This is a genomic window from Streptomyces sp. NPDC045968, from assembly GCF_056430475.1.
In genome coordinates, this window is the sequence record NZ_JBWKLF010000007.1 from 60,483 (window position 1) to 118,153 (window position 57,671).

51 protein-coding genes (1 of these 51 only partly in view) are annotated in these 57,671 nt (G+C 70.7%); 10 read left to right on the top strand and 41 right to left on the bottom strand.

The features are described from left to right. Positions 1-207: 207 nt before the first annotated feature. Entirely contained in the window at positions 208-1,404 is a 1,197-nt protein-coding gene (locus AC07FA_RS20795) for an ROK family protein (protein WP_479077310.1), read from the bottom strand. 137 nt (positions 1,405-1,541) lie between these two features. Here AC07FA_RS20795 and AC07FA_RS20800 point away from each other — a divergent pair, with 137 nt between their 5' ends. From AC07FA_RS20800 to AC07FA_RS20810, 3 genes are all read left to right on the top strand, one after another. Beyond that, positions 1,542-2,771: an MFS transporter gene (locus AC07FA_RS20800; RefSeq protein ID WP_479077311.1), complete on the top strand. Its 1,230-nt coding sequence runs from the start codon at positions 1,542-1,544 to the stop codon at positions 2,769-2,771. 173 nt (positions 2,772-2,944) lie between these two features. Further along, the gene (locus tag AC07FA_RS20805; protein WP_479077312.1) at positions 2,945-4,339 is read left to right on the top strand and encodes a uracil-xanthine permease family protein; all 1,395 of its coding nucleotides are present in this window, start codon (positions 2,945-2,947) and stop codon (positions 4,337-4,339) included. An 84-nt stretch (positions 4,340-4,423) separates the two neighbouring features. Further along, positions 4,424-5,122, top strand: a complete 699-nt coding sequence (locus AC07FA_RS20810; protein ID WP_479077313.1) for a DUF5995 family protein — start codon at positions 4,424-4,426, stop codon at positions 5,120-5,122. 76 nt (positions 5,123-5,198) lie between these two features. Here the strand turns inward: AC07FA_RS20810 and AC07FA_RS20815 are convergent, their stop codons facing one another. The 5 genes from AC07FA_RS20815 to AC07FA_RS20835 all read right to left on the bottom strand — a co-directional run bounded on the left by AC07FA_RS20815 (position 5,199) and on the right by AC07FA_RS20835 (position 11,675). Continuing rightward, positions 5,199-6,890, bottom strand: a complete 1,692-nt coding sequence (locus tag AC07FA_RS20815; RefSeq protein ID WP_479077315.1) for a flavin monoamine oxidase family protein — start codon at positions 6,888-6,890, stop codon at positions 5,199-5,201. A gap of 56 nt (positions 6,891-6,946) precedes the next feature. Further along, on the bottom strand, positions 6,947-7,744 hold the full coding sequence (locus AC07FA_RS20820; protein WP_479077317.1) for a carbon-nitrogen hydrolase family protein: 798 nt from the start codon (positions 7,742-7,744) through the stop codon (positions 6,947-6,949). A gap of 250 nt (positions 7,745-7,994) precedes the next feature. Further along, positions 7,995-8,453, bottom strand: coding sequence for an Lrp/AsnC family transcriptional regulator (locus AC07FA_RS20825; protein ID WP_328909025.1), 459 nt, complete (start codon positions 8,451-8,453; stop codon positions 7,995-7,997). 117 nt (positions 8,454-8,570) lie between these two features. Continuing rightward, on the bottom strand, positions 8,571-10,028 hold the full coding sequence (locus tag AC07FA_RS20830; RefSeq protein WP_479077319.1) for an aldehyde dehydrogenase family protein: 1,458 nt from the start codon (positions 10,026-10,028) through the stop codon (positions 8,571-8,573). A gap of 180 nt (positions 10,029-10,208) precedes the next feature. After that, positions 10,209-11,675 carry a GuaB1 family IMP dehydrogenase-related protein gene (locus AC07FA_RS20835; protein WP_479077321.1) on the bottom strand — a complete coding sequence of 489 codons (1,467 nt, stop codon included), beginning with the start codon at positions 11,673-11,675 and terminating at the stop codon, positions 10,209-10,211. Positions 11,676-11,972: 297 nt separating this feature from the next. On the opposite strand from AC07FA_RS20835, the gene AC07FA_RS20840 reads away from it, so the two are divergent. Continuing rightward, positions 11,973-13,031 carry a terpene synthase family protein gene (locus tag AC07FA_RS20840; RefSeq protein WP_479077322.1) on the top strand — a complete coding sequence of 353 codons (1,059 nt, stop codon included), beginning with the start codon at positions 11,973-11,975 and terminating at the stop codon, positions 13,029-13,031. A gap of 66 nt (positions 13,032-13,097) precedes the next feature. Here AC07FA_RS20840 and AC07FA_RS20845 read toward each other — a convergent pair whose 3' ends face one another. The 4 genes from AC07FA_RS20845 to fmt all read right to left on the bottom strand — a co-directional run bounded on the left by AC07FA_RS20845 (position 13,098) and on the right by fmt (position 17,496). Further along, complete coding sequence (locus AC07FA_RS20845) at positions 13,098-14,087, bottom strand: sugar-binding transcriptional regulator (protein ID WP_479077780.1); 990 nt, start codon at positions 14,085-14,087, stop codon at positions 13,098-13,100. Between the two features lie 139 nt (positions 14,088-14,226). Further along, positions 14,227-14,910: a ribulose-phosphate 3-epimerase gene (gene rpe, locus AC07FA_RS20850; protein WP_479077323.1), complete on the bottom strand. Its 684-nt coding sequence runs from the start codon at positions 14,908-14,910 to the stop codon at positions 14,227-14,229. Between the two features lie 113 nt (positions 14,911-15,023). Then, complete coding sequence (locus AC07FA_RS20855) at positions 15,024-16,457, bottom strand: RsmB/NOP family class I SAM-dependent RNA methyltransferase (protein ID WP_479077324.1); 1,434 nt, start codon at positions 16,455-16,457, stop codon at positions 15,024-15,026. Positions 16,458-16,563: 106 nt separating this feature from the next. Further along, positions 16,564-17,496: a methionyl-tRNA formyltransferase gene (gene fmt / locus AC07FA_RS20860; RefSeq protein ID WP_479077325.1), complete on the bottom strand. Its 933-nt coding sequence runs from the start codon at positions 17,494-17,496 to the stop codon at positions 16,564-16,566. Positions 17,497-17,778: 282 nt separating this feature from the next. Here fmt and AC07FA_RS20865 point away from each other — a divergent pair, with 282 nt between their 5' ends. Continuing rightward, positions 17,779-18,348, top strand: coding sequence for a hypothetical protein (locus tag AC07FA_RS20865; RefSeq protein ID WP_479077327.1), 570 nt, complete (start codon positions 17,779-17,781; stop codon positions 18,346-18,348). 188 nt (positions 18,349-18,536) lie between these two features. On the opposite strand, the gene AC07FA_RS20870 is transcribed toward AC07FA_RS20865, so the two are convergent. From AC07FA_RS20870 to pyrR, 14 genes are all read right to left on the bottom strand, one after another. Then, complete coding sequence (locus tag AC07FA_RS20870; protein ID WP_479077328.1) at positions 18,537-20,681, bottom strand: primosomal protein N'; 2,145 nt, start codon at positions 20,679-20,681, stop codon at positions 18,537-18,539. A gap of 153 nt (positions 20,682-20,834) precedes the next feature. Then, complete coding sequence (gene metK / locus AC07FA_RS20875; RefSeq protein ID WP_479077330.1) at positions 20,835-22,043, bottom strand: methionine adenosyltransferase; 1,209 nt, start codon at positions 22,041-22,043, stop codon at positions 20,835-20,837. A gap of 240 nt (positions 22,044-22,283) precedes the next feature. Further along, positions 22,284-23,486 carry a bifunctional phosphopantothenoylcysteine decarboxylase/phosphopantothenate--cysteine ligase CoaBC gene (gene coaBC / locus AC07FA_RS20880; RefSeq protein ID WP_479077331.1) on the bottom strand — a complete coding sequence of 401 codons (1,203 nt, stop codon included), beginning with the start codon at positions 23,484-23,486 and terminating at the stop codon, positions 22,284-22,286. Positions 23,487-23,601: 115 nt separating this feature from the next. After that, on the bottom strand, positions 23,602-23,874 hold the full coding sequence (gene rpoZ, locus AC07FA_RS20885; protein WP_028814064.1) for a DNA-directed RNA polymerase subunit omega: 273 nt from the start codon (positions 23,872-23,874) through the stop codon (positions 23,602-23,604). Positions 23,875-23,947: 73 nt separating this feature from the next. Further along, on the bottom strand, positions 23,948-24,565 hold the full coding sequence (gene gmk / locus AC07FA_RS20890) for a guanylate kinase (protein ID WP_479077332.1): 618 nt from the start codon (positions 24,563-24,565) through the stop codon (positions 23,948-23,950). Positions 24,566-24,603: 38 nt separating this feature from the next. Further along, on the bottom strand, positions 24,604-24,927 hold the full coding sequence (locus AC07FA_RS20895; protein ID WP_014157387.1) for an integration host factor: 324 nt from the start codon (positions 24,925-24,927) through the stop codon (positions 24,604-24,606). Positions 24,928-25,170: 243 nt separating this feature from the next. Next, complete coding sequence (gene pyrF, locus AC07FA_RS20900) at positions 25,171-26,010, bottom strand: orotidine-5'-phosphate decarboxylase (protein ID WP_479077333.1); 840 nt, start codon at positions 26,008-26,010, stop codon at positions 25,171-25,173. Next, positions 26,007-27,116: a quinone-dependent dihydroorotate dehydrogenase gene (locus AC07FA_RS20905; RefSeq protein ID WP_479077335.1), complete on the bottom strand. Its 1,110-nt coding sequence runs from the start codon at positions 27,114-27,116 to the stop codon at positions 26,007-26,009. Before AC07FA_RS20905 ends, pyrF begins: the two co-directional genes overlap by 4 nt. A gap of 56 nt (positions 27,117-27,172) precedes the next feature. Then, positions 27,173-30,481 carry a carbamoyl-phosphate synthase large subunit gene (gene carB / locus AC07FA_RS20910; protein ID WP_479077337.1) on the bottom strand — a complete coding sequence of 1,103 codons (3,309 nt, stop codon included), beginning with the start codon at positions 30,479-30,481 and terminating at the stop codon, positions 27,173-27,175. Then, positions 30,474-31,610 (bottom strand): glutamine-hydrolyzing carbamoyl-phosphate synthase small subunit, encoded by a 1,137-nt coding sequence (gene carA / locus AC07FA_RS20915; RefSeq protein WP_479077338.1) that lies wholly within the window; start codon positions 31,608-31,610, stop codon positions 30,474-30,476. Before carA ends, carB begins: the two co-directional genes overlap by 8 nt. Next, positions 31,607-32,185 (bottom strand): PH-like domain-containing protein, encoded by a 579-nt coding sequence (locus AC07FA_RS20920; RefSeq protein ID WP_479077340.1) that lies wholly within the window; start codon positions 32,183-32,185, stop codon positions 31,607-31,609. Before AC07FA_RS20920 ends, carA begins: the two co-directional genes overlap by 4 nt. Then, on the bottom strand, positions 32,182-33,468 hold the full coding sequence (locus AC07FA_RS20925; protein ID WP_479077341.1) for a dihydroorotase: 1,287 nt from the start codon (positions 33,466-33,468) through the stop codon (positions 32,182-32,184). Before AC07FA_RS20925 ends, AC07FA_RS20920 begins: the two co-directional genes overlap by 4 nt. A gap of 2 nt (positions 33,469-33,470) precedes the next feature. Then, positions 33,471-34,463, bottom strand: coding sequence for an aspartate carbamoyltransferase catalytic subunit (locus AC07FA_RS20930; protein WP_479077343.1), 993 nt, complete (start codon positions 34,461-34,463; stop codon positions 33,471-33,473). Positions 34,464-34,554: 91 nt separating this feature from the next. Further along, positions 34,555-35,139, bottom strand: a complete 585-nt coding sequence (gene pyrR / locus AC07FA_RS20935) for a bifunctional pyr operon transcriptional regulator/uracil phosphoribosyltransferase PyrR (RefSeq protein ID WP_479077344.1) — start codon at positions 35,137-35,139, stop codon at positions 34,555-34,557. A gap of 221 nt (positions 35,140-35,360) precedes the next feature. Here pyrR and bldD point away from each other — a divergent pair, with 221 nt between their 5' ends. After that, complete coding sequence (gene bldD / locus AC07FA_RS20940) at positions 35,361-35,861, top strand: transcriptional regulator BldD (protein ID WP_014157378.1); 501 nt, start codon at positions 35,361-35,363, stop codon at positions 35,859-35,861. A gap of 164 nt (positions 35,862-36,025) precedes the next feature. Here bldD and nusB read toward each other — a convergent pair whose 3' ends face one another. From nusB to AC07FA_RS21005, 13 genes are all read right to left on the bottom strand, one after another. Further along, complete coding sequence (gene nusB / locus AC07FA_RS20945) at positions 36,026-36,457, bottom strand: transcription antitermination factor NusB (RefSeq protein ID WP_479077345.1); 432 nt, start codon at positions 36,455-36,457, stop codon at positions 36,026-36,028. 2 nt (positions 36,458-36,459) lie between these two features. After that, positions 36,460-37,026: an elongation factor P gene (gene efp / locus AC07FA_RS20950; protein WP_031097761.1), complete on the bottom strand. Its 567-nt coding sequence runs from the start codon at positions 37,024-37,026 to the stop codon at positions 36,460-36,462. Positions 37,027-37,075: 49 nt separating this feature from the next. Continuing rightward, positions 37,076-38,182, bottom strand: a complete 1,107-nt coding sequence (locus AC07FA_RS20955; RefSeq protein WP_479077346.1) for a M24 family metallopeptidase — start codon at positions 38,180-38,182, stop codon at positions 37,076-37,078. Between the two features lie 60 nt (positions 38,183-38,242). Then, entirely contained in the window at positions 38,243-39,067 is an 825-nt protein-coding gene (locus AC07FA_RS20960) for a Pro-rich N-terminal domain-containing protein (RefSeq protein WP_479077347.1), read from the bottom strand. A gap of 127 nt (positions 39,068-39,194) precedes the next feature. Next, a complete protein-coding gene (gene aroQ, locus AC07FA_RS20965) occupies positions 39,195-39,635 on the bottom strand; it encodes a type II 3-dehydroquinate dehydratase (RefSeq protein WP_479077349.1) in 441 nt (146 codons plus the stop codon). Next, the gene (gene aroB / locus AC07FA_RS20970; RefSeq protein WP_479077350.1) at positions 39,632-41,281 is read right to left on the bottom strand and encodes a 3-dehydroquinate synthase; all 1,650 of its coding nucleotides are present in this window, start codon (positions 41,279-41,281) and stop codon (positions 39,632-39,634) included. Before aroB ends, aroQ begins: the two co-directional genes overlap by 4 nt. Further along, entirely contained in the window at positions 41,278-42,462 is a 1,185-nt protein-coding gene (gene aroC, locus AC07FA_RS20975) for a chorismate synthase (protein ID WP_479077352.1), read from the bottom strand. Before aroC ends, aroB begins: the two co-directional genes overlap by 4 nt. A gap of 147 nt (positions 42,463-42,609) precedes the next feature. Then, positions 42,610-43,437, bottom strand: a complete 828-nt coding sequence (locus AC07FA_RS20980; RefSeq protein ID WP_479077354.1) for a shikimate dehydrogenase — start codon at positions 43,435-43,437, stop codon at positions 42,610-42,612. Then, entirely contained in the window at positions 43,434-45,128 is a 1,695-nt protein-coding gene (gene mltG / locus AC07FA_RS20985) for an endolytic transglycosylase MltG (RefSeq protein WP_479077355.1), read from the bottom strand. Before mltG ends, AC07FA_RS20980 begins: the two co-directional genes overlap by 4 nt. A gap of 95 nt (positions 45,129-45,223) precedes the next feature. Next, the gene (gene ruvX / locus AC07FA_RS20990; protein WP_479077357.1) at positions 45,224-45,700 is read right to left on the bottom strand and encodes a Holliday junction resolvase RuvX; all 477 of its coding nucleotides are present in this window, start codon (positions 45,698-45,700) and stop codon (positions 45,224-45,226) included. Then, positions 45,700-48,369: an alanine--tRNA ligase gene (gene alaS, locus AC07FA_RS20995; RefSeq protein WP_479077358.1), complete on the bottom strand. Its 2,670-nt coding sequence runs from the start codon at positions 48,367-48,369 to the stop codon at positions 45,700-45,702. The genes ruvX and alaS overlap by 1 nt, the downstream gene beginning before the upstream one ends. Further along, positions 48,369-48,722: a DUF6167 family protein gene (locus tag AC07FA_RS21000; RefSeq protein WP_479077360.1), complete on the bottom strand. Its 354-nt coding sequence runs from the start codon at positions 48,720-48,722 to the stop codon at positions 48,369-48,371. Before AC07FA_RS21000 ends, alaS begins: the two co-directional genes overlap by 1 nt. Positions 48,723-48,729: 7 nt before the next feature. Further along, positions 48,730-49,179, bottom strand: coding sequence for a DUF948 domain-containing protein (locus AC07FA_RS21005; RefSeq protein WP_479077782.1), 450 nt, complete (start codon positions 49,177-49,179; stop codon positions 48,730-48,732). Between the two features lie 218 nt (positions 49,180-49,397). On the opposite strand from AC07FA_RS21005, the gene AC07FA_RS21010 reads away from it, so the two are divergent. Further along, positions 49,398-51,596 carry an ATP-binding protein gene (locus AC07FA_RS21010; protein ID WP_479077362.1) on the top strand — a complete coding sequence of 733 codons (2,199 nt, stop codon included), beginning with the start codon at positions 49,398-49,400 and terminating at the stop codon, positions 51,594-51,596. A 14-nt stretch (positions 51,597-51,610) separates the two neighbouring features. On the opposite strand, the gene rpsD is transcribed toward AC07FA_RS21010, so the two are convergent. Beyond that, positions 51,611-52,225, bottom strand: coding sequence for a 30S ribosomal protein S4 (gene rpsD, locus AC07FA_RS21015; protein ID WP_479077363.1), 615 nt, complete (start codon positions 52,223-52,225; stop codon positions 51,611-51,613). A 193-nt stretch (positions 52,226-52,418) separates the two neighbouring features. Here rpsD and AC07FA_RS21020 point away from each other — a divergent pair, with 193 nt between their 5' ends. After that, positions 52,419-53,123 (top strand): DUF2470 domain-containing protein, encoded by a 705-nt coding sequence (locus tag AC07FA_RS21020; protein WP_479077365.1) that lies wholly within the window; start codon positions 52,419-52,421, stop codon positions 53,121-53,123. A 31-nt stretch (positions 53,124-53,154) separates the two neighbouring features. Here the strand turns inward: AC07FA_RS21020 and AC07FA_RS21025 are convergent, their stop codons facing one another. Next, on the bottom strand, positions 53,155-54,540 hold the full coding sequence (locus AC07FA_RS21025) for a replication-associated recombination protein A (RefSeq protein WP_479077366.1): 1,386 nt from the start codon (positions 54,538-54,540) through the stop codon (positions 53,155-53,157). Positions 54,541-54,584: 44 nt separating this feature from the next. Next, entirely contained in the window at positions 54,585-55,220 is a 636-nt protein-coding gene (locus AC07FA_RS21030; RefSeq protein ID WP_479077367.1) for a vitamin K epoxide reductase family protein, read from the bottom strand. Between the two features lie 135 nt (positions 55,221-55,355). On the opposite strand from AC07FA_RS21030, the gene AC07FA_RS21035 reads away from it, so the two are divergent. Together AC07FA_RS21035 and AC07FA_RS21040 are read left to right on the top strand one after the other, a co-directional pair. Next, positions 55,356-56,210, top strand: coding sequence for an ABC transporter ATP-binding protein (locus AC07FA_RS21035; RefSeq protein WP_479077368.1), 855 nt, complete (start codon positions 55,356-55,358; stop codon positions 56,208-56,210). Then, complete coding sequence (locus AC07FA_RS21040) at positions 56,207-57,055, top strand: ABC transporter permease (RefSeq protein WP_479077369.1); 849 nt, start codon at positions 56,207-56,209, stop codon at positions 57,053-57,055. Before AC07FA_RS21035 ends, AC07FA_RS21040 begins: the two co-directional genes overlap by 4 nt. An 84-nt stretch (positions 57,056-57,139) precedes the next feature. Here AC07FA_RS21040 and hisS read toward each other — a convergent pair whose 3' ends face one another. Further along, positions 57,140-57,671, bottom strand: partial view of a histidine--tRNA ligase gene (gene hisS, locus AC07FA_RS21045; protein WP_479077371.1) — the end only. It continues 731 nt past the right edge of the window; only the last 532 of its 1,263 coding nucleotides appear in the window; its start codon lies beyond the right edge, outside the window; the stop codon is at positions 57,140-57,142.

Consider the following 57,671-nt stretch of genomic DNA (forward strand, 5'->3'; position numbering starts at 1 on the left):
GAAGAGGGGCGAAACGCACAGGACCCGGGGGGATGGGAGGCTATGACAGCACCGGTGTCCACCCCCCCCCCCCCCCCCCCCCCTTTTCCTCCCCCCCCCCCCCCCCCCCCCCCCCACGGCCATGTGCGGCCCGGGGGCGGCACAAGCGTCAGCCCCCAGGGCCTTCTCGACGGCGATCACGGCACGGTCCACGCCCGCGGAGGCGTGTCAGCCGCCCGGGGCGAACAGCGCCTCCTGGGCGGCCTCGCGTGCCACCACCAGCGCCCCGCGCAGCACCGCCGCCCCGCCGAGCGCCCCCGCCCTGACCTCCGTGGGCAGCGGGGACAGCCTGGCCAGCCGCTCCTCGACCCGCGAGGCCAGTTCGGCGCCGCCCGCGTGGCCCACCTCGCCCGCCAGGACCACACAGCCCGGGTCGAGCACCGAGACCACGGCGGCGGCCCCCAGCGCGACGCGGTCGGCGAGTGCGTCCAGGAAGGCGTCGCCGTTCGCGGCCCCCGCCAGGGCGGCGCGGACCGCGTGGACCGCTGCCGGGTCCTGTTCGCCGCCGTGCGCACCCGCCGGTGCGGCCGCCGGGACGCCGTGCGCGGCGGCCAGTTCGCAGACGGCGGCCGAGCCCGCCAGGGAGTGGAACCCTCCGTCGCAGCTGACGGCCGAGGGAACCCCTGTCGCCCCCGGTACGGGCAGGAAGCCGATCTCGCCCGCACCGCCGGAGGCTCCGCGGCGCAGCTTGCCGTCCAGCATGACGGCGGCGCCGATGCCGTGGCCGAGCCAGAACAGGACGAAGGTGTCGCGGCCGCGGGCCGCGCCGACGCGTAGTTCCGCTACGGCCGCGAGGTTGGTCTCGTTCTCCACGAGCACGGTGGCGGGCTGCCGCTGCTGGAGTGCGGCGACGAGCCCGCGGTGCCAGGCGGGCAGGCCGGTGGTGTCGCGGAGCTCCCCGGTGGCCGGGTCGATCAGCCCGGGGGCGCCGATGCCGACGCTGTGCAGGGGCGCGGGGCCCGCCCGGCGTGCCGTGCGTTCCAGCAGCGCGACGGCCTGCTCGATGGCCGGCCCGGTCCCGGTGCCGCCGTCGATGGGCAGGGTGTCCTCGGCGAGCGTCACCCCGAGGAGGTCGGAGACGACGACGGCGACGCTGTCGGTACGCACGTCCAGGGCGGCGAGGTGGGCACGGTCGGCGACGATCCCGTACAGCCGGGCGTTGGGCCCGCGTCGCTCCGCGCCGCTCTCTCCGACCACCCGGATGAGCCCGGCCCCCTGGAGACGCTCGACGAGGTCGGCGACCGTGGGGCGGGAGAGGCCGGTGAGCGCTTTCAGTTGCGTGGCCGTCAGGGGACCGTCCCGCTGGAGCAGTTCCAGGGCGAGCCGGTCGTTGATGACCCGGGCGGTGCTCGGTGAAGCGGGCATGCCGCGATCCTTCCAGATCCTGCCGCGCGGATACCGTCTATTTATCAGGCAGGGTTCCTGATAGTTTACGCCACGCGTTGTGGAGACGGCTGCCGGGACCTCGGTGAGCCACCATTCCCAGGGGAGGGCACGGCGGTATGACGACGGATTCCACCAACACGGTCTTCGGCACGGAGCAGGTGAGGCGGGCCAGGATCGCGGTCGCCGCGGTCTTCACCGTGCACGGAGCGGTGACCGGCAGCTTCGCCACCCGGGTGCCCTGGATCCAGGACCACGCCTCGGTGAGCGCGGGGCAGCTCGGCCTCGCCCTCGCCTTCCCCGCCGTCGGAGCCTCGATCGCCATGCCGCTGGCGGGCCGCGTCAGTCACCGCTTCGGCGCCAGGACCGCGCTGCGCGGGCTGCTCGTGCTCTGGACGATGGCGCTGATCCTGCCGGCCCTGGCCCCGAACCTCGTGACGCTCTGCGCGGCGCTCTTCGTGTACGGGGCGACGGCCGGCATGTCGGACGTGGCGATGAACGCGCTCGGCGTCGAGGTGGAGAACCGGCTCGACAAGTCGATCATGTCCGGGCTGCACGGGATGTGGAGCGTCGGCGCCCTGATCGGTTCGGCGGCGGGCACGGTCGCCGCCCACCTGGGCGCCGACGCCAGGCTGCACCACACGATCGCCGCCCTCGTGCTCACGGCGCTCGGGCTGCTCGCCTGCCAGGGCGTGCTTGACCTGCGCAGCGAGGCGGACGAGGAGCCGCCGCCGCGCTTCACGCTGCCGCCGAAGTCGGCGCTGGTCATCGGCGCGGTGGGCTTCTGCGCGGTGTTCGCCGAGGGAGCCAGCCTGGACTGGTCGGCGGTCTACCTCCGGGACGTCATGGGCAGTTCGGCGGGGCTGGCCGCCGCGTCGACGACTGCGTTCGCGCTGACCATGGCGGTGGCGAGGATCGCCGGCGACAAGGTCGTGGACCGCTTCGGCGCGGTCAGGACGGTCCGGGTCGGCGGTGTGCTCGCGACGGCGGGCGGCCTCCTGGTGGTCCTGTCACCGAACGCGGTCCTGGCCATGTGCGGCTTCGGACTGCTCGGCCTCGGGGTCGCCGTCGTCGTCCCGCTGGCGTTCGCCGCCGCGGGGCGCAGCGGCCCCCACCCGAGCCAGGCCATCGCGGGCGTCGCCACCATCACGTACACCTCCGGGCTCATCGCCCCCTCCGCGATCGGTTCGCTGGCGGAGGCGACCTCGCTGGTCGTGTCGTTCGGTCTGGTGACGGTGCTGGCGTTCGGCCTGGTGCTGGGAGCGGGAGTGCTCAGGGGAGCCGACCGCACGTCCACGGCCGGCGGCGCACCCGGCCCGTCACCGGCGAAGGCCGGGACCGGGACCTGAGGCCGGACCGGGACCTGAGACCGCCGGGACCGGGGCCTGCTCCGGTTCCGGCACCCGGGGTGCTGCGCGAGTACGGCAGCCTGCGGCACTAACATGGCGCTGATCTTTTCCGCGGGTGAACACTCCGCACGGCATACGCGGTGAACACTCCGCACGGACAACAGGGAGCAACCATGGGCGGCCTCGGCGTGCGCTGGACCTTGCACGGCGACGGGAAGACCCCCGCTCCGGGGGCCGTCGTGCGCCCCGACGAGCGGCTCTCCTGGCCCCGTACGTTCGGACTGGGCGCCCAGCACGTGGTGGCCATGTTCGGCGCGTCGTTCGTCGCGCCGGTGCTGATGGGCCTGGACCCGAACCTCGCGATCATGATGTCCGGCGTCGCCACGGTGATCTTCCTGCTGGCTACCAAGGGCAGGGTGCCCAGCTATCTCGGCTGTTCGCTCTCCTTCGTCGGTGTCGCCGCGACGATCCGGGCGAGCGGCGGCAGCAGCGCGACCGTCACGGGCGCCGTCCTCGTGGTGGGCGCGGTGCTGTTCCTGGTGGGGCTCGCGGTGCAGCGGTTCGGCGCGCGGATCATCCACGCGGCGATGCCGCCGGTGGTGACCGGCGCGGTCGTCATGCTGATCGGTTTCAACCTGGCGCCCGTCACGGCGTCGACGTACTGGCCGCAGGACCAGTGGACGGCGCTCCTGGTGATGCTGTTCACCGGACTGGCCGTGGTCTGTCTGCGTGGGTTCTTCTCCCGGATCGCGATCTTCCTCGGTCTGGTCTTCGGCTACGTCCTGTCCTGGGCGCTCGACCGGATCTTCGGGAAGATCCACTCCCCCGCGGGCGGCGCCGAGTCCGTCGACCACTGGCGCCTGGACCTCTCCGCCGTCTCGCACGCCGACTGGATCGGGCTCCCGTCCTTCCACGCGCCCAGCTTCGAGTGGTCCGCGATCCTGGTGGCCCTGCCGGTCGTGATCGCGCTGGTCGCGGAGAACGCCGGCCATGTGAAGGCCGTCGGCGAGATGACCGGTGACTCGCTCGACGACAAGCTGGGCACCGCCATCGCGGCCGACGGCGCCGCCTCCATGCTGTCCACCGCGGTGGGCGGCCCGCCGAACACCACGTACTCCGAGAACATCGGCGTGATGGCCGCGACGCGGGTCTACTCCACCGCCGCCTACTGGGCCGCCGCGTGTTTCGCCCTGCTCTTCGGGCTCTGCCCCAAGTTCGGCGCGGTCGTCGCCGCGATCCCCGGCGGCGTGCTCGGCGGCATCACCGTCATCCTGTACGGCATGATCGGCCTCCTCGGTGCCCAGATCTGGACGAACGCCAAGGTCGATCTGCGTAACCCGCTCAACCTGGTGCCGGCCGCGGCGGGCATCATCATCGGCGTCGGCGGGGTCAGCCTGAAGATCACCGACAACTTCGAGCTGAGCGGCATCGCGCTCGGCACCATCGTCGTGATCACCGGTTACCACGTGCTGAGGGCCTTCGCGCCGGCCCACCTCAAGACCCAGGAGCCCCTGCTGGACTCGGGCACCTCCACGTACGACGAGGAGAAGCCCACCACGAAGGGCTGAGGCGTACGGGCGGATCTTCGCCCGTTCCGATGAACCCCCGGCCGGTCGGCGCCATGTCCGGCCCGGGGCTGGGACGCTGCCCGCATGGCGCAGTTCGAGCAGTACGCAGACCCGGCAGGCCCCGGCACCGCGACCGTGGACGTCCCCGCGGTGACCGGGCGGATGCGTGCCTTCCGCGCCGCCTGGCCGCCGCACGACGGACTCGCCGTCTTCAACCGGATCTATCTGGCGGTGTCGGAGACCCTGGGCCGCCGGAGCGGGGGGTTCGGCGCCGTGCCGGACACGCTGGACGTCCTGTTCGCGGGGCGCTATCTGACGGTGGTGGACACGGCCGCGGCGGGTCTGCGCCCGCCCGCGTGCTGGCGTCCGTTGTTCCAGTACCGGCGCCATCCCGGCGTACACCCCGCGCAGTTCGCGCTCGCGGGGATGAACGCGCACGTCGGCCACGACCTCGCGCTCGCCGTGGTGGACGCCTGCCATGCGCTCGGCTGCGCTCCGCCCGACCTGGAGGAGGAGTTCGAGCGGGCGGGCGATCTCCTCGCGATGCTGGACGAGCGCATCCTGGAGGACCTGGTCCCGGGGTCCGAGCTGCTGGAGGTCGCGGACCCGCTCACCCATCTGCTGGGCTCCTGGAGCCTGGAACGGGCCCGCGAAGCCTCCTGGTCGGCGGCCAGGGTGCTGTGGGAGCTGCGCGGATTCCCGCTGCTGGCCGAGGAGTTCAGGGAGCGGATGGACGCGGGAGCGGGACTGGTGGGGCGCTGCCTGCTCACGCCGCGCCGCTGACCCCTGCGGGGCGCGGCCGACGCGATCACCCGCCCGCACCGGCCGCGCCCCCGCCCCCGGACCGCGACGGCCGTCCTCAGTCCTCCGGAAGCTCCACCGGGCTGATCTCGTCGAACACGTCGCCGGGGCCGGGGTTCGTCCGGTCCGTGGCACCGCCGAACTGGGTCATCACACCCCACACGGCGTTGAGCGCGGTCTGCACGGCGCCCTCGGCCCATCCGGCCGTCCACGAGATGTCGTCGCCCGCGAGGAAGACACCCCGCTTGTCGGCGGGCAGCCGGTCCTGCATGAAGTGGGTGAACAGCCGTCGCTGGTAGCGGTAGTGGCCCGGCAGGTTGGCCTTGAACGCGCCCATGAAATAGGGCTCGTTCTCCCAGGAGACGGTGACCGGGTTGCCGATGATGTGCTTGCGGATGTCCACGTTCGGATAGATCTCGCCGAGCGACTTGAGCATGACGTCCATGCGCTCGTTCGGGGAGAGCGGCAGCCACTTCAGGCTGTCGTCGCACCAGGTGTACGAGAGGCAGATGACGGCCGGCTTGTCCGGGCCCTCGTCCAGGAGATACGTGCCCCGGGTCATCCGGTCCGTGAGCGTCATCGACATGGTGTCGCGCCCCGTCACCTCGTCCTTGTCCAGCCAGAACGGCCGGTCGACCGGGACGAACAGCTTGGACGACTCCATGTAGTGGGTGCGCTCCATCGCCGTCCAGTGGTCGATCGGGAAGAGCGCGTCGTCACAGGCGATCTTGGAGAGCAGCAGCCAGGACTGCGCGGTGAAGATCGCGGCACGGTACGTACGGATGTCGCCGCTCGCGTCGGTGACGGTGATCTTGTTGCCCGCGGTGCGGTTCAGCCGGGTCACGGCGGGGCGCGGCTCGCCGTCGTGCAGGGAGGCGAGTGACGTGCCGAGCGGCCAGTGGACGATCTTCTGCGGTTCGCGGTCCCAGAGGCGCAGCGGCAGCTGCTGGCTGCCGCCGACGATCCCGCGGTGGTGGTCGTCCGCCTCGCTGTAGACGACGCGCAGGATCTCCAGGATGGAGTTGGGGAAGTCGGTGTCCCAGCCGCCGGTGCCGAAGCCGACCTGACCGAAGATCTCACGGTGCCGGAAGGACTTGAAGGCCTCGGACTCGCAGAGGAATCCGTAGAAGGTCTGGTTGTCGAGCTTCTCGACGAGCTTCGCCCAGATCTCCCGGATGCGCGGAACGTCGCGCTCGCGCATCGCACGGTTCATGTCGGAGAAGTCCGCACCCTCCTCCAGGCAGGCGTTCCAAGCCTCCATGACGTCGCGGTAGACCTGCGGCAGGTCGGCGATCGTCTCCGCGTAGTGCGACTCGCCCTTGAGGTCGACGACCGTCGACGGGGTGGCCGGGGACAGCGGGTTGGGGAACGGCTTGGTCTCCAGGCCCACCAGGTCGATGTAGTGCTGGAGCGCCGTGGACGACGGCGGGAAGCGCATCGCGCCCATCTCGGCGGTCAGTTCGGGGTCGCAGCCCTCGAAGCCGACGGTACGCAGCCGGCCACCGATCTGGTCCGCCTCGTAGACGACGGGCTTGAGCCCCATCTTCATCAGCTCGTAGGCGGCGATGATGCCGGAGAGCCCACCGCCGATGACGGCGACCTCGGCGCCGTGCTCGGTGGCCGGGATCTGGCCGATGCCCGCCGGGTGGGCGAGGAAGTCGTCGTACGCGTAGGGGAAGTCCGGCCCGAACATGGTGATCGGAGGCTGCGCGTCGGTGTGCTGGACGGCGTTGGGCACCGTGGACGTCATGGGGTGGGGACTCCTTGCGCGAAACAGTGGAACGGGGTGTGGCGGAGGGGGCGGGCTCAGACGAGCGAGCCGTAGAGGCCGGGGCGGCGGTCGTTCAGATACGGGTTGGCGGCGCGCGAGGCGGTCAGCACCCCGGGATCGACCTCGCCGATGACGAGCTCCTCGCCACGCCCGGCACGGACCCGCACCGCACCGTCGGGGCCGGCCAGACAGCTCAGCCCGACGAACTCGAACTCGCCCTCCCGGCCGGTCCTGTTGACGTACGCCACGTACATCTGGCTCTCGAAGGCGCGTACCGGTACGACGGATTCGGCGACGAACTGGAAGGGGTGCATCTGCGCGGTCGGCACCAGCAGCAGACCGGTGCCGGCAAGGGCGTGCGCCCGGACGTTCTCCGGGAACTCGACGTCGTAGCAGATCAGCAGTCCGATGCGCACGCCATCGAGCTCGGCCTGCACCACGGGCTGCTCGCCGGGGGTGAACCACTCCTGCTCGAAGCAGCCGAAGAGGTGAGTCTTGCGGTAGTTCGCGAGCGCGGTCCCGTCCGGTCCGATGAGCTGCGCCGCGTTGTAGATCCGCTCGCCGTCACGCTCCGGGTAGCCGTAGAGCACCGCGATCCCGTGCCGTACGGCGAGGTCGGCGACGGCCTGCGCACCGGGCCCGTCGGAGGCTTCCGCCAGCCGGGGGACGGCGTCGCCGATGGCGTAGCCGGTCAGGAACATCTCGGGGCAGACGAGCAGCCGCGCCCCGGCCCCGGCGGCGCGCCCGGCGGCCTCGTCGAGGACCTTGAGATTCTCCTCCACGGCACCGGGCAGGCCGGAGCTCTGGAGCAGGGCGGTACGCAACGACGGCATGGCTGACCTCGGGCGGTGCGAGCGGGGTGGGGAGACGTATTGACGGTACGGCCCGCCGATCCCCACGGACAAGGCGCGACCGTTGCGACCCCGCGACGATCCATTGCGCCCGCCGACCCCACGACGGCGATTCATTGCGCAGGGCGTCTCCCCAGGTCAGAGGGGTGATCTGGGTCTCACCGGAACAACCCCGACCCCGCCGGTCGGCCCGGCGACCAGGGGCGAGGCGCCCGTCCCGGCGCCCCGCACGCTACGCGGGCGGCGACCCCGCCGAGTACCGCCGCAACAACGGCGACAGCACGAGCACGGACTTCGTCCGCTCCACGTACGGCTCGCCCGCGATCCGCTCCAGCACCTGCTCGAAGTGCCGCATGTCCGCGGCGAAGACCTGCACGATCGCGTCCGCCTCACCCGTGACCGTCGACGCGGACGCGACCTCCGGGTACACCGCGAGCCCGCGCTTGATCGCCTCCGGCGACGTGTTGCGGCTGCAGTAGATCTCGATGAACCCCTCGGTCTCCCAGCCCAGTGCCGCCGGGTCCACCCGCACGGTGAACCCCGTGATCGCGCCCTCGGCGCGCAGCCGGTCGACGCGGCGTTTCACGGCGGGGGCGGACAGCCCGACGAGCGCGCCGATGTCGGCGTAGGAGCGCCGGGCGTCTTCGGCGAGGGCGTGGACGATGCGTTCGTCGAGGTCGTTCAGGCGCACTTCGGGCGGTTCACTTCTCTGCGGGCCGGTTCGGGGGCGGCGGCACTGCCGCCGCCCCCGAAGTAGACCATGCGCGCCCGCCCGCGGCGCGCTCACCGCCACCGGGCGGTCAGAAGGTCAGAAGGGGAACTGCGACCGCCCGTGCTGCACGGAGATCCACTTCTGGGTGGTGAAGGCCTCGATCATCGACTCACCGTTCAGCCGTCCGAGACCCGACGCCTTCTCGCCGCCGAACGGGACGATGGGCTCGTCGTGGACCGTGCCGTCGTTGATGTGGATCATCCCGGTGTGGATGCGCTGCCCGACCCGCACACCGCGCTCGATGTTGCCGGTGTGCACGGCGCCGCTCAGCCCGTAGGGGGTGTCGTTGGCGATCCGTACCGCCTCGTCCTCGCCGTCGAACGGCACCAGCAGCGCGACGGGTCCGAAGATCTCCTGGTGCAGGACGGGCGAGTCGGCGGCGAGCCCGGTGAGCACGGACGGGCTCACCACGTTGCCGTCGGCCCGGCCGTGCAGCAGTGCCGTCGCACCGGCCTCCACGGTCTGGTCCACCAGCCTGGACACCGCGTCGGCCTGCGAGGAGTTGATCAGCGGGCCGATCTGGGTCGCCGGGTCGGCCGGGTCACCGACCCGCAGCGAGGCCACCTTGGCGACGAACTTCTCGGTGAACTCCTTCTCCACCGCGCGGTCGACCAGAATCCGGTTGGCGGCCATGCAGACCTGGCCCTGGTGGATGTACCGGCTGAAGACGGCCGCGTCGACGGCGTAGTCCACGTCGGCGTCGTCGAGCACGATGAGCGCGCTGTTGCCGCCCAGTTCGAGTACGGCGCGCTTGAGGTTCGCGGCACAGACCGTCGCGACGTGCCGGCCCACCTTGTCCGAGCCGGTGAAGGAGATGACCTGCGGGACGGGGTGCTCCAGCAGCGTGTCGCCGATCTCGGCGATGTCGGTGACCACCACGTTCAGGAGACCGGCGGGCAGACCCGCGTCCTCGAACACCTTGGCCAGCAGGGTGCCGCCGCAGATCGGGGTGTTCTGGTGCGGCTTGAGGACCACGGCGTTGCCGAGGGCCAGCGCCGGTGCGACCGACTTCAGGGACAGCAGGAAGGGGAAGTTGAAGGGGCTGATGACGCCGACGACACCGACGGGCACCCGGTAGACCCGGTTCTCCTTGCCCTCGGTCGGCGAGGGGAGTATCTGCCCGGCGGGCCGGAGCGCGAGCTGTATCGCCTCGCGCAGGAACTCCTTGGCCAGGTGTATCTCGAAGGCGGCCTTGAGCCGCGTGCCGCCCAGCTCCTCGACGATCGCCTCACCGATCTCGGCCTCGCGCTCCTCGACGATCCGCAGCGCCTTCTCCAGCACTCCCCGCCTGGCGTACGGGTTGGTGTCCGCCCACGCGTGCTGGGCCCGCTCGGCCGCACGGTAGGCCTGGTCCACCTCGTCGGCCGTGGCGACCGGGATCGACGCGAGCTTCTCCCCGTTGTACGGGTTGAAGTCGATGATGTCCCACGACCCCTTCCCCGGCCTCCACTCGCCGTCGATGTACTGATGGGCCAGGTCAGTGAAGAAGGACATGAGATCCCTTACCGCAGAGAGGCGGGCAGCTGATTGCGCTTCATATTACTTAACTTTCAACTGAGTTGCAGCTCCGGAAAGCGGCTCCGGAACAGGCCCGGACGGCCGGACGAGCCCACGCAAAAGCCCCTCCCGGCATCAATCACCGGGAGGGGCTCAGCTGTTACGGACGGGGCGGGATCAACTCCAGCTGGCGTGCAGCGGCTTGCCCTCGGCGTATCCGGCGGCGCTCTGCACGCCGACGACCGCCTTCTCCGCGAACTCCTCCAGGGAGGCGGCGCCCGCGTACGTGCAGGAGGAACGGACACCGGCGATGATCGAGTCGATCAGGTCCTCGACACCGGGCCGGGTCGGGTCCAGGAACATCCGCGACGTGGAGATGCCCTCCTCGAACAGCGCCTTGCGCGCGCGGTCGTACGCGGACTCCTCCGACGTACGGTTCTTCACCGCGCGGGCCGAGGCCATGCCGAAGGACTCCTTGTAGAAGCGGCCGTCGGCGGACTGCTGGAGGTCGCCCGGCGACTCGTACGTACCGGCGAACCAGGAGCCGATCATCACGTTGGACGCGCCGGCGGCGAGTGCCATCGCGACATCGCGCGGGTGACGGACACCGCCGTCGGCCCAGACGTGCTTGCCGTACTTCTTCGCCTCGGCCGCGCACTCCAGGACGGCGGAGAACTGGGGCCTGCCCACACCGGTCATCATCCGGGTGGTGCACATGGCGCCGGGCCCGACACCGACCTTGATGATGTCCGCGCCGGCCTCGATCAGGTCGCGTACACCTTCGGCGGCGACGATGTTGCCCGCGACGATCGGCACCTGCGGGTCGAGTGCCCGGACGGCCCGGACCGCGGCGATCATGGATTCCTGGTGGCCGTGCGCGGTGTCGACGACGAGCGTGTCCGCGCCCGCGTCGAGCAGCTGCTTCGCCTTGCCCGCGACGTCACCGTTGATGCCGACGGCGGCGGCGATGCGCAGCTTTCCGGCCGCGTCGGTGGCGGGGGTGTAGAGAGTGGCCCGCAGTGCGGCCTTACGGGTGAGGATGCCGACGAGCCTGCCGTCCGCGTCCACGGCGGGGGCGAGCTTGCGGTTGGCACCGTCGAGCTTGTTGAAGGCGTCGCGCGGGTCGATGTCCGCGTCGAGCAGGACCAGGTCCTTCGACATGACCTCGGAGAGCTGGGTGAAGCGGTCGACGCCGGTCAGGTCGTGCTCGGTGACGACACCGACGGGTCGGTACGCGTCGTCGATGACGACGCCCGCGCCGTGGGCGCGCTTGTGCAGCAGCGACAGGGCGTCCGCGACCGTCTGCCCCGGGGACAGCACGATCGGGGTGTCCAGCACGAGGTGGCGGGTCTTGACCCAGCTGATGACCTCGGTCACGACCTCCATCGGGATGTCCTGCGGGATGACGACGAGACCACCGCGGCGGGCGATGGTTTCGGCCATACGGCGGCCCGCGATCGCGGTCATGTTGGCGACGACGAGCGGGATGGTGGTGCCTGTTCCGTCGGGCGAGGAGAGATCCACACCCTGGCGGGACCCGACCGCCGAACGTCCGGGAACCATGAAGACATCGTCGTACGTGAGGTCGTACGGGACCGAGGGGGACTCTGTGTAGCGACCGGTGCCCGGCTCAAGAAAACGCATAACACTCATTTTTTCATACGAAACGGTGCAGGTCGTTTCCACGAAGACACAGCAAAAGACCCCCGCTTTCATGCGTTCCTCCAAGGAGGAGGCCGGGAGGGCCGGGCAAGTGGAACCTGCCTTACCCACGGACCCTACCCGAACAGCATTCGAACCATTCGTGATCACCATCCCTGGACCCGGTGACAAGGGGTCGGGTAGCTTCAAAGCCGCAGGTCTCAGAGGCAGCCGCAGCGCCGACGACCAACAGCCGGAACACCTGTCACGTGTTCGACCGGAGAGGATGCAGATCTGCCCGTGGAGAGCGAACTGCCGGACATCTACTGCCCGTTCCCCCAGCGGACCAGTCCGCACGTCGGGCAGACCCGTGAGCACCTCGACAGCTGGACACGCCGGACCGGCCTCGTACACAGGGCGTCCGCGAGAGCCAGGTTCGAACAAGCCGATTTCGGCTCGTTCGTCGGCATGGTCTATCCGACGGCCGGCAGCGAGCACCTCGATCTGGTGGCGGACTGGTTCGTCTGGCTGTTCCTCGTCGACGACCAGCTCGACGACGGCCAGCTCGGCCGCGATCCGGAACGTGTACGCGACGTGGTCGCCCGGATGCTGGCCGTGGTGGACGGCATGGACGTCGCCCCCGTACCCGACGCGGAGCTCCCGGCCGCGGTCGTCGCCCTGGAGGATCTGTGGGCGCGCACGACTCCGGGCATGGCCGCGCACTGGCGCAGGCGCTTCGCCTGGCACCTCACCACGTATCTGACGACGGCCACCAGCTGGGAGGCCGGTAACCGGGCCGACGGCGTGGTGCCCTCGGAGGAGACGTACATCGCCAAGCGGCGGCACACCGGTGCGATCCATGTCTGCATGGACCTGATAGAGATCGTGACCGGAATCGAGGCACCGGAGTCGATTCACAACGATCCCCGCTTCATCACCGCGCTGGAGGCCTCGTGCAACGTGGTCTGCTGGGCCAATGACGTCTACTCCTTCGAGAAGGAGCAGGTCCTCGGCGAGATCCACAACCTCGTGCATCTGGTCCGCCACCACCGGGGCTACGGGGAACAGCAGGCCATCGACCACGTCTGCGCACGGATAGCCACCGAGACCGAGCGTTTCCTCACGGCCGAGGACGAGCTGCTGGAGATGTATCCGCAGCTGGCCGACGTGCTCGTCCCGTATCTCGACGGCATGCGCAGCTGGATGCGCGGGAATCTGGACTGGTCCCGGCTCACTCCCCGCTACAACCCGGCGGACGTCAGCCAGTACGAGGAGCCGGAGGAGTATCTGGAGGAGACGGTCCTCGGCTTCTCCACCGACCGCGCCGCGGAGAGCGTGAGCGACGCCCGGAAGGGCTGAGCGGCCACGACGAAGGCCGGGCGCGCACCCGCCGCCCGGCCTTCCGTATGCCCGCTGTTCCGCTGTTCAGACGCTGTCGGGGTCCGCCCGCTCCAGCGCCGGCCGGCGTCCGGCCGCCGACTCCGTCAGCAGGAAGTCCGCGGCGGCCGTGTCCGTCACCAGACTGGTGACCAGGCCCGACCGCAGGACCGCGCCGATCGCCGCCGCCTTGCGCTGGCCGCCCGCGATCGCCACCACCTCGGGAATCCGGCGCAGCCGGTCCGCCTCCACGGTGATGCACCGCTCGCCGAGGTCACGGCCGACCCTGCGCCCCTCGGTGTCGAAGAGGTGCGCGGACATCTCGGCCGCGACGCCCAGCGAGGCGTAGTGCGCCCGCTCCTCGTCCGAGAGCATGTCGTGGACGGTGGAGATGCCGGGCTCCCAGGAACCGATGGAGACCGCGGCGACCGTCACCTTGTCGAAGTACTCGAAGGCGCGGGCGATGCCCGTCTGGTGCCGCAGCGCGGCCGCCGTCGCCGGGTCGGGCAGCAGCATCGGCGCGTAGATCGGGTGCGCCTCACCGCCGGAGACCTGCGCGGCGCGGCGGACCGCCTCGACGGAGCCGCGCTCGGCGGTCCCGGCGTCGTACACCCCGGTGAGCTGCACGACCGTGCACGGCGGCAGCCGGTCGAGGGCCGCCGCCATATGAATGGTGGAGCGGCCCCAGGCCAGGCCCAGCACATCGCCCTCGTTCACCAGTTCGCCGAGAAGATCGGCCGCGACCTCGCCCAGGTTCTCCGGGTCGGGGGCGTCCTCCTGCTCCTCGGCCGGGGACTCGACGACGACCGCGTGACGCAGTCCGTAGCGGGCCCTGAGCGCGTCGGAGCGCTCCGCGTCCAGCTCGGCCGGCACCCGGATCTCGATGCGTACGAGATCACGCTCGAGGGCGGTCTCCAGAACCCGGGCCACCTTGAAGCGGCTGACGCCGAACTCCTCGGCGATCTGGATCTTCGACTTTCCCTCAAGGTAGAACCGGCGGGCCATGGCCGCCGCCTGCACCAGCTCCGCGGGTCCCATCCGCATGGCTGACCGACCCGCCGAGATGCCAGACACCGCGATCTCCTCACTGCTGTTCACACGCTCGATACGCCGTTCATCCTGTCAGATCCGGCGATCCTTGATCCGCCCCGTCGGGGCGCGTTCATCTGCCCTTGGTTCAGTGGACGCATGCCCAGGAGGCGGCGGCCGTTGCGGCGTCCGCCTGGGCCCTCAGCACCCGTACCGCCTCGGCCGGGTCCGTCGCCCCGTACACCGCCGAGCCCGCGACGAACACGTCGGCGCCGGCTTCGGCGCACCGCTCGATGGTGGCGGCGGAGACCCCGCCGTCCACCTGGAGCCACAGTTCGAGACCGTGCTTGGAGATCAGCTCACGGGTGCGGCGGATCTTCGGCAGCATGATGTCCAGGAACGCCTGGCCGCCGAAGCCCGGCTCCACCGTCATGATCAGCAGCATGTCGAGTTCGGGGAGGAGATCCTCGTACGGCTCGATGGGCGTCGCGGGCTTCAGCGCCATCGAGGCGCGCGCCCCCTTCGCCCTGATCTCCCTGGCCAGCCGGACCGGCGCCGCCGCCGCCTCCGCGTGGAAGGTGACGGAACCGGCGCCCGCCTCGACGTACTGCGGCGCCCAGCGGTCCGGGTCGTCGATCATCAGATGGCAGTCCAGCGGAGTGTCCGTGGCCTTGCTCAGCGCCTCCACGATCGGCACACCGAGCGTCAGGTTGGGCACAAAGTGGTTGTCCATCACATCGACATGGAGCCAGTCGGCGCCTTCGACGGCCTTCGCCTCCTCGGCGAGACGCGCGAAGTCGGCGGACAGGATGCTGGGGTTGATCTGGGCCATGCCCCCAGCCTGCCACGTTCCGGGCCACTTCCCCGCCTCGGTGCGTCCCAAAGCCTCACGGGATCATCACAGTTCGCGCAATCCCGGCTTTTTGCCGGTCTTTTGCCTCCCGGTCAGCCGGTGCGGCGCAGCAGCGCGAGGTACATCGCGTCCGTGCCGTGCAGGTGGGGCCAGAGCTGTACGTCCGGTCCTTCGCCGAGCGCGGGCACTCCCGGCATCAGGGGACGCGCGTCCACCCACTCGGCCTGGACGGGCTGTCCGCCGCGGCCCTTGAGCACGTCGTCCACGACGACCCTGGTCTCCGCGAGATGCGGCGAGCAGGTCGCGTAGCCGACGACTCCACCGATCCGCACCGCCTTCAACGCCTCGCGCAGCAGGCCCCGTTGGAGCGGGGCGAAGCTTTCGAGGTCCTCGGCGCGGCGCCGCCAGCGCGCTTCCGGACGCCGGCGCAGCGCGCCCAGCCCGGAGCACGGAACGTCCATCAGGACCCGGTCGAAGGAGCCCGGCTGCCACGGCGGACGGGTGCCGTCGGCGGTGATCACCTGGTACGGGCCCGGGTTGCCGGCCAGCGACCGCTCGACGAGCCGCGCGCGGTGCGGCTGCTTCTCGGCGGCGAGCAGCGCGGCGCCGCGTCCGGCCGCCAGAGCCGCCAGCAGGGCGGCCTTGCCGCCCGGTCCGGCGCAGCCGTCGAGCCAGCGGCTGTCCCTGCCCTCGACCGGCGCGTGGGCCAGGGCGGCCGCGACGAGCTGGCTGCCCTCGTCCTGCACTCCGGCACTGCCGTCCTGGACGGCGGTCAGGGCGCCCGGCTCGCCGCCCTCGGCCATCCGCACGGCATAGGGCGACCAGCGGCCGGGAAGGCCGTTGTCCTCACCGAGGGCGGCGAGGAGTTCGTCGGTGGTGGAGCGGCCGGGCCGGGCGACGAGGGTCACCTCGGGGCGTTCGTTGTCCGCTTCGAGCAGGTCCTCGATCCCGGCACGGCCTCCGCCGAGGGCGTCCCAGAGGGCGGAGACGATCCATCGCGGATGCGAGTGGACGATGGCGAGGTGGTCCTCGGCGTCCTTCTCGTACGAGGGGGCGACACGCTCCACCCAGCCGTCCAGGTCGTGCGCCGTCACCTTGCGCAGAACCGCGTTGACGAACTTGGCGCGCCCCTCGCCCAGCACCACCCGGGCCAGCTCCACGCTGGCCGATACGGCGGCATGGGTCGGAATCCGGGTGCCCAGCAGCTGGTGCACACCCATGTTGAGGACGTCGAGCACCGGCGGGTCGACCTCGCGCAGCGGCCGGTCGATGCAGGCGGCGACGATCGCGTCGTACGTTCCCTGCCGACGCAGCGTCCCGTAGACCAGCTCGGTCGCGAGCGCCGCGTCCCTGCCGTCGAAGTCGCCCTTGGCCCGCGCCTTCTTGAGCAGCGGGGGCAGGACGAGGTTGGCGTACGCGTCGCGCTCGTCGACGGCCCGCAGCGCCTCGAAGGCGAGGAACCGGACGGGGTCCTTCTGGGGACGGCGATGCGGCTTGGCGGGACGGCGGCGCTGCTGGTCAGTCACGAGTAAGGTGCTCCGCTGATGGTGAGAGGACGAACCCTCCCAGGGTACGTCGCAGCCGGAGCGGGCCCGTCCGGCGCCCGGGGTACGCGCGCGGCCGCCGCCCTCCCTACATCCCCACCAGCTCGCCCGGGACGATCCGCACCCCGCGCGCCCAGTCGGCACCCCGCATCGGCTTCTTTCCCTGCGGCTGCACCCACAGCAGCTCCACGGCGTGCGAGCCGGTGCCCACGTACACGTTGTTCTTGGCGGCGGACAGCTCGCCCGGGGCCAGGTCCGTACGGTCGAGGACGGGCGTGGCCTGGATCAGCTTGAGGCGTTCCCCGCGGAAGAGCGTCCACGCGCCGGGGGCGGGGGTGCAGCCCCGGATCACCCGGTCGACCCGCAGCGCGGGGGCGGACCACTGCACCTGGGCGTCCTCGACGGTGATCTTGGGGGCGAGGGTGACGCCCGCGGCCTGCTGCGGCACCGCGTGCAGAGTGCCGTCCTCGATGCCGTCCATGGTCGCGGCGAGCAGCCCCGCGCCGGCGAAGGCGAGCCGGGTCAGCACGTCACCGCTGGTGTCGGTGGGCCGTACCTCCTCGGTGAGGACCCCGTACACCGGTCCGGAGTCCAGCCCCTCCTCGATCAGGAACGTCGAGGCGCCGGTCACCTCGTCGCCCGCCATGACCGCGTGCTGCACGGGTGCCGCGCCGCGCCAGGCCGGCAGCAGCGAGAAGTGGAGGTTGACCCAGCCGCGGGCGGGCACGGCGAGCGCGGCCTTGGGCAGCAGCGCCCCGTAGGCGACGACGGGACAGCAGTCCGGCGCGATCTCCCGCAGCCGCGCGAGGAAGTCCTCGTCCTTCGGCCGGACGGGCTTGAGGACCTCGATCCCGGCCTCCTCGGCGCGCTCGGCGACGGGGCTGGCGACCAGCCGGCGCCCCCGCCCGGCGGGTGCGTCGGGCCGGGTGACGACGGCGGCGACTTCATGGCGGCCTGAGGCGAGCAGAGCGTCCAGGGCGGGTACGGCTACCTCTGGGGTGCCTGCGAAGACGAGCTTCATGGGTGGCTGACTGCCTCTCGGGCCGAGACGTACGGTGACGAGCAGCACACCAGTCTAGGGCCTTGGGCCCGACCCGGACGAAAGGCCCTCGGGCCCGGAACCGCTGGGGGCGCCGGGGGCGCCGGGGGGCGTACGCCTGGCCGCGCGCCCCTCGCATATGCGCATACGCCCCTACAGCGTGACCACATCCCCCGGTGGCGCGTTGGTCAAGTGAGATTGACCGAAGTGGGCCGCCTCGGTGCGGCCCTGATCCCTTTCATCGCCGGTTCGAGAGGCTTCTTCATGGCCGACCACGCAACCCACGACGCCCAAGCGCGGGCCAGTCTGCACCTGCTGGTGCGGGACATCGAGCGGGTCCGGCGGCAGGTGGACGCGCTGCGCACCCTCACCGCCCAGCTGGGCAACGTCTACCGTCCGCGCCGCTCCGGCCCGTCAGCCGGCTTCGTCGTCTACGGCAGGGCCCCGGCCCCCACCGTCCGGCTGGCCCAGGAGCTGCGGGACAGCGTCGAGACCCTGGTCACGGCGGCGGTCGACTTCGACCGCTCGCTCGGATTCTCCTGGGACGCGGTGGGCTCGGCCCTCGGGGTCACGAAGCAGGCGGTACACCGCCGCTACGGCGCCCGCCGCAACGCACCGACCACCGCGTCGGCCGAGAGTGCCGCCGCCGAGAGCGCGGCGCAGCGGCCCGTGGCCGTGGTCCCCGGGATGCCGGGTGCTCCCGTCGCCCCCTGCGGCCCTGCTCTTCCCTCGGTACCCGCGGCCCGCTCGATGCCGCCCCAGCCCTCGGCGGCCGGCCCCTCGCTGCGGGAGGAGCTGCGCCCCGGTGCCTTCCCCGGCCCGCGCAACGGCTGACGGCCCACGACACACCCCCTGCCCCTCCGTGCCGCGTGCACGGCGGGGCAGTTCCTTGTGCCGGGTCCGGGCATGGAGGGACCCCCTCGGCGGGCTTGCTCTTCGGGGCCGTCCGGCGATCGAGGACTGAACGAGGCCGAAGGCCGCGAAACCCCGTGAAGGCACGCGGTCACCGCACCAGCTTCTCCTCAGCCGATGTCCGGCGGATCGATCCTGATCCGGACGGGGTCGGCGCCGCCCCTGGCCATCCGTGCCGCCTGCGCGGTCTTCAGGGCGGCGGCGAGCGCCGCTCCCCGCCCCGGCTCCACCCGGACCAGAGCCCGCTCCCAGGTTTCGCCCGGCGGGGCGTCCCACGGCCTCCGCGGCCGCCCGGGCTCCGCACCCGGCGCGGGTACGGGGCCCAGGATCTGCGCTTCCGGCGGCAGCTCGGCGGTGGCGAGGAACGCGGCCAGCGACTCGGCGGGACCCGTGACCGAGGCCATCCGGGACACCGGCGGGAAGCCGAGCTCGGCCCGCTCCGCCAGTTCACGCCGTGCGTAGCCGGTGGGGTCCCACCGCACCAGTGCCTGAACGGCCCGCAGTGTCGGCTCGGCGACGATCACCACGGTGCCGCCCTCGCCCTGTCCCCGTACCAGCGAGGCGGCGGAGGTCCACCGGCGCAGTGCCTCCTCACCGGCCCGCAGATCGGGCCTGCCGAGCATGGCCCAGCCGTCCAGCAGCAACGCGGCGGCGTACCCGCCATCGGCGACCGGTTCGGCGCCGGGGGTGCTGACGACCAACGCGGGCGTGCCCGGTACCGAGTCCAGGATGTGGTCACGCCCGGACGTCCGGACCGGCACGGCGGGGAAGGCCCTGCCCAGCTCCTCCGCCGTCCTGCGGGCCCCGACGATCTGGGCCCGCAGCTTGAAGGACCCACAGCTCTCGCAGTGCCAGGAGGTCTCGGCACGACCGCACCAGGCGCAGTTCAGATCCTGCTGGTCCGGGGCCTCCAGCGGCCCGGCGCAGTGCCGGCACCGTGCGGGCGTCCGGCAGCGCTCACACGCCAGCCGGGGCGCGTAACCCCGGCGGGGCACCTGCACCAGCACCGGGCCGGTGCGCAGCCCGTCCCGGACGGTCTGCCAGGCGAGGCTGGGCAGCCGCGCGCTCCGGGCCGCGCCGTCCCGCGCCAGCTCGCCGTCCCCGACCGTACGCACGAGGGGCGCCGCGCTCCTCAGCTGCTCCCGGTCCGCGACCAGGGGCAGCGCCCAGCCCGTCTCGACGAGTTGGGCGGCCTCCACGGTGCAGCTCGTGCCGCCGAGCAGGAAGCCGCATCTGCCGTGGGCGGCCCGCAGCTCCAGCACCTCCCGGACATGCGGGAACGGCGCGTTGTCGTCGCTGTGGCTGGAGTCGCCGTCGTCCCAGACCGCCACGAGGCCGAGATCGGCGACGGGCGCGAACATCGCGGCACGGGTCCCGACCACCGCCCGCACGGACCCCCGGCTCACGGCGAGCCACTGGCGGTAGCGCTTCTCCGGACCGGAGTCCGCTGTCAGGAGCGTGTGCCGCCCCTCCCCCAGCAGCCCCGTGAGCGCGGTGTCCACCCGCGCCGCCACCCGGCCGTCCGGTACGACGACGAGCGCGCCCCGTCCCGAGGCGAGTGTGGCGGCCACCGCCCTGGCGATCTCCTCCGGCCAGTGGGGGCCCGGCAGCGCGGTCCATACGGCGCGCGGCGCTCCGCCCTCGGCCAGCGCCCGGAGGAACGCGGGCCCCTGCGCGTACCTCTGCCAGCTTCCGGCCTCCGGCGGGGCGGGCGGCGGCAGGGGTGCCGGGGACGGTTTGGACTCGGCTCTGCCGTTCCTTGGCGGGACGGCGAGCTGGAGGACATCGGCGAGGCTGCCCGCGTACCGGTCGGCGACGGCCCGCGAGAGTGCGAGCAGTTCCGGGCCGAGCACCGGTTCGGGCGAGACGACGTAGGCGAGGGCGGCGAGCGCGCCCTGGTAGTCCGATTCGGCGCGTCGCTCGATGAGGAAGCCGTCGATCAGCCCGCCGCCCTCGCGACGGCCGCCCCGGACATTGCGCCCCCCGGCGCCGAACCGCACGCGCACCCGGACACCCGGCTGGGCGTCGGCGTCGAGCTCCTCGGGCACGGCGTAGTCGAAGTACTGGTCGAGATGGAGCACGCCCTTGTTGACCAGGACCCGGGCGACGGGCAGCTCCTTGGCCAGCGCGGCCCCGCGCCAGGTGCGCGGCTTGGCCCGCGGCACCTGTGCCTTGCGCACGGTCTCCCGGATCAGCGCAAGCTGCTCCGGCGCCCCGGCGTCGGGTTCAGCGGATCGCTCGTTGTCGCTGCTCACAGCCAAATTCCTACCAGACGGCACTGACAGCGGCGCCGGGCGTCACGACGCCGGGGCCCGGACACCGCGATCGGTGTCCGGGCCCCGGCGCGAGCCTGACGGCTGCGGTCGTACGGCCACGGGGCGGAACCGGAGGCTCTCCCCTGTGGGCCGCTACAGGCCCGCGGCCCTGCGCAGTGCTTCCACGCGGTCGGTGCGCTCCCAGGTGAAGTCGGGGAGCTCGCGGCCGAAGTGCCCGTACGCCGCGGTCTGGGCGTAGATCGGGCGCAGCAGGTCGAGGTCGCGGATGATCGCGGCCGGGCGGAGGTCGAAGACCTCACCGATCGCGTGCTCGATCTTCTCCGTGTCGATGACGGCCGTACCGAAGGTCTCGACGAACAGGCCGACGGGCTCCGCCTTACCGATCGCGTAGGCCACCTGGACCTCGCAGCGGGCGGCGAGACCGGCCGCGACGACGTTCTTCGCGACCCAGCGCATCGCGTACGCCGCCGAGCGGTCGACCTTCGACGGGTCCTTGCCCGAGAAGGCACCGCCGCCGTGGCGGGCCATGCCGCCGTAGGTGTCGATGATGATCTTGCGGCCGGTGAGGCCGGCGTCACCCATCGGGCCGCCGATCTCGAAGCGGCCGGTCGGGTTCACCAGGAGGCGGTAGCCCTCGGTCTCCAGCTTGATGCCGTCCTCGATGAGCTGCGCCAGGACGTGCTCGACGACGAACTCACGGATGTCCGGCGCGAGCAGCGAGTCCAGGTCGATGTCCGACGCGTGCTGCGAGGAGACGACGACCGTGTCGAGACGGACGGCCTTGTCGCCGTCGTACTCGATGGTGACCTGCGTCTTGCCGTCGGGGCGCAGGTACGGGATGGTCCCGTTCTTGCGGACCTCGGACAGGCGGCGCGAGAGCCGGTGCGCGATGTGGATCGGGAGCGGCATCAGCTCGGGCGTCTCGTCGCACGCGTAGCCGAACATGAGGCCCTGGTCGCCGGCGCCCTGCTTGTCGAGCTCGTCCTCGTCGCCCTCGACGCGCTGCTCGTACGCCGTGTCGACGCCCTGAGCGATGTCCGGGGACTGCGCGCCGATGGATACCGAGACGCCGCAGGAAGCGCCGTCGAAGCCCTTCTTGGAGGAGTCGTAACCGATCTCCAGGACCTTGTTGCGTACAAGGTTGGGGATGTCGGCGTAGGCCTTGGTCGTGACCTCACCCGCGACATGCACCAGACCAGTGGTGATCAAGGTCTCGACGGCGACGCGCGAGGAAGGGTCCTCGCGCAGGAGCGCGTCGAGAATCGTGTCGCTGATCTGGTCAGCGATCTTGTCGGGGTGACCCTCGGTGACGGACTCCGAGGTGAAGAGACGGCGGGACACATCGCTCCCTGGGGTTGCAGCGGCTGCTGGCTGATCATTGAAGGACGTCCGGGAGCTGCGCCCGGCACATTCCGGCGGCCAGTTTATCGGTCGGTACCGGCGGTTGGGCCACGCGTCTCGCTCCTTGGGAGTTCTGTGACGTGCGGCACTGTTGCCACCAGTGTGACAATCCCTCCTGCTGAGCGACATAAACATCCGCTTTCCGATATTTTCAGCCACTCTAAGGAGGGAACCCGGAATCTAGCCGAAACGCGCCGCTACCAGGTCCCAGACCGTGTCGGCGAGCGCCTCCTTGGGTCCGTACGGAACGTGGGTCTCACCGCCGTCGGCGTCGAGAACCACCGCTTCGTTCTCCTCGGAGCCGAACGTCTTGCGCTCCCCCACCTCGTTGACGACGAGCAGGTCACAGCCCTTGCGGAGGAGCTTCTCGCGGCCGTTGGCCAGTACGTTGTCCGTCTCGGCCGCGAATCCGACGACGAGCTGACCGGGCCGGGCACGGTCTGCGGAGATTTCGGCGAGGATGTCCGGGTTACGCACCAGGGCCACGGGCTCCGGCTCCTGCCCGTCCTTCTTCTTGATCTTGCCGGTGGCGTACTCCGCGGGTCGGAAGTCGGCGACGGCCGCCGCCATCACCACCACGTCGGCGTCGGCCGCGGCCTTCAGCATCGCCTCGCGCAGCTGCCGTGCGGTCCCGGCCCGCAGGACATCGGCTCCCGCCGGGTCCGGCAGACCGGTGTTGGCCTCGACGAGGGTGACCCGGGCACCCCGGGCGACCGCGGTGCGGGCCAGGGCGTAGCCCTGCTTCCCCGAGGAGCGGTTGCCGAGGTAGCGGACGGGGTCGAGCGGCTCCCGCGTACCGCCCGCGCTGATGACCACGTGGCGCCCGGCGAGGTCGGAATCCGCGGTTCCCCTGGCCAGAACCCGTCGGCAGACCTCGAAGATCTCACCCGGGTCGGGCAGCCGGCCTTTGCCGGTGTCCACTCCGGTGAGCCGGCCGACGGCCGGCTCGATGACGACGGCACCACGCCTGCGCAGCGTGGCGACGTTCTCCTGGGTGGCCGGGTGCTCCCACATCTCGGTGTGCATGGCGGGCGCGAAGACGACCGGACAGCGGGCCGTGAGCAGCGTGTTGGTGAGGAGGTCGTCGGCGAGGCCGTGGGCGGCCTTGGCGAGCATGTCTGCGGTCGCGGGCGCCACGACGACGAGGTCCGCGGCCTGCCCGGTGCGGACGTGCGGCACCTGGTGGACGTCGTTCCAGACCTCGGTCGACACGGGGTGGCCGGAGAGCGCGGACCAGGTGGCGGCCCCCACGAAGTGCAGCGACGCCTCGGTCGGCACGACCTGGACGTCGTGTCCGGACTCGGTCAGCCGGCGCAGCAACTCGCACGCCTTGTAGGCGGCGATGCCTCCGCTGACCCCCAGGACGACCTTCGGCTTGTCCACTGCCTCTCCCCGCACTCGTGATCCCGGCGCACCCGGCTGCGTACGCACCGTCCCATAAGACACCACAGGCCCGGCGGTGGGACCGCCGGGCCTGTGGTGAAGGTGCTGTTCCTGCTTACTGCGCGGGGCCCTCGATGGCCTCGGAGGTCAGCAGGCCCGCGTTGATCTCGCGGAGCGCGATCGAGAGCGGCTTCTCGTGCACGTGGGTGTCGACAAGCGGACCGACGTACTCAAGGAGACCTTCACCGAGCTGCGAGTAGTACGCGTTGATCTGGCGCGCGCGCTTGGCGGCGTAGATCACAAGGCTGTACTTCGAGTCGGTGGCCTCGAGGAGCTCATCAATCGGCGGGTTGATGATGCCCTCGGGCGTGGAAATGGAAGAGGACACTCTCTGCCTTCCGAAGGGGGTAGAGACCAAAGAGATCTTTGATCGCGCGGTTCCGTGGTGTTCGTGCCTCGTGTCAGTCGCTGCTGCCACGGAGGCCGGAAGCCTGCAACATCAAGGTTAGCAGCTCGCGTGCTACATCCTCGACCGAGGTGTTGACAAGCGTCGTATCGAACTCCGACTCGGCGGCCAGCTCGACCTTGGCGGCCGCGAGCCTGCGCTCGATCACGTCGGGCGCTTCGGTCCCCCGGCCGGTGAGCCGGCGCACCAGTTCGTCCCAGCTCGGCGGGGCCAGGAAGACCAGCTGGGCGTCGGGCATCGACTCGCGGACCAGTCGGGCGCCCTGGAGGTCGATCTCCAGCAGCACCGGCTCGCCCGCTTCGAGGCGGTCGAGGACGGCGCGGCGCGGTGTGCCGTAGCGGTTGCCCGCGAACTCCGCCCACTCCAGCAGCTCGCCGTTGGCGACGAGCTTGTCGAACTCCTCGTTCTCCACGAAGAAGTAGTGGACACCGTTGCGTTCGCCGGGTCGGGGCTTGCGGGTCGTGGCCGATACGGAGAGCCAGACCTCGGGGTGGACCTTGCGCATATGCGCGACGACCGTGCTCTTGCCGACCCCCGAGGGGCCGGAGAGCACGGTCAGCCGCGGACGTACGTCCGGGGGTACGGGGGACGTCCCCCGGGATGTTGCAGCCATGGAGCGATTATCCAGGTTCTCAGGAGTGCCTGAGAACGTCAGGCGGCGCTGCCGCCGAACTCACGCTCCAGAGATGCGATCTGGTTGGAGCCGAGACCCCGCACCCGGCGGCTCTCGGAGATCCCGAGCCGCTCCATGATCTGCTTGGCGCGGACCTTGCCCACGCCCGGCAGGGACTCCAGGAGCGCGGAGACCTTCATCTTGCCGATGACGTCGTTCTCCTGGCCCTGCTTGATGACCTCGTGGAGCGAGGCGCCGGAGTGCTTGAGTCGATTCTTGACCTCGGCCCGCTCCCGGCGAGCCGCGGCGGCCTTTTCGAGCGCGGCTGCGCGCTGTTCAGGGGTAAGGGGCGGAAGAGCCACGCCTACGTCACCTCGGATGTCGATCTGTCGGATACGGACCGGTGAGGAACCTAGTCGCCCCACACCTCGTGAGCAACGGACAACATGTGCTCGTTGACTCTCGACGGAGACTAGCGGCCAAGGGCGCCCGAGTCAGCGAGAACGGACTAAAAGTCCTGGTCAGCCTCAGCCGACCAGGACATTCCCGGCATAATGGCCGGGTTTTTGCTCAGGAATTCGTCAACGCGGCGTTACGTGGCATCGTCAGCTTTCCGAGACGGCCGCACGGACCTCGTCCGCGAACCGTCCGGCGGCTTCGCGCAGCCCGGAAACGTCCGGGCCGTGACGCAGCACTCCCCGGCTCACGCTGGGGACCACATTGCCCACCGCGGCGCCGAAGACACCCGGCAGATCCGCGGGGGTCGCACCCTGGGCGCCGATGCCCGGAGCCAGCAGCGGACCGTTGATCGCCAGATTCGCCCCGGCGTCGCCGAGCGTCGCGCCGACCACCGCACCGACCGAGCCGAGCGGCGTGACGCCCTCGTTCTCCGCGGCCATGTGGTCGAGCATCACCTGAGCCAGCGACCGGCCGTCGGCCGCGGTCGCGCGCTGCACCTCGGCGCCCTCGGGGTTGGAGGTGAGGGCGAGCACGAAGACACCGGAGCCGGAGGCCGCCGCCGCGTCGAGCGCCGGGCGCAGCGAACCGAAGCCCAGGTACGGCGAGACGGTGACCGCGTCGGAGAACAGCGGCGAGTCCTTGTCCAGGTAGGTCGCCGCGTAGGCGCCCATCGTGGAGCCGATGTCGCCCCGCTTGGCGTCCATCAGGACCAGGGCGCCGGCCGCCCGCGCCTCCGCGACGGCCTTCTCCAGGACGGCGACGCCCCGCGAGCCGAAGCGCTCGAAGAACGCGGACTGCGGTTTGAGCACGGCGACCCGGTCGGCCAGCGCCTCGACGACCGTACGCGTGAAGCGTTCCAGGCCGGCGATATCGTCGTTCAGGCCCCAGGAGGTGAGCAGCGAGGCGTGCGGGTCGATGCCCACGCAGAGCGGTCCGCGGGTGTCCATGGCGCGGCGCAGGCGTGCGCCGAAGGGTTCAGGGGTCACTTCTCGGCCTTCCGGGTCTCGGCGCCGACCGCTTCGGAGAGGGTCGCGTAGGGGGAGGCGGCCAGGCGTGCGGCCAGGCCCTTGTGGATCGCGCGGGCGTAGAACGGGCCCTCGTAGATGAAGGCGCTGTAGCCCTGGACCAGCGTGGCACCGGCGAGGATGCGCTGCCAGGCGTCCTCGGCGTTCTCGATGCCCCCGACACCGACGAGCGTGAGCCGGTCGCCCACACGGGCGTACAGACGGCTCAGGACCTCCAGGGAGCGTTCCTTGAGGGGCGCGCCGGAGAGGCCACCCGTCTCCTGGACCAGGGACGGCGAGGACTTCAGGCCGAGGCTGTCACGGGCGATGGTGGTGTTCGTGGCGATGATGCCGTCGAGGCCGAGCTCCACCGCGAGGTCGGCGACCGCGTCGACGTCCTCGTCCGCGAGGTCGGGGGCGATCTTGACGAGGAGCGGGACCCGGCGGTCGGTGACGGTCCGGTCGGCGGCCTCGCGTACCGCCGAGAGCAGCGGACGGAGCGCCTCGGTCGCCTGGAGGTTGCGCAGGCCCGGCGTGTTGGGCGAGGAGACGTTCACCACGAGGTAGTCGGCGTGGGCGGCCAGACGCTCGGTGGACTTCACGTAGTCCCCAACCGCTTCGGCCTCGGGGACGACCTTGGTCTTGCCGATGTTGACGCCGACGGTCGTCCGGAAGACGGGGTTACGGGCCGCCAGGCGCGCGGCCACGGCCGCGGAACCCTCGTTGTTGAACCCCATCCGGTTGATCAGCGCGCGGTCCTCGACGAGGCGGAAGAGGCGCTTCTTGGGGTTGCCGGGCTGCGGTTCGCCGGTGACCGTACCGATCTCGATGTGGTCGAAGCCGAGCATCGACATGCCGTCGATCGCGATGGCGTTCTTGTCGAAGCCGGCCGCCAGACCGAACGGGCCGTGCATGCGCAGGCCGAGGGCCTCGGTGCGCAGTTCCCTGTGGCGGGGCGCGAGCACCGCGGCGACGAAGGTGCGCAGCACGGGGACGCGGGCGGCCAGGCGGATCCACCGGAAGGCGAGGTAGTGGGCCCGTTCCGGGTCCATGCGCTTGAAGACCAGCTGGAAGAAGAGTTTGTACATCAGGGTGTCCTCATGAAGAGGGGGACACCGTTTCCGGTGTCCCCCTGCTGGGCTTCCTAGTCGCGGGCCGCGGTCAGATGTTCCGCGTGTTCCTGGAGGGAACGTACGCCGACGTCACCGTGGTTGAGCGCGTCGATGCCCTGGACGGCGGCGGCGAGCGCCTGCACCGTCGTCAGGCAGGGCACGGACCTGGCCACCGCGGCGGTGCGGATCTCGTAGCCGTCGAGGCGGCCGCCGGTCCCGTACGGCGTGTTGACGATGAGGTCGACCTCGCCGTCGTGGATGAGCTGGACGATGGTCCGCTCGCCGTCGGGGCCCTCGCCCTCGGACTGCTTGCGCACGACCGTGGCGTTGATGCCGTTGCGCTTGAGCACCTCGGCCGTACCGGACGTGGCCAGCAACTCGAAGCCGTGGGCGACCAGTTCGCGGGCCGGGAAGATCATCGAGCGCTTGTCGCGGTTGGCGACGGAGATGAACGCGCGTCCCTCGGTGGGCAGCGGACCGTACGCGCCGGCCTGCGACTTGGCGTACGCCGTGCCGAAGACCGAGTCGATGCCCATGACTTCACCGGTCGAGCGCATCTCCGGACCGAGGACCGTGTCGACGCCGCGGCCGTGGATGTCGCGGAAGCGCGACCACGGCATGACGGCCTCCTTGACGGAGATCGGCGCGTCGAGCGGCAGGGTGCCGCCGTCGCCGGTCTTCGGGAGCAGCCCCTCCGCGCGGAGCTCGGCGATGGTCGCGCCGAGCGAGATCCGCGCGGCGGCCTTGGCGAGCGGGACCGCGGTCGCCTTCGAGGTGAAGGGCACGGTGCGCGAGGCGCGGGGGTTGGCTTCCAGGACGTACAGGATGTCGCCGGAGAGCGCGAACTGAATGTTGATCAGGCCGCGCACGCCGACGCCCTTGGCGATGCCCTCGGTGGAGGCGCGCAGCCGCTTGATGTCGTAGCCGCCGAGGGTGATCGGGGGCAGCGCGCAGGCCGAGTCGCCGGAGTGGATGCCGGCCTCCTCGATGTGCTCCATGACGCCGCCGAGGTAGAGCTCGGTGCCGTCGTAGAGCGCGTCGACGTCGATCTCGATCGCGTCGTCGAGGAAGCGGTCGACCAGGACCGGCCGGGTGGGGCTGATCTCGGTGGACTCCGCGATGTACGAGGACAGGCGCGTCTCGTCGTACACGATCTCCATGCCGCGGCCGCCGAGGACGTACGACGGGCGTACGAGGACGGGGTAGCCGATCTCGTCGGCGATGGCCTTGGCCTCGGAGAAGGTGGTGGCGGTGCCGTGCTTGGGGGCCGGCAGGCCGGCCTCGGCCAGGACCCGGCCGAAGGCGCCGCGGTCCTCGGCGGCGTGGATGGCCTCCGGGGACGTGCCGACGACGGGCACACCGTTGTCCTTGAGCGCCTGCGACAGGCCCAGCGGGGTCTGGCCGCCGAGCTGGACGATGACACCGGCGATCGGGCCAGCGAGGGACTCGGCGTGCACGATCTCCAGCACGTCCTCGAGCGTCAGCGGCTCGAAGTACAGGCGGTCGGAGGTGTCGTAGTCGGTGGAGACGGTCTCCGGGTTGCAGTTGACCATCACGGTCTCGTACCCGGCGTCGCTCAGCGCGAAGGAGGCGTGGACGCAGGAGTAGTCGAACTCGATGCCCTGGCCGATGCGGTTGGGGCCCGAGCCCAGGATGATCACCGCGGGCTTGGTGCGGGGCGCGACCTCGCTCTCCTCGTCGTACGAGGAGTAGAAGTACGGCGTCTTCGCGGCAAACTCGGCGGCGCAGGTGTCGACCGTCTTGTAGACCGGACGGATGCCGAGCGCGTGCCGGACCTCGCGTACGACGTCCTCGCGCAGACCGCGGATCTCGCCGATCTGGGCGTCGGAGAAGCCGTGCCGCTTCGCCTCGGCGATCAGGTCGGCGTCCAGGCGCTCGGCGCCCGCCAGCTCGTCCGCGATCTCCTTGATCAGGAAGAGCTGGTCGACGAACCAGGGGTCGATCTTCGTGGCGTCGAAGACCTCTTCCTGGGTGGCACCGGCGCGGATCGCCTGCATGACGGTGTTGATCCGGCCATCGGTCGGGCGGACGGCCTCGGCCAGCAGCTCGGCCTTGTCGCCGGGCTCGCCGACGAAGGTGAACTGCGAGCCCTTCTTCTCCAGGGAGCGCAGTGCCTTCTGCAGCGCCTCGGTGAAGTTCCGGCCGATGGCCATGGCCTCGCCCACCGACTTCATGGTGGTGGTGAGGGTGGAGTCGGCGGAGGGGAACTTCTCGAAGGCGAAGCGCGGGGCCTTGACGACGACGTAGTCGAGCGTCGGCTCGAAGGAGGCCGGGGTCTTCTCAGTGATGTCGTTGGGGATCTCGTCGAGCGTGTAGCCGACGGCCAGCTTCGCGGCGATCTTGGCGATCGGGAAGCCGGTGGCCTTCGACGCGAGCGCCGAGGAGCGGGAGACCCGGGGGTTCATCTCGATCACGATGACACGGCCGTCGACCGGGTCGATGGCGAACTGGATGTTGCAGCCACCGGTGTCGACGCCGACCTCGCGGATGATCGCGATGCCGATGTCACGGAGGCGCTGGTACTCACGGTCGGTGAGCGTCATCGACGGGGCGACGGTGATCGAGTCACCGGTGTGGACACCCATCGGGTCGAAGTTCTCGATGGAGCAGACGACCACGACGTTGTCGTTCTTGTCGCGCATCAGCTCCAGCTCGTACTCCTTCCAGCCGAGGATGGACTCCTCCAGGAGCACCTCGGTGGTCGGGGAGAGCGTGAGGCCCTGTCCGGCGATCCGGCGCAGCTCCTCCTCGTCGTGGGCGAAGCCGGAGCCGGCGCCGCCCATGGTGAAGGAGGGGCGGACGACGACGGGGTAACCGCCGAGGGTGTCGACGCCCTTGATGATGTCGTCCATGGAGTGGCAGATGACCGAGCGGGCGGACTCGCCGTAACCGATCTTCGCCTTGACGGCCTCGACGACGCCCTTGAAGAGGTCGCGGTCCTCGCCCTTGTTGATGGCCTCGACGTTGGCGCCGATCAGCTCGACGCCGTACTTCTCCAGGACACCGTTCTCGTGCATGGAGATCGCGGTGTTGAGCGCGGTCTGGCCGCCCAGCGTCGGGAGCAGCGCGTCCGGGCGCTCCTTGGCGATGATCTTCTCGACGAACTCGGGGGTGATCGGCTCGACGTACGTGGCGTCGGCGATCTCCGGGTCGGTCATGATCGTCGCCGGGTTGGAGTTCACCAGGATGACGCGCAGGCCCTCGGCCTTGAGGACCCGGCAGGCCTGGGTGCCGGAGTAGTCGAACTCGGCGGCCTGACCGATGACGATCGGGCCGGAGCCGATGACCAGGACGGACTGGATATCGGAGCGCTTAGGCACGCTGGCCCTCCATCAGGGAAACGAAGCGGTCGAAGAGGTACGCGGCGTCGTGCGGGCCGGCAGCAGCTTCGGGGTGGTACTGGACGCTGAACGCGGGCTGGTCGAGGAGCTGAAGGCCCTCGACGACCTGGTCGTTCAGGCAGACGTGGGAGACCTCGGCGCGGCCGAACGGCGTCTCGGAGACCTTGTCCAGCGGCGCGTCGACGGCGAAGCCGTGGTTGTGCGCGGTGACCTCGACCTTGCCGGTCGTGCGGTCCTGGACGGGCTGGTTGATGCCGCGGTGGCCGTACTTCAGCTTGTACGTGCCGAAGCCGAGGGCGCGGCCCAGGATCTGGTTGCCGAAGCAGATGCCGAACAGGGGGGTCTTCCGCGCCAGGACGGCCCGCACGACGGTGAGGTCGACGGTGGAGGGGTCGCCGGGTCCGTTGGACAGGAAGAACCCGTCGGGGTTCACGGCGTAGACGTCCTCGACGGTCGCCGTCGCGGGCAGCACGTGCACCTCGATGCCGCGCTCGGCCATCCGGTGCGGCGTCATGCCCTTGATACCCAGGTCCAGGGCGGCGACGGTGAACTTCTTGGTCCCGATCGCGGGAACGACGTACGCCTCGGTGGTGGTCACCTCGTCCGACAGGCTCGCGCCCGTCATCTCGGGGGCCTCCTTGACGCGGGCGAGCAGCGTGGCGTCGTCGGCGATCGTCTCGCCGGAGAAGATGCCGACGCGCATCGCGCCGCGCTCGCGCAGGTGGCGGGTGAGCGCGCGGGTGTCGATGCCGCTGATGCCGACGACGCCCTGGCGTTCCAGCTCCTCGTCGAGCGTGCGCCGGGAGCGCCAGTTGGAGGGCACCCGGGCGGGGTCGCGTACGACGTAACCGGCGACCCAGATCTGCTTCGACTCGGCGTCCTCGTCGTTCACACCGGTGTTGCCGACGTGCGGGGCCGTCATCACGACGACCTGCTTGTGGTACGAGGGGTCGGTCAGCGTCTCCTGGTAACCGCTCATGCCCGTGTTGAAGACCGCCTCGCCGAAGGTCTCCCCCACGGCCCCGTAGGCGCGGCCGCGGAAGGCGCGGCCGTCCTCCAGGACGAGTACGGCGGGAGCTTTGGCGGCTCCCCGGGTGGAGATCGTCATCGTGCGGTGCCTTCCGTAGTGCGGTTCAGGTGGTTGATGGCGTCGACCCAGGCCCGGTGTTCGGCCGCGTGGTCGGAGCGGAAGCCGGAGTCGATCAGCTGGTCGCCGTGCGCCCAGGTGATGACGAGCAGGCCGCCCTCGGGGAGGACCTTGCCGGCGAGCGCCTTGTCGAGCCGGGCCTCGCGCAGTGCGGCGGCCGGTACGAAGAAGTCCGCCGCTCCGGGACGTACGACGTCGAGTCCCTGTTCGCCGAGCGTGAGCTCGACGCGGCTGCGGGTTCCGAGACCGTGGGCGACGATCCGGTCGAGCCACTGCCCGGCGGTCGTCGAGGCGTGGTAGCGGCCGGAGAGCGTGAGCAGCTTCTCGCCGTCCGCGAATCCCGCGGGCGTGGCGGGCAGCTCGGGCAGGCCGGACTGGAGCTGTCCTCGCCACTTCCATCCCTGGCGCATCAGCCAGTAGACGAGGGCGATGAAGACGGCCAGTCCGACGACCCAGCTGATCCGGGCGGACCAGTCGGTCACTTCGGCCGACTTCTGATCGGCGGCCAGCAGGTGCAGGGGGGTCAGTGTTGTCACGCGAGCTTCCCGTCGACGACCGTGGCACGGCCCCGCAGGAAGGTGTGGGTGACTCGGCCCGGCAGCTCGCGACCCTCGTACGGAGTGTTGCGGCTGCGGGACGCGAAGCCCGCGGGGTCCACGACTCCACGGTATGACGGATCGACCAGGGTCAGGTTGGCGGGCTCGCCTGCCGAGACGGGACGGCCGTGGCCTTCGAGCCTGCCGATGGCCGCGGGGCGGAACGACATGCGGTCGGCTACACCCGCCCAGTCGATGAGGCCGGTGTCGACCATCGTCTCCTGGACGACGGAGAGCGCGGTCTCCAGGCCCACCATGCCCATGGCGGCCGCGGCCCACTCGCAGTCCTTGTCCTCGTGCGGGTGCGGGGCGTGGTCGGTGGCGACGCAGTCGATGGTGCCGTCGGCCAGCGCCTCGCGCAGGGCCATCACGTCGGCCTCGGTGCGCAGCGGCGGGTTCACCTTGTAGACCGGGTCGTACGACCGTACGAGCTCGTCGGTGAGGAGCAGGTGGTGCGGGGTGACCTCGGCGGTGACGTTCCAGCCCTTGGACTTCGCCCAGCGGACGATCTCGACGGAGCCGGCGGTCGACAGGTGGCAGATGTGCACCCGGGAGCCGACGTGGGCGGCGAGGAGCACATCGCGGGCGATGATCGACTCCTCGGCGACGGCGGGCCAGCCGCCGAGACCCAGTTCGGCGGAGACGATGCCCTCGTTCATCTGGGCGCCCTCGGTGAGGCGGGGCTCCTGGGCGTGCTGGGCCACGACGCCGTCGAACGCCTTCACGTACTCCAGCGCGCGCCGCATGATCACGGCGTCGTCGACGCACTTGCCGTCGTCGGAGAAGACCTTCACTCCGGCGGCGGAGTCGTGCATGGCGCCGAGCTCGGCGAGCTGCTTGCCCTCCAGGCCGACGGTGACGGCGCCGATGGGCTGCACGTCGCAGTAGCCGGACTCCTTGCCGAGCCGCCAGACCTGCTCGACGACGCCCGCGGTGTCGGCGACCGGGAAGGTGTTGGCCATGGCGTGCACGGCGGTGAAGCCGCCGACCGCCGCGGCCTTGGTGCCGGTGAGGACGGTCTCGGAGTCCTCGCGGCCGGGCTCGCGCAGATGCGTGTGCAGGTCGACCAGGCCGGGCAGCAGGATGCGGCCAGCCGCCTCGACGACGGTGGCGTCACCGGCCTCGATGTCCGTGCCGACCCGCTCGATGGTCTCTCCGTCGATCAGGACGTCCTGCGGCTCGCCACCGAGGATCTTCGCGCCGCGAATCAGGATCTTGCTCATGGTTACTTGTTCTCCTCGGGACGGGCGGCGGGTGACGTGTGGGCGGTGGCGGACTCGTTGCCGCCGAGCAGCAGGTAGAGCACGGCCATACGGATGGAGACGCCGTTGGCGACCTGCTCGACGACCGTGCAGCGGTCGGAGTCGGCCACGTCGGCGGTGATCTCCATGCCACGGACCATCGGGCCGGGGTGCATCACGATGGCGTGCCCGGGCATCCTGGCCATGCGCGAGCCGTCCAGGCCGTAGCGGCGGGAGTACTCGCGCTCGGTCGGGAAGTAGGCGGCGTTCATCCGTTCGCGCTGCACACGAAGCATCATCACCGCGTCCGACTCCGGCAGCACCTCGTCGAGGCTGTAGCTGACGTCGCACGGCCACTGCTCGACGCCTACGGGCACGAGGGTCGGCGGGGCGACGAGCGTGACGTGCGCCCCGAGGGTGGTCAGCAGGTGGACGTTGGAACGGGCCACCCGGCTGTGCAGGATGTCGCCGACGATCGTGATGCGGCGGCCTTCGAGGTCCTTGCCGAGACCTGCGTCGGCCCCGACCAGCCTGCGGCGCATCGTGAAGGCGTCCAGCAGGGCCTGGGTGGGGTGTTCGTGGGTGCCGTCACCCGCGTTGACGACCGCGCCGTCGATCCAGCCCGAGGTGGCCAGCCGGTACGGGGCGCCCGATGCGCCGTGCCGGATGACGACGGCGTCCGCGCCCATCGCCTCCAGGGTCAGGGCGGTGTCCTTGAGCGACTCGCCCTTGGAGACGGACGAGCCCTTCGCGGAGAAGTTGATGACATCGGCGGAGAGGCGCTTGGCGGCGGCCTCGAAGGAGATGCGGGTACGCGTCGAGTCCTCGAAGAAGAGGTTGACGACGGTACGTCCGCGCAGGGTGGGGAGCTTCTTGATCGGCCGGTCCGCGACGCGGGCCATTTCCTCGGCTGTGTCGAGGATCTGGACGGCGTCGTCGCGGGTGAGGTCGGCGGCCGAGATGAGGTGTCGCTTCATCTGGGGGTTCTCCGGGGTTGCTGAAGGATTCAGGCACGCGGGCGTGCGGAAGCTGCTGTACGGCCTGACTGGCGGCGTACGGGCCGGGCAGCTACTGCTCGACCGCCGGGGCCGTCTGCTGGACGCCGAGCAGCACGGCGTCGCGGCCGTCCTCCTCGGCGAGCTGGACCTTGACCGTCTCCCGCAGCGACGTGGGGAGGTTCTTGCCGACGTAATCCGCCCTGATCGGGAGTTCCCGGTGACCGCGGTCGACGAGGACCGCGAGCTGCACGGCGCGGGGGCGGCCGATGTCGCCGAGCGCGTCGAGTGCGGCGCGGATCGTGCGGCCGGAGAAGAGCACGTCGTCGACCAGGACGACCAGCCGGCCCTCGATGCCCTCACCGGGGATCTCCGTGCGGGCCAGAGCACGCGCGGGGCGCATCCTCAGGTCGTCGCGGTACATCGTGATGTCGAGCGATCCGACCGGCATCTTTCGGCCGGTGATCGCTTCGAGCTTGTCGGCGAGCCGACGGGCGAGGAAAACACCTCGCGTCGGGATGCCGAGCAGCACCACGTCGTCGGCGCCCTTGGCGCGTTCGACGATCTCGTGGGCGATTCGGGTCAGTGCCCGGGCGATGTCGGGAGCCTCGAGAACGGGGCGCGCCGCATTGCCGATGTCGTCATGCTGTGTGTCCATAAGAAACGGACCTCCTTCTCCGCCTCACTGGACGGACGTTAAAGGACGTCGAAATTGCGTCATCAACGTTACCAGGGCTTGCGCACGCCGCTGGTCACACCCCCTGGAGGTACCGGTCCGGACCATTCAGCTTGACGCATCCAAGTAACGCTGCGTAACCTCACAGTGAGTTACCAGCCACGCGGCTGAGCCGCACACTGTTCCAGCGTCCGGGGAGCCTTATGTCCAGCGAATACGCAAAGCAGCTCGGGGCCAAGCTCCGCGCCATCCGCACCCAGCAGGGCCTCTCCCTCCATGGCGTGGAAGAGAAGTCCCAGGGCCGCTGGAAGGCCGTCGTGGTCGGTTCGTACGAGCGTGGCGACCGCGCCGTGACCGTTCAGCGCCTCGCCGAGCTGGCCGACTTCTACGGCGTCCCGGTGCAGGAGCTGCTGCCCGGCACGACGCCGGGCGGTGCCGCCGAGCCGCCGCCGAAGCTCGTCCTGGACCTGGAGCGCCTCGCCCACGTCCCGCCGGAGAAGGCCGGACCGCTGCAGCGCTACGCCGCGACGATCCAGAGCCAGCGCGGTGACTACAACGGCAAGGTGCTGTCGATCCGCCAGGACGACCTGCGCACGCTGGCCGTGATCTACGACCAGTCGCCGTCCGTGCTGACGGAGCAGCTGATCAGCTGGGGCGTCCTGGACGCGGACGCGCGCCGCGCGGTCGCCCACGACGAGGGCTGACCCCTCCACAGCAGAAACGTACCGCCGGGTGGGCGGGGGCCTCAGCCCCCGCCCACCCGGCGTTTCCGTGTCCCGGGGAGCCGGGGAGTCCCTCTCCCCCTGAACAACGCCGAAGGGCCCACGGTCAGCGACCGTGGGCCCTTCGTGGCGAACGCCGTCGAGGGCTACTGCTCCCGGCGGAGGTTCGGCTTGAGGTCCTTGAAGCGGGCCAGCAGCCCGTTCACGAACGACGGGGAGTCATCGGTGGAGAACTCCTTGGCGAGCTGGACCGCCTCGTCGATCGCGACGGCGTCCGGCGTCTCGTCCATCCAGATCAGCTCGTACGCACCGAGCCGCAGGATGTTCCGGTCGACGACCGGCATACGGTCGATCTCCCAGTCCACGGCGTAGGTGACGATGAGGTCGTCGATGCGGTCCGCGTACTGCGCGTACCCCTCGACGAGCTCCATCGTGAATTCGCCGACCGGCGGCTGTCGGTCGTCGGTCCGCGAAAGCCGCACCCAGTCCGCGAGGACCGTCTGCACGGACTCACCGCGCTGGTCGGCCTCGAAGAGGATCTGGAAGGCGCGCTTGCGGGCCTTGTTCCGGGCAGCCACGGTTAGCTGTTCACCCGGCCGAGGTAGTCGCCCGTACGGGTGTCGACCTTGATCTTCTCGCCGGTGGTGATGAAGAGCGGGACACCGATCTCGTAACCGGTCTCCAGGGTGGCGGGCTTGCTGCCACCGGTGGAGCGGTCGCCCTGGACACCCGGGTCGGTGTGCTGGATGGTCAGCTCGACGGCCGCGGGCAGCTCGACGTAGAGCACCTCGCCCTCGTGCTGGGCCACGGAGGCGGTGAAGCCCTCGATCAGGAAGTTGGCGGCGTCGCCGACAGCCTTGCGGTCGACCATCAGCTGGTCGTACGTGTTCATGTCCATGAAGACGAAGTACTCGCCGTCCATGTACGAGAACTGCATGTCGCGGCGGTCAATGGTGGCCGTCTCGACCTTCACGCCGGCGTTGAACGTCTTGTCGACGACCTTGCCGGAGAGCACGTTCTTGAGCTTGGTGCGCACGAAGGCCGGGCCCTTGCCGGGCTTGACGTGCTGGAACTCGACGACGGACCAGAGCTGGCCCCCGTCGAGCTTGAGCACCAGGCCGTTCTTGAGGTCGTTCGTGGAAGCCACGGTTGCGGAATCTCCTGGACTGAAGCTGGTGGACGACCGAGGATGCGCGCTAGAGCGCGAGCAGCTCCTTGGTCGTAATGGTGAGTAGCTCGGGTCCGCCGTCCGCCTCTGGGCGCACGACGAGCGTGTCATCGATCCGGACACCGCCCCGGCCCGGGAGGTGGACCCCCGGTTCGACGGTGACCGGCACACAAGCGTCCAGTTTACCCATGGCTGTCGGTGCCAACTGCGGGTCCTCGTCGATTTCGAGCCCGACCCCGTGCCCGGTCCAGGGCGCGAGGCCCTCTCCATAGCCCGCGGAGTCCAGCAGATGGCGGGCCGCGTGGTCCACGTCGCGGTAGGCGGCGCCGGGCAGAAGTGCCTCCCGTCCAGCCCGCTGAGCGGCGAAAACAAGGTCGTAGAGCTCGATCTGCCAGTCCGCTGGAGTCGTCCCGATCACAAACGTGCGGCCGATCTCGCACCGGTAACCGCGATAGTTCGCGCCGAGGCAGACCGAGAGGAAATCACCTTCCTCCACACGTCGGTCCGAGGGCCTGTGACGGCCCTGGCCCGAATTGGGTCCCGTGGCGACGGAGGTCGCGAAGGCGGGGCCGTCGGCGCCGTGGTCCACCAGCCGGCGCTCCAGTTCCAGGGCCAGATGACGTTCGGTACGGCCCACCAGGATCGATTCGAGAAGCTCGCCGAGGGCCTGGTCGGTGATCTCGGCGGCGATCCGCAGACAGGCGATCTCCTCCTCGTCCTTGACGACCCGCAGTTGTTCCACGGCGGACCCGAGGTCGGCGAGACGCAACCGGGGTGCGACCGCGCCCATGGCGCGGTGACGTGCGACCGTCAGGTCGTGTTCCTCGACCGCGAGCGAATCCGCGTCCAGGGAGACGGCCAGACCGGCTGCGGCGACCACGGGGTCGCCGTCGGGCACCGGAAGCACGCTGTGGCGCAGCGCCTCGTCGGGGCGGCCCTCGGTGGGATCACCGGTGGGGGCACGTGGGCAGAGCAGGACGTCCTCGGCGGGCCCGAGCAGCAGGACGGCCCCCAGGGGGGCTCCACCCGCGAGATAGCGGACGTTGGCGGGGCGGGAGACCAGGGCGGCCGCGGACCCCGCGGCGGCGCACCGGTCGCGGAGCAGGCCACGGCGGACGGCGTACACCTCTGACATGTTCCGAGCCTACGAGCGGGGGCTGCGGACCGCCCGGCCAGCGCATCCGACCGGGGATGGTTACCAGGTCGGAGGGCTGGCTATGGAGCGGGCGAGGACGTCGTCCAGGACCCGGGCCGTCGTCTCCACGTCGTAGGCGGAGTTGTCGATGATGGGCAGCCCGGAGCCGTACCAGCCGGCCATCCGTCCGTGGATACGGGCCACTTCCTCGTCGGACAGCCGCCGGTTCCCGCTGCGCGCCGCGTTGCGCTCCAGGACGACCTCCAGGCCGGGCAGGAGGACGACGGGCAGGAGCCCGGGACCGACGTGGCGTTTCCACCCGCCGAGGCCGACGACGGGCCGGTCGGGGAACACGGCGTCGTCGAGGATGCAGGAGATGCCGTTGGCCAGGAAGTTACGGGCGGCGAAGCCGCAGGTGCGCCGGGCCAGGCGGTACTGGGCCTCGGAGTGGTCGTTCCACCCGGCCTGCGGGTCGGCGAAGCCGGCGCAGACCCATTCACGGACGTCGTCCAGGGAGACGTGGGCGGTGGGGACGCGGCGACGGGCGGCCCAGAGCCTGGCCACGGTGGTCTTCCCGGCGCCTGCCGGGCCGATCAGGAGCACGGCGAGGGTCGCCGTGCCGGTGCCGGGCTCGGCGGGCGGCGCGGGCAGCGGCACGGGGCCGCCGGGCGGCAGTTGTACGTGCCCGGTGGTCTCGCGGGAGGGCGGCACGGGGGCGTGCCGGGGCGCGGGGCCGGTCCAGCCCTGGCCGGGGGGCGGCGGCGGTATCGGCGGCGGCCCGGGGTGGCCTGGATGGCCGGGGTGCTGGGCCTGGTGCGTCCAGCCGGCAGGCCCGTTTCCGGGGCCTTGGGGCGGCGGCAGCGGGGCCCCCACTGCGTGCTGCATCCGGTGCCACTCCGTCTCGTACAGGCAACTGGCGCTGGTGGAACGGCAACCGTACCGTCCCCGGCCGCCGCGAAGTGAACGGCCGGGGACGGCCCGGAGTGCCCGGTCGGCCGATATGGCCGACGGATCAGGCGTCGAGTTCGTCGGCCAGGGCCCGCAGGGCGAGGCGGTAGGAGCCGATGCCGAATCCGGCCACGGTCCCCGTGGCCACGGGCGCGACCACGGAATTGTGGCGGAATTCCTCCCGTGCGTACGGATTCGAGATGTGCACCTCGATCAGCGGGGCGGTCCGCTGGGCCGCCGCGTCCCGCATTCCGTACGAGTAGTGGGTGAACGCACCCGGGTTGAGAACGACCGGAATTGAACCGTCCGCCGCGTCGTGGAGCCAGCGGATCATCTGGCCCTCGTCGTTGGTCTCGCGTACGTCGACGTCGAAGCCGAGCTGCTTGCCGAGCGTCTGGCAGGTTTCGACGAGCCCGGCGTAGGAGGTGGCGCCGTACACATCGGGTTCGCGGGAGCCGAGGCGCCCGAGGTTCGGTCCGTTGAGCACGAGGACCCTGCGGGTCACGCGGAGACCTCCCCGTAGGCGGCGAGCAGGATGGCGGGGTCGGGGCCTTCGAGGACCGCGGGCTTGCCCAGGGCGTCGAGGACGACGAAGCGCAGGAGGTCGCCGCGGGACTTCTTGTCGACCTTCATGTTCTCCAGCAGCTTGGGCCACTGGTCGCCGCGGTAGGTGAGCGGCAGTCCGACGGACTCCAGGATCGTGCGGTGCCGGTCGGCGGTGGCGTCGTCGAGCCGGCCGGCGAGCCGGCCCAGCTCGGCGGCGAAGACCAAGCCGACCGAGACGGCAGCGCCGTGGCGCCACTTGTAGCGCTCGTTCTTCTCGATGGCGTGCGCGAGGGTGTGCCCGTAGTTGAGGATCTCCCGGGGGCCGGACTCCTTCAGGTCGCTGGAGACGACCTCCGCCTTGACCCGGATGGACCGCTCGATCAGCTCGGCGGTGTGCGGTCCGGCGGGCGTACGGGCGCCTTCGGGGTCGGCCTCGACCAGGTCCAGGATGGCCGGGTCGGCGATGAAGCCGGCCTTGATGATCTCGGCCATGCCGGACACGTAGTCGTGGACCGGCAGCGAGTCGAGGGCCGCGAGGTCGCAGAGGACCCCGGCGGGCGGGTGGAACGCGCCGACGAGGTTCTTGCCCTCGGCCGTGTTGATGCCGGTCTTGCCGCCCACCGCGGCGTCGACCATGCCGAGCACGGTGGTGGGTACGGCGATCCAGCGGACGCCGCGCAGCCAGCTGGCGGCGACGAATCCCGCCACATCGGTGGTGGCGCCGCCGCCGATGCCGACGATGACATCGGTGCGGGTGAAGCCGGTCTGGCCGAGCGCCTTCCAGCAGTACGCCGCGACCTCGACGGTCTTGGCCTCCTCGGCGTTCGGCAGCTGGATGGCGATGGCCTCGTACCCCTGGGAGGCGAGGTCCTCACGGACCGCCTCACCGGTCTCGGCGAGTGCCTCGGGGTGCAGGACGGCGACCCGCTTCGCGCGGTCGCCGATGAGGGTGGGCAGCTCGCCGAGCAGCTGGCGGCCGACCAGCACCTCGTACGGGTCGGTGCCCGCGGTGCCCGCGACCTGGATGCGAGTGGGTGCCTGCTCCGTCATGGGTGTGTTCTCCCGGCCGTGCGGTACGGGGCCACTGCCCGTCCGCTCCGGCAGTTCCAGTGCGTCGAGGATCGCCTGCGCGACCTCGTCGGGGGTGCGGTCGTCGGTGGCCACCGTCGTACGGGCCACTTCGGCGTAGAGGTGCCGGCGGGCTTCCATCAGCTCGCGCCACTGCCGGCGCGGATTGACGGCGAGCAGCGGCCTGGCGGTGTTGAGCCCGACCCGCCTGACCGCCTCGTCGACATCCATGGAGAGGTAGACGACGGCGTGGTCCGCGAGCAGCTCGCGGGTCGTCGCGTCGAGGACGGCGCCGCCGCCGAGGGAGAGGACACCCGCGTGTTCGGCGACCGCGGCCCGTACGGCCCGGCGCTCCAGCGCGCGGAACTGCTCCTCGCCCTCGTCGTAGAAGATCTCCGCGATCGGCTTGCCCGCGGTGGCCACGACGTCCGCGTCGGTGTCGCGGTAGGTGGTGCCGAGCCGTTCGGCGAGCAGCTCACCGACCGTGGACTTGCCGACGCCCATGGGGCCGACGAGGACGACCAGGGGGCCACTCATCGGATCTGCAGGTGGTCGAGGTACGACTGCACGTTGCGGTGGGTCTCGGGGACGCTGTCGCCGCCGAACTTCTCCGCGACCGCGTCGGCCAGGACCAGGGCGACCATCGCCTCGGCGACGATGCCCGCGGCCGGGACGGCACAGACATCGGAGCGCTGGTGGTGGGCCTTGGCGGGCTCACCCGTCACGACGTCGACGGTGGCGAGAGCGCGGGGCACCGTGGCGATGGGCTTCATGGCGGCCCGGACCCGCAGCAGCTCCCCGGTGGTCAGACCGCCCTCGGTGCCACCGGCGCGCCCGGAGGCGCGCTTGATGCCGTCCTCGGTGACCAGGATCTCGTCGTGCGCCTTGGAGCCGGGCACGCGTGCCAGGTCGAAGCCGTCACCGACCTCGACGCCCTTGATGGCCTGGATTCCCATCAGGGCGGCGGCGAGCCGGGCGTCGAGCCGACGGTCCCAGTGGACGTGCGAACCGAGGCCGACCGGCACTCCGTACGCGAGCACCTCGACGACTCCGCCGAGCGTGTCGCCGTCCTTGTGGGCCTGGTCGATCTCGGCGACCATCGCCTTCGACGCGTCGGCGTCCAGGCAACGTACGGGGTCGGCGTCGAGCTTCTCGACATCGGCCGGCGTCGGGTAGACGCCGTACGGCGCCTTCGCGGCGGCCAGCTCGACGACGTGGCTGACGATCTCGATGCCGGCGGTCTCCTTGAGGTACGACCGGGCGACGGCGCCGAGCGCGACGCGGGCCGCCGTCTCGCGGGCGCTGGCGCGCTCCAGGATCGGCCGGGCCTCGTCGAAGCCGTACTTCTGCATCCCCGCGAGGTCGGCGTGGCCGGGGCGGGGGCGGGTGAGCGGGGCGTTACGGGCCAGCTTGGCCAGCTCGTCGGGGTCCACCGGGTCGGCCGACATGACCTGTTCCCACTTGGGCCACTCGGTGTTGCCGACCATGACGGCGACGGGCGATCCCATGGTGAGACCGTGCCGGACACCGCCCAGGAAGGTGACCTCGTCCTTCTCGAACTTCATCCGGGCACCGCGGCCATAACCGAGCCGCCGCCGGGCGAGCGCGTCCGCCACCATCTCCGTGGTGACCGGGACGCCGGCGGGAAGACCCTCCAGCGTCGCCACGAGTGCGGGGCCGTGCGACTCCCCCGCGGTCAGCCAGCGCAACCTGCTCAACGGTGCTCCTCATGCTCGCGCCTGAAACTGCAACGGCGCGACCGGGTGCGCGGCCCTGGCCCGCCGCCTCCGATCCTCCCACGACCAGGGGTGCGAACCGGCCGCCGGTCCAGCAGACGGACGGCCCGGCCGGTCCGGCCGGGGGCGTCAGCGAGCCGCGAGCGCCTGTTCTCCCGCGTGCCGCATGGCGGCGAGAGGGGCCGGAGCGCGGCCCGTCATCTGCTCGACCTGGAGGACGGCCTGGTGCACGAGAAGGTCGAGACCTCCGATGACTGATCCCTCGCGCGCCGACCAAGCCGTCGCGAGCACGGTCGGCCAGGGCTCGTACAGCACGTCGAACAGCGTGCCGGGAGCCCTTGGCACGTGTGCGGCCAGCGCGTCCGTGGTACCGGCCGGTGTGGTGGCGATGACCAGCGGGGCGTGCAGGGCCTCTTCCCCGTCCGACCAGTCGGCGATCCGTACGTCTACGGCGAGGCGCTCGCCCCAGGCGCGCATCTCGTCGCCCCGTTCCCGGCTGCGTACGTAGGCCGTGACCGGGCCGGTGCAGATCTCGGCGAGCGCGGCGAGCGCGGAGGAGGCGGTGGCCCCGGCGCCGAGGACGGCGGCCGACTCCACCTTCTCCACACCGCGCTCGCGCAGCGCCGCGATCATGCCGGGGATGTCGGTGTTGTCGCCGACGCGCCGGCCGTCCTCGGTGAGGACCACGGTGTTGACCGCCTCGACCGAGAGCGCGATCCCGCTGATCCCGTCGAGCAACGGGATGATCGCGCGCTTGAGCGGCATGGTCAGGGACAGCCCGGCCCAGGAGCGGTCCAGCCCCTCGACGAATGCGGGGAGCGCGGCCTCGTCCACCTCGAAGCGGTCGTACGACCAGTCGTCGAGGCCGAGTTCCGCGTAGGCGGCCCGGTGCAGGACCGGAGAGAGCGAGTGCGCGATGGGCGAACCGAGGACGGCGGCCCTGCGGAACGTGCTCACTGCTTCGCCTTCTCGTCCTCGTACTGCTGCCGGTTCCGCTCGTGCTCCTCGTTCGTCACGGCGAACACCGTCCGGTCTTCGGTGACGGAGACGAAGTAGTACCAGGGTCCGGGCGTCGGATTGATCGCCGAGTGCAGGGCGTCCGCGCCGGGGTTGCTGATGGGACCGGCCGGCAGGCCCTGGATCTTGTACGTGTTGTACGGGTCGTCGATCGTTCGCAGCTTGTCCACGGGACCGAGGTCGAGTGTGCTCTGACCCTTGATGTAGTTCACCGTCGAGTCGAACTCGAGCCTGCCGACCGTCTCGGTGTTGCCGGGCTTGAGACGGTTGTAGACCACTCGCGCGACCTTGTCGAAGTCGTGCTTGTACTTGCCCTCGACCTGCACGAGGCTCGCGACCGTGACAAGTTGCCAGGGGTTCTCGAGCCCCAGTTTCCTGGCGGTCCCCTCGACGTCGGCCTTCTTGTACTCCTCGTCGGCCCTGGCGACCATGCGCCTCAGTGTGTCCTCGGGCTTCGACCCCTTGGAGACCGGATAGGCGGCCGGGTAGAGGAATCCTTCCAGCGGGTCCTTGATCTCCGGATTGTCCTCGGCCCAGTCCGGCAGCCCCAGGCTCTCCGCCTTGGTCTCCGCGATGTCGGCGGTGGTGCCCTTCTTGAGGCCGATCCGCTTGTCGATCATGGCGTAGATCGTGACGTTCCTGGTTCCCTCGGGAATGACGAGGGGGTTCTGGCTCTTCGGGTCCAGCATCAGCTTCACGGCACTGCCGGCCGACATCTCCCCCTTGAGGAGATACACACCAGCCTGAATGGATTTGCCCCGGGGGTTGGCATTCTGTGCGGCGATGAACGCGTCGACGGATTTGACGACGCCCTGCTTCTTCAGAATGTTGGCGATCTCGTTGCCGAGCGCACCCTTCGGGATCTCCACCTCGACCGTGCCGCTGCCGTCGCCCGCGTAGTCGGGCGCCGCGCCGAACTGGTCCTGGTAGTAGGAGTAGCCCAGGTACGTCACTCCCCCGAGGCCCCCTACGAGGATCACGGAGACGACCAGGCAGGCGTAGCCGCTGCGGTTCTTCTTCTTGCCCTTGCCCCGGCGATCGCCGCCGCCGCCGCGCCCGCCACGGCGCGACGCGCGCGTGTCGTCCTCGTACTCGTCGTCGCGGGCGTCACGGCCGACCGGCTCGTCCGAGCCCGTGAAGAAGGGGTGCGTCTCTTCCTGGGGCTCGTCCGGATTCCAGTCCGGCGCCTGCTGCTCGGGTACGGAATCGCGGCGGCCGGGGGGCTGCGGCGGCGGGTACGCCTCGGGCGTGCCGTAGTGGTCGTGCTGTTCGCCGTAGCCGACCGGCTGCTGCCCGTACGGGTCATGCGGCTGACCGCCGTACGGCATGGCGGCCTGCTGGCCCGTGTCCCAGCCGCCGTTGTACTGGGGCTGCTGGGCGTACGGGTCCTGCTGGCCGCCGTACTGCTGTTGTTGCGGGTACTGCTGCTCTTGTTGCGGGTACTGCTGCTCTTGCGGATACGGCTGCTGCGGCTGGTGCTGGGCGTACGGGTCCTGAGGGTAGGACTGCTGCTGGCCGCCGTACTGGCTCTGGCCGTGGGCAGCCTGCTGGCCCTCCCATCCCTGGTCCCCGTACAAGGGGTCTTCGGGATGCCACGGTTCGGAGCCGGGGCCCCGGCCATACTCAGTCATCGATCCCCTAGTGCCGCGAGACGACGTTCCGCCTCTTTGCTGTGCGGTGTTTGTTCGAACACTGCCGCATCGCGCGGAACGTTACCGTATCGCGATCAGACAACCACTTCGACGCCCTCGCCCGGAGCATTACCTGACGCCCGTTCGGACTCCAGAGCGTTCTGAAGGATCACCACAGCGGCAGCCTGGTCGATGACAGACCGGCCCTTCTTGGACTTCACGCCCGAGGCGCGCAGGCCCTGAGTGGCCGTCACTGTGGTCATCCTCTCGTCCACCAATCGCACCGGAATGGGTGCGACCGCGTGGGCGAACACCTGGGCGAACGCCCGCACCTTGGCGGCTGCCGGGCCCTCGCCGCCGCCGAGCGAGCGCGGCAGACCGATGATGACCTCGATCGGCTCGTACTCCTCGACGATCTGCCCCAGCCGCCGGTGGGCGGCCGGGACATCGCGTCCCGGCACGGTCTCCACCGGCGTGGCGAGGATGCCGTCGGGGTCGCACGAGGCGACCCCGATCCGGGCGTCCCCGACGTCGATCGCCAGTCGGCGGCCTCGTCTGAGCAGGGCACTCATCAGGCGGTCTCGCCGACCAGGCGCTCGACAGCGGCGACGGCGTCACCGATGGCGTCCGGGTTCGTGCCGCCGCCCTGGGCGACGTCCGGCTTGCCGCCACCGCCGCCGCCGAGGGTCTTGGCAGCCGTGCGGACCAGGTCGCCAGCCTTGAGGCCACGCGCGCGGGCGGCCTCGTTGGTGGCGATGACGGTCAGCGGGCGGCCGTTGGCCGTGGTGAAGAGCGCGACCACGGTGGGGCGGTCGCCCGGGATGCGTCCGCGCACGTCGAGGACGAGCCTGCGCAGGTCGTCGGCGCCGGTGCCGTCCGGCACCTGGCCGGTGACCAGGGCCACGCCCCGTACGTCCTGGGCGCCGGCGGCGAGACCGGCGGCGGCCTGGAGGACCTTCTCCGCGCGGAACTTCTCGATCTCCTTCTCGGCGTCCTTCAACTTGCCGAGCATCGAGGAGATCTTCTCCGGCAGCTCCTCGGGACGGCCCTTGACCAGCTCCTGGAGCTGGGCGACGACCGTGTGCTCGCGGGCCAGGAAGTTGTACGCGTCCACGCCGACCAGGGCCTCGATGCGACGCACGCCGGAACCGATGGACGACTCACCGAGCAGCTTGACCAGGCCCAGCTGGGCGGTGTTCTTGACGTGCGTGCCGCCGCACAGCTCCTTGGAGAAGTCGCCGATGGTGACGACGCGGACCCGCTCGCCGTACTTCTCGCCGAACTCGGCGATGGCGCCCTGCTTCTTGGCCTCGTCGATGCTCATGACCTCGGCGCTCACGTCGAGTTCGTGGCTGAGCACCTCGTTGATCTTCTGCTCGACGTCGGTCAGCACGGTGCCGGGAACGGCGGCCGGGGAGCCGAAGTCGAAGCGGAAGCGCCCGGGCTGGTTCTCCGAACCGGCCTGGGCGGCCTGGGGGCCGAGCGCGTCGCGCAGTGCCTGGTGCGTCAGGTGCGTGGCGCTGTGGGCGCGGGCGATGGCCCGGCGACGCTGGAGGTCGATCGTGGCCTGGGCCGAGGCCCCGACGGTCACTTCACCGACCTGGACGACGCCCCGGTGGACGTACACGCCGGGGACGGGCTTCTGGCAGTCGCGGACCTCGACGACGGCGCCGGAGTCCAGCCGGATGCGGCCGGTGTCACCGATCTGGCCGCCTCCCTCGGCGTAGAACGGCGTACGGTCCAGGACGATCTCGACCTCGTCGCCCTCGGTGGCGGCGGGCGAGGGCACGCCGTCCACGAGGATGCCGACGACGGTGGACTCACCGACGGTGTGGTCGTACCCGATGAAGTCGGTCTCGCCGGCGGCGTCCGCGATCTCGCGGTAGCCGGACATGTCGGCGTGACCGGTCTTCTTGGCCTTGGCGTCGGCCTTGGCGCGGTCCCGCTGTTCCGTCATCAGGCGGCGGAAGCCGTCCTCGTCCACGGAAAGGCCCTGTTCGGCGGCCATTTCGAGGGTGAGGTCGATCGGGAAGCCCCAGGTGTCGTGGAGCAGGAACGCCTTGTCGCCGGAGAGGACCTGGCCACCGGCGGCCTTGGTCTCGGTGACGGCGGTGTCGAGGATGTTGGTGCCGCCCTTGACGGCCTTGAGGAACGCGGCCTCCTCGGCGAGGGCGACGGTCTCGATGCGCTTGCGCTCGGTCAGGAGCTCCGGGTACTGCTGCCCCATCGTGTTGATCACGACGTCGACCAGCTCCTGGACGACCGAGCCCGTGGCGCCCATCAGACGCATGTTGCGGATGGCGCGGCGCATGATGCGGCGCAGGACGTAGCCGCGGCCCTCGTTGCCGGGGGTGACGCCGTCGCCGATGAGCATGACGGAGGTGCGGATGTGGTCGGCGACCACGCGGAGCGAGACGTCGGTGCCCTGCTCGGCGCCGTAGCGCACGCCGGTGAGTTCGGTGGCCTTGTCCATGACGACGCGCAGGGTGTCGGTCTCGTACATGTTCTGTACGCCCTGGAGGATCATGGCGAGGCGTTCGAGGCCGAGACCCGTGTCGATGTTCTTCGACGGCAGGTCACCGAGGATCGGGAAGTCCTCCTTGCCGTCGCCGGCGCCCCGCTCGTACTGCATGAAGACCAGGTTCCAGATCTCCACGTACCGCTCGTCGTTGACGGCCGGGCCGCCCTCGACACCGAACTCGGGGCCGCGGTCGTAGTTGATCTCGGAACAGGGACCGCAGGGGCCCGGAACACCCATGGACCAGAAGTTGTCCTTCTTGCCCAGGCGCTGGATGCGCTCGGCGGGGACGCCGATCTTGTCGCGCCAGATCTGCTCGGCCTCGTCGTCGTCCAGGTAGACCGTGATCCACAGACGCTCGGGGTCGAGTCCGAAACCGCCCTCCGCCACGGAGTTGGTCAGGGCCTCCCAGGCGTACTGGATGGCCCCTTCCTTGAAGTAGTCCCCGAAGGAGAAGTTGCCGCACATCTGGAAGAACGTGCCGTGCCGGGTGGTCTTGCCGACCTCTTCGATGTCCGGCGTACGGACGCACTTCTGCACGCTGGTGACGCGCGGGGCGGGCGGCTTGACCTCGCCGAGGAAGTACGGCTTGAAGGGGACCATGCCCGCGGGGACCAGCAGCAGAGTCGGGTCGTCCGCGATGAGCGACGCCGAAGGGACGACGGTGTGACCGCGCTCCTCGAAGAAGCTCAGCCAGCGGCGGCGAATTTCAGCCGACTCCATTAGTGGTCCTCATTCCGGTTGTACGAGTTGTAGGGGAGCTTGCGGCGCGTGGCGGATTCGCCCGTCCCGGCGGCGTCGGCCGCTTCGACGGCGAAGTGCTGCCGTACGGGGAGTTCGGGGTCGACCGGTGCCTCCAGGCCCAGCGCCCCGCCCAGTTCCGCCTCGCGCCGGATCATGCCTTCGCGCACGTCGAGGGCGAAGTCCTTGAGCTTGTGACCGGTCTCGATCGCCTTGTCGGCGGCCTGCGCCGCGAGGCTCTCGGGGGTCAGCTGCTTCAGCTTGCGGTTGACCTTGGTGGTGGCCCACACACCGGCTGCGGCGCCGGCGGTGAACCAGAACGTACGGCGGAACATCGCTGCGTCAGTCCTTCTGTCCGCGGGAACTTCGGCCGTTCCGCTTCTTGCCTCGGGCGGATGGCACTGTACGGCCGACGATCACCGTACGACGGGAGGGCCGGCGGGGCGGTTCCGGTTCGGGGGCGGACCTGCGGCCGATCGCCTGCCGTACCCCGTAGCCGAAGGCCGCGACCTTGACGAGCGGGCCGCCGAAGGTCGATGCGACGGTGGTGGAGAGCGCGGAGGCGTTGGAGGTGACCTCCTGGACGTCCGAGGCGATCGCGTCGACCTTGTCGAGCTGGGTCTGCGCGGAGCGGACCGTCGCGGACGCGTCGGCGAGCAGCGGGACGGCCTGCTCGGTCACGTCCGCCACGAGCTTCGTGGTCGCCCTGAGCGTCTGGGCCAGCCTCACCAGCACCACGGCGAGGAACGAAACCAGGATCGCCCAGAAGACGGCCACCAGGATCCCGGCCACCTCTCCACCGGACACAGTGCACCGCTCTCTGCTTGTCGCCTGCCCCCTTCGGGGCTTGTCTCTGCTCGGCCGGCGACTCCTGTCATCACAGGCAATCGTCGTCACCCGAGCCTATCGCGCCGGGCGTCAGGCCCTGTACCGCATTACCGGTGGGCAGACCCCGGGTTGTCGGGAGCAGATTGTACGGAGAGCTTCCGAGCCCGTACTCTGCGTGTTTTATGCGACGCCCTCAGCGCCCCTTCTCCACACCGGACGACTCGGGTCCCCCCGCCGCCGTCCGCGGCAATCTGCCCGCGGAACTCAACAGATTCGTGGGCCGCGACGACGAGCTGGCCGAACTGGGGCGCCTGCTGGAGGAGTCCAGGCTGGTGACGGTCGTGGGAGTGGCGGGGGCCGGTAAGACCCGCTGTGTCACCCGGGTCGCCGCATTGATGGAGAAACGGTACTGCGACGGCGTCTGGATCGCCGAGCTGTCCGCCGTCCACGACCCCGGACTGCTCGAACACGCGCTGGTCGACGCGCTCGGGCTCACCGACCACACCAGCCGGCCACCCCGCGCCACGCTCATCGAACACTGCGCCCCGCGTCAACTCCTGCTCGTGATCGACGGCTTCGAGCAGATGACCGAGGCGGTGGCCGGACTCGTACGGGAACTGCTGCGCCGCGCCCCCGGCCTGCGCGTACTGACCGCCGGACGGTGCCCCCTCCGGGTGGACGGCGAGCTGACCTTCGCCCTCGCGCCGATGACCGAACGGGACGCGGTGGAGCTGTTCGCCGAGCGGGCCCGCTCGGTGCGGCCCGGATTCCGGCTGACGGACACCGACCGGGCCGCCGTGCGCGAGCTCTGCCGCCGCCTCGACGGGATTCCGCTGGCACTCGAACTGGCGGCGGGACGGCTGCGCGCCCTGTCGGTGGAGCAGATACTGCATCGCCTCGACGACCGGTTCCGGCTGCTGACCGGCGGCAGCCGCGGCGCTCCGGCCCGCCACCAGACCCTCCGTACGGCCATCGGCTGGAGCCACGAGCTGTGCTCGCCGCGGCAACGGCTGCTGTGGGCGAGGCTCTCGGTCTTCGCCGGGCAGTTCGACCTGGAGGCCGTCGAGTACATCTGCAGCGGCCCCGACCTGCCGGCCGACACCGTGCTCGATGTGCTCGACGATCTCCTCGCGCAGTCCGTCGTGGTGCGCGAGGACTCGGCGGTCGGCTGCCGCTACCGGCTGCTCGACACCGTGCGCGAGTACGGCGCGGAGTGGCTGACCGCCACCGGGGACACGGACCGGCTGCGGCGCAGGCACCGGGACTGGTTCCTGGGGCTCGCGACCTGGTGCGAGCTGGACTGGTTCAGCCCGCGCCAGGGCGAGGTGGCGGCCCGTATCGACAGTGAACTGCCCAATCTCCGGCGGGCGATGGAGTGTTCCATGGAGAGCCCGGACGAGGTCCACCTCGCCCAGTACCTGGCGGGCACCCTCTGGTTCTACTGGGTCGGCTGCGGCCGTCTCGCGGAAGGGCGGCACTGGCTGGACCACGTGCTGGAGGAGGAGTCGCCCTACGACGCGTCCCGGCTGAAGGCGCTGTGGGTGCTCGGGTACGTGGCCGTGCTCCAGGGGGACGCGGTCGGCGCCGTCTCGGCGCTCCAGGAGTGCCGGGAGGAGGCCGAGCAGGCGGGTGACGCGTCGGCCGTGGCGTACGCGGTGCACCGGCTGGGCTGCCTGGCGCTGGTCACGGACGACATGGTGCGGGCCGAGGAACTGCTGCGCGACGCGCTGGCGCGCTACCGGGAGGCCGGTGAGCTCAACAGCAATGTGCTGATGGGCCAGGTCGAGCTTGCGATGGCGGTGGCCTTCCTCGGCGACCTGGACGGCGCGGTCGCGATCTGCGAAGAGGTCAGGGAGATCTGCGAGGACCACGGGGAGCGGTGGGCGCTCGCCTACGTGCTGTACGTGCTGGCGTACGCGGCCCTGCAGCGGGGGGAGACCGGCCTCGCCCGCCGGATGCTCGTCGAGTGCCTGGGCATCGGCCGGACCTTCCACGACCTGCTCGGCACCGTGCTGACGCTTGAGCTGCTCGCCCTGGTCACCGTGGTCGACGGGGATGCGGCCGAGGCAGCCGTGCTCCAGGGGGCGGCCGGCCGGATCTGGCCCACGGTGGGTCTGCCGCTGTTCGGTTCGGCCTATTACGGGCTGCCGCGGGCCCGGTGCGAGGAGCGTGCCCGCGAGGAGCTCGGCGCGGAGGCGTACGAGGCGGGACGGCGCGCGGGCGAGCGGCTGAGCCTGGACGCGGCCGTGTCGAGGGCGCTGGCCGGTGGGCCGCGGAGGCGGCCGGGTCCGGCGGGGACCGGCATCTTTCCGGGGCCGGGGGGAACGCGAAGGCCCGCCGCCTCCCGGACAACAGGGAGGGGCGGGCCCGAGCTCGGTTGAGAGCTACGCCTGGATCAGCGGGCGTAGTACTCGACGACGAGCTGCTCGTCGCAGATGACCGGGATTTCCTTGCGGTTCGGGTCCCGGTCCAGGCGGAAGGCCAGGGCCTTCAGGTTCACCTGGAGGTAGCGCGGGGTCTCACCGTCGGTGTCGTAACCACCCTCGCGGGCGACCTGGAAGGGCACCTTGGAGCGGCTGCGCTCGCGGACCATCACGATGTCGTCGGGACGGACACGGAACGACGGCTTGTCGACCTTGCCACCGTTGACCTCGATGTGGCCGTGAACGACCATCTGGCGGGCCTGGTAGATGGTGCGGGCGATGCCCGAACGCAGGACCAGGGCGTCGAGGCGACGCTCGAGCTCGACGACCAGCGCCTCGCCCGTCTTGCCTTCGGCCTTCTTGGCGCGGTCGTAGGCGCGCGCCATCTGGCGCTCGCTGATGTCGTACTGCGCACGCAGACGCTGCTTCTCGAGCAGACGGACCTTGTAGTCCGAGTTCTGCTTGCGGCCACGGCCGTGCTCGCCCGGCGGGTACGGACGAGCTTCGAAGTACTTGACAGCCTTCGGCGTCAGAGCGATGCCGAGGGCACGCGACTTCTTGACCTTGGGACGCGACTGGTTAGGCACGTTCTCCAGACCTCCGTTGTAGGTTAAGTTAGGTAAGGCTTACCTTACTCAAGGAGATCGCATGTCTCGCCCTGGGAACACCACAGACGTCACGGACAACACAGACAGCGGCGGCGCGCACGAGGGCGCCGCTACGACGGAAGGCCGATCTGATCGTGGTCAGCCGCGTCCCAGCGGGCTTGAAATCACTCGGATGCCGTCAGCAGCCGAGCGCACACGAACTCTCGTACAGAGTACCTGCTCCGCGACGCTCGTCGTACCGGGGCTCGATGTGCCCTGTCCCGACCTCCTGGTGCCCAGCTCCCGCCACGTAGGTCCCGACGGTGACCTGTTCCTCGAACTCTCCGCCGCCTCCCCGGCCGTCCGGGCCGCGACGCGCGCCCAGGGCGACGAACTCACCGCCGTGCTGGAGCTCACCGACGTCGCGCCGGTCTCCGTCCCGCACCGGATCCGCGGCCGCGCCTGGGTCTCCGGCTGGCTCACCTCCGTACCGGGACTGGCGCAGCCCGGAAGGATGCTGCTCCGGCTGGAGACCGCGGAGGCGTACATCGACGATCTGTGGGGAGCGCAGGACGTCGAGCCCGACGCGTTCCGCGACGCCGTACCGGATCCGCTCGTCGCACACGAGGCGGACCTGCTCCAGCATCTGCACGCGGCGCACGGGGAACAGATGGGGACGCTCCGCGCACTGCTGGGCGAGCGCACGGTCCGCGACCGTACGGCCGCCCAGCTGCCGTCCGCCGTCCCGGTGGCACTGGACCGTTTCGGTCTGCGTGTGCGCTTCGTCGAGGACCAGAGCTCCTGCTTCGACGCGCGCTTCGAGTTTCCCGAGCCCGTGCGGGACGTCGTCGAGCTGCGCCGTGCCATGTACACGCTGTTCGAGGCGGCGTCCTGCTGACCCGCCGCCGGCCGGTCCCGGTCCAGGCCGGTCAGGCCGGACCCTCGTTCTCGGCCGCGCCGTCGGAGCCGGCCCTGCCCAGCCGCTCCCTGACCCGGTCCGCCACGTCCGCGTACCGCGCCTCCGCGCCGTACCGCGTGGGTGTGTAGTAACGCTTGTCGCGCACGGCGTCCGGCGCGTACTGCTGGGCGGCGATGCCGCCCGGGACGTCATGGGGATAGACATAGCCCTGGGCATGGCCCAGCTTGGCCGCGCCCTTGTAGTGGCCGTCGCGCAGATGGGCCGGAACGGGGCCCGCGAGCCCCTTCCGTACGTCCTCCTGGGCGGCGGAGATCGCCAGTGTCGCCGCGTTGGACTTCGGAGCCAGCGCCAGCGCGATGGTGGCGTGGCTGAGGGTGAGGGCCGCCTCGGGGAAGCCGATCATGGCCACGGCCTGGGCTGCCGCGACCGCCGTGGGCAGAGCCGTCGGATCGGCCAGGCCGATGTCCTCGCTGGCGGAGATCATCAGCCGCCGGGCGATGAACCGGGGGTCCTCCCCCGCTTCGATCATCCGGGCCAGGTAGTGCAGTGCCGCGTCCACGTCGGAACCGCGGATCGACTTGATGAGGGCGCTCGCCACGTCGTAGTGCTGGTCGCCGTCCCTGTCGTACTTCACAGCGGCCCGGTCGACGGTGGCCTCGACGGTCTGGAGGGTGATCTCCTGCTCGTGCGTGGCCAGTGCGGCCCCGGCCGCCGCCTCCAGTGCCGTGAGCGCCCGGCGGGCGTCGCCTCCCGCGATGCGCAGCAGATGCGCCTGCGCGTCCTCGGCCAGCGTGACCGCGCCGCCGAGCCCGCGCTCGTCGGTGAGGGCGCGGGTGATCAGTGCCAGCAGGTCGTCGTCGGTCAGCGGTTCCAGGGTGAGCAGGAGGGAGCGCGAGAGCAGGGGGGAGATGATCGAGAAGTACGGATTCTCGGTGGTGGCCGCGATGAGCGTCACCCAGCGGTTCTCCACCGCGGGCAGGAGCGAGTCCTGCTGGGCCTTGGAGAAGCGGTGGATCTCGTCCAGGAAGAGGACGGTCTCCTTGCCGAAGCCGCCGGTGGCGCGGCGCGCGCCCTCGATGACGGCGCGGACCTCCTTGACGCCCGCGGTGATCGCGGAGAGCTCGACGAAGCGCTTGTTCGTCGCCTTGCTGACCACGTACGCCAAGGTCGTCTTGCCGGTGCCCGGCGGGCCCCAGAGGATCACCGAGGACGGTCCGGCGGGGCCGCCGCTGCCCTCCCCCACAAGGCGGCGCAGGGGTGAGCCCGGCTTGAGCAGGTGCTGCTGGCCGACGACCTCGTCGACCGTCCGGGGACGCATCCGCACAGCGAGCGGGCTGGCGGACGGGTCCTTCTCCTGGCGGTCTTCGGCGGCTGCGGTAAAGAGATCGGGCTCCACGCTGTGAAGCCTATGTCACCCCACTGACAACGCCTCCGGGCCCGTCAGCTGGTCCAGAAGTCCCACCAGCGGGTCAGGATCAACATGCCGATGATGCCGATCCACAGGACCGGCGCCACCCAGTGGAACTCCAGGAGACCGTTCCGCAGCCAGTGGGGGGCGGGCAGGACGCGGTGCTTGATGTTGTGCGTGGTGACGTAGCAGAACATGACGATCGTGGCGACCCAGGCCAGGCAGCACCACAGGCACAGCGAGTTGATGTTGTACAGCGACTGGTACTGGAGCCAGGTGCAGAAGCCGACACCGAACAGCGTGCCCGCGTTGAGTCCGAGCCAGAACCAGGAACGGAAGCGGGCGCCGGCCAGCAGCCCCATTCCGATGCAGATCACCATCGCGTAGGTGACGAGTCCGAGCATCGGGTTGGGGAACCCGAAGGCGGACGCCTGGTCGCTCTTCATGATGTTGCCGCACGCGACGACCGGGTTGAGGCTGCATCCCGGGGTGAAGCTGGGGTCTTCGAGCAGCTTGAACTTGTCGATGGTGATGACCCAGGCGGCGAGCAGTCCGGCCGCACCCGTGATCACCAGGAGCAGTGCCAGCGCGCGACTGCCGCCGATGGTCCTCTTCCCACCGTCCTCCGCCTGGCTCGAGGAGGGATGATCTACCGCTGCAGTCGTCATATCGCCGTTCCGTCACTGAGTAGCCAGCTGGGCACCGTCATTGTGCCGCACCGCCCGTGGCGCCAACCGTTCGATGAACATAAGTGTGTCCGCGTGATCGGCACGGAACGCGGGGCTCCGGGCGATGATCGGCGCATGACAGAACTCGCGGTAGAAGTCCGCGGACTACGCAAGCGCTACGGCACGGTGACCGCCGTGGACGGTCTGGACCTGCGGATCGTGCCTGGTGAGGTGTTCGGAATCCTCGGTCCCAACGGCGCGGGGAAGAGCACCACGGTCGAGATCCTCCAGGGCCACCGGAGCCGGGACGAAGGCACCGTGCTGGTCCTGGGCACCGACCCGGCCGTCGCAGACCGCCGTCACCGTTCCCGCGTCGGTGTCGTCTGGCAGGATGAATCGGCGCCCGCCGAGTTGACGGTCCGCGAGACGGTGAGGCACTTCGCCGGCTACTACCCGCGGCCGCGCGATACCGAGCACGTCATCGCCATGGTCGGTCTGGAGCAGAAGGCGGACGCCCGGATCAAGGAACTCTCCGGCGGGCAGCGGCGCCGGCTCGATGTGGCCCTCGGCGTGATCGGCGGCCCCGAACTCCTGCTGCTGGACGAGCCGACGACCGGTTTCGATCCGGCCGCCCGCCGCCAGTTCTGGGAGCTGATCCGGCTGCTCGCGCGGGAGGGCACCACCATCGTCCTCACGACGCATTACCTGGAGGAGGCCGAGGCGCTGGCCGACCGGCTCGCCGTGATCAGCGCCGGCAAGGTGGTGGCCGAGGGCGAACCCCGCGCACTGCGCGAACGGTTCGGCACCGGTGCCACGGTCGAGTGGACGGAGGCGGACGGCTCCCCCCGCTCCGAGACCACGGCGACGCCCACCCGTACCGTCACCGCGCTGGGACAGCGCTTCGGCGGAGAGATACCCGGACTCCGGGTCACCCGCCCCACGCTGGAGGACACCTACCTCCGTCTGATCGGACAGGAGACGGCCCGGTGACCACGCTCGACTCCCGCGAAACCGCCTCCGCCACCGGCCCGGGCCCGCTGCCCGGCGCCTGGCGGCTCGGTCTGCGGCGCGGCGCCCTCGAACTGAGGCAGTTCTTCCGCCGGCGCGACCAGGTGGTCTTCACCTTCGCGTTCCCCATCATCTTCCTGGCCATGTTCGCCTCGATCTTCAGCGACGACGTGGAAGGCGCGGGCATCACCGCCTCGCAGCTCTACGTGCCCTCGATGCTGGCGGCCGGTATCGCGTCGATCAGCTTCCAGTCGCTCGGGATCTCCATCGCGATCGAGCGCGACGAGAAGGTGCTGCGCCGCATCCGCGCCACACCGATGCCGCCCGCCGCGTACTTCCTCGGCAAGGTGTGGCTGGTGCTGGTCACCGGAGTACTGGAGGCCGTGGCCCTGCTGACGGTCGGCGTCGCTCTGTTCGATGTCGGACTGCCCACCGACGTGGGCACCTGGCTGACCTTCGGCTGGGTCTTCGTCCTCGGGATCACCGGCTGCGCCCTGCTCGGCATCGCGATCAGCAGCCTGCCCGGGTCCGGGCGCAGTGCCGGCGCCGTGGTCGTGCTGCCCTTCCTCGTCATTCAGTTCATCTCCGGCGTCTACATCCCGGTCAACGAACTGCCTGGCTGGATGCTGAGCATCGGGTCACTGCTCCCGCTGAAGTGGATGTGCCAGGGCTTCCGCGGGGTGTTCCTGCCGGAGTCGGCCGCCGTGATCGAACCGACCGGGAGCTGGGACTACGGGCTGGTGGCGCTGGTGCTGGGGGCCTGGTGCGTCGGCGGGCTGGTCCTGTGCCTGCTGACGTTCCGCTGGAAGAGCCGCCGCGAGGGCTGACGAGCGACGGGCACGTGTTGCCGCGACGCACGAGAGAGGGGCCCCTGTACGTCGCGTACAGGGGCCCCTCTCCGTAGTGCGGTGTTACGCCAGGCGCGAGCGGATCGCCCCGGTCACGTCCGCCAGAGCGACCGCTTCCTGCTCGCCCGACTCCATGTCCTTGAGCTGTACGTTGCCCTCGGCCAGGTCGCGCTCGCCCGCGACGATCGTGAAGCGTGCGCCCGACCGGTTCGCGCTCTTCATCGCGCCCTTCAGACCGCGGCCGCCGAACGCGAAGTCCGTCGCCACACCCTCGCGCCGCAGCTGCGTGACGAGGCCGAAGAGCACCCGGCGGGCCTCCTCGCCGAGCGGGACCGCGTACACGCTGGTGGTGGCGGGGATGGGCAGTTCGATGCCCTCGGCCTCCAGGGCGAGAACCGTACGGTCCACGCCGAGCGCCCAGCCGACGGACGGCAGCGCGGGGCCGCCGATCATCTCTGACAGGCCGTCGTAGCGGCCGCCGCCGCCCACCGCAGACTGCGAGCCCAGACCGTCGTGGACGAACTCGAAGGTCGTGCGCGTGTAGTAGTCGAGGCCGCGGACGAGCTTCTCGTCGTCCTCGTACACCACACCGGCC

Coding starts and splice junctions, on each gene's coding strand:
- bldD (WP_014157378.1), top strand. CDS start 35,361: ATGTCCAGCGAATACGCAAAGCAGCTCGGGGCCAAGCTCCGCGCCATC.
- AC07FA_RS20845 (WP_479077780.1), bottom strand. CDS start 14,087: ATGGGACCCGCGGAGCTGGTGCAGGCGGCGGCCATGGCCCGCCGGTTC.
- AC07FA_RS20795 (WP_479077310.1), bottom strand. CDS start 1,404: ATGCCCGCTTCACCGAGCACCGCCCGGGTCATCAACGACCGGCTCGCC.
- pyrR (WP_479077344.1), bottom strand. CDS start 35,139: ATGGACACACAGCATGACGACATCGGCAATGCGGCGCGCCCCGTTCTC.
- AC07FA_RS20805 (WP_479077312.1), top strand. CDS start 2,945: ATGGGCGGCCTCGGCGTGCGCTGGACCTTGCACGGCGACGGGAAGACC.
- AC07FA_RS20800 (WP_479077311.1), top strand. CDS start 1,542: ATGACGACGGATTCCACCAACACGGTCTTCGGCACGGAGCAGGTGAGG.
- AC07FA_RS20810 (WP_479077313.1), top strand. CDS start 4,424: ATGGCGCAGTTCGAGCAGTACGCAGACCCGGCAGGCCCCGGCACCGCG.
- AC07FA_RS20820 (WP_479077317.1), bottom strand. CDS start 7,744: ATGCCGTCGTTGCGTACCGCCCTGCTCCAGAGCTCCGGCCTGCCCGGT.
- AC07FA_RS21035 (WP_479077368.1), top strand. CDS start 55,356: ATGACAGAACTCGCGGTAGAAGTCCGCGGACTACGCAAGCGCTACGGC.
- AC07FA_RS20925 (WP_479077341.1), bottom strand. CDS start 33,468: ATGAGCAAGATCCTGATTCGCGGCGCGAAGATCCTCGGTGGCGAGCCG.
- alaS (WP_479077358.1), bottom strand. CDS start 48,369: ATGGAGTCGGCTGAAATTCGCCGCCGCTGGCTGAGCTTCTTCGAGGAG.
- ruvX (WP_479077357.1), bottom strand. CDS start 45,700: ATGAGTGCCCTGCTCAGACGAGGCCGCCGACTGGCGATCGACGTCGGG.
- gmk (WP_479077332.1), bottom strand. CDS start 24,565: ATGGCTGCAACATCCCGGGGGACGTCCCCCGTACCCCCGGACGTACGT.
- AC07FA_RS20955 (WP_479077346.1), bottom strand. CDS start 38,182: ATGTCAGAGGTGTACGCCGTCCGCCGTGGCCTGCTCCGCGACCGGTGC.
- carA (WP_479077338.1), bottom strand. CDS start 31,610: ATGACGATCTCCACCCGGGGAGCCGCCAAAGCTCCCGCCGTACTCGTC.
- AC07FA_RS20905 (WP_479077335.1), bottom strand. CDS start 27,116: ATGTACAAACTCTTCTTCCAGCTGGTCTTCAAGCGCATGGACCCGGAA.
- AC07FA_RS20960 (WP_479077347.1), bottom strand. CDS start 39,067: ATGCAGCACGCAGTGGGGGCCCCGCTGCCGCCGCCCCAAGGCCCCGGA.
- mltG (WP_479077355.1), bottom strand. CDS start 45,128: ATGACTGAGTATGGCCGGGGCCCCGGCTCCGAACCGTGGCATCCCGAA.
- AC07FA_RS20930 (WP_479077343.1), bottom strand. CDS start 34,463: ATGAAGCGACACCTCATCTCGGCCGCCGACCTCACCCGCGACGACGCC.
- AC07FA_RS21020 (WP_479077365.1), top strand. CDS start 52,419: ATGCCGTCAGCAGCCGAGCGCACACGAACTCTCGTACAGAGTACCTGC.
- AC07FA_RS20835 (WP_479077321.1), bottom strand. CDS start 11,675: ATGCGTTTTCTTGAGCCGGGCACCGGTCGCTACACAGAGTCCCCCTCG.
- AC07FA_RS20815 (WP_479077315.1), bottom strand. CDS start 6,890: ATGACGTCCACGGTGCCCAACGCCGTCCAGCACACCGACGCGCAGCCT.
- AC07FA_RS21010 (WP_479077362.1), top strand. CDS start 49,398: ATGCGACGCCCTCAGCGCCCCTTCTCCACACCGGACGACTCGGGTCCC.
- fmt (WP_479077325.1), bottom strand. CDS start 17,496: ATGAAGCTCGTCTTCGCAGGCACCCCAGAGGTAGCCGTACCCGCCCTG.
- AC07FA_RS20830 (WP_479077319.1), bottom strand. CDS start 10,028: ATGTCCTTCTTCACTGACCTGGCCCATCAGTACATCGACGGCGAGTGG.
- AC07FA_RS21030 (WP_479077367.1), bottom strand. CDS start 55,220: ATGACGACTGCAGCGGTAGATCATCCCTCCTCGAGCCAGGCGGAGGAC.
- AC07FA_RS20865 (WP_479077327.1), top strand. CDS start 17,779: ATGGCCGACCACGCAACCCACGACGCCCAAGCGCGGGCCAGTCTGCAC.
- rpe (WP_479077323.1), bottom strand. CDS start 14,910: ATGGCCCAGATCAACCCCAGCATCCTGTCCGCCGACTTCGCGCGTCTC.
- aroB (WP_479077350.1), bottom strand. CDS start 41,281: ATGAGTGGCCCCCTGGTCGTCCTCGTCGGCCCCATGGGCGTCGGCAAG.
- AC07FA_RS21000 (WP_479077360.1), bottom strand. CDS start 48,722: ATGTTCCGCCGTACGTTCTGGTTCACCGCCGGCGCCGCAGCCGGTGTG.